Source organism: Mycobacterium sp. AT1 (genome assembly GCF_002043095.1).
GTDB lineage: Bacteria > Actinomycetota > Actinomycetes > Mycobacteriales > Mycobacteriaceae > Mycobacterium.
Map to the genome: position 1 here is coordinate 33,512 of NZ_MVOC01000050.1, position 55,763 is coordinate 89,274.

Here is a 55,763-nt window from a genome sequence, read left to right on the forward strand (position 1 = left end):
GTCGGGCAGCGGATCATGCTGCACGCCCGCGACCGCGGGTGCACCAAACCAGGCTGCACCGTCCCCGGCTACGGGACCCAGGTGCACCACACCAACGGCTGGGCGAAGAACGGGCAGACCAACATCGACGAAGTGGTCTTCGCCTGCGGTGGGGACAACCGCCTGGCCGAAGAAGGCTGGACGGTCACCGTCGGCCCCGAGGGCGTCCAGTGGATCCCGCCACCGCAACTCGACGTCGGCCAAGCCCGACTGAACTACCTCCACCACCCGGAACGACTCCTCGTCGACCGAGGTCCCTGAGGTGTGCCGAAAGCTTTGTCACACAGGCGATTCTGGCCGCGGGGCCAGCAGTCGTTCGATGAGCGCGAGCTCGGCCAAGTTCACCCAGGACGGATTGGATTGCTGCGGCGAACGGAGGACCTCCGTCGACTGCAAGCCGGCCGCCCGCAGATCCGCAGCGGATAGCGGTTCGGTGAACAACGGGATGTGGACGGGAACGTGCAGCTGACCGTCCTCCATGGTGACGTCGCCGGTGATCCGGCCCGCTCCCCAGAAGCCCCGGCGCGGGTGCGCGGAAACCCAGAACAGAACGCGCTGGCCAGGGCGGATGAGCTGCGACCGGTAGTTGTCGGCGACGCACCAGGACGGCTTGGTCTCGCCGGCCGCACGCATCGGCTCGACGTCGGTGCGGTGGGGATTGCACTTGATCACCCACGCCCCGAGCGTCTCGAGGGTGACGGCGCGTTCCATCGAACCGTCAGGCCCGATCAGCCACGAAGTGGGTGTCCGCGCCGGTCTTGAACACCACGTACGCGCGCTTCCACGGTGCGTCGTCTAGCAGCCGCCACTCGTGGCCCGTGCCGGTGTGGTCGACGGCCAGCAGGACGTCACCCGGGTGGATGGTGAACGATTCGCCGCCCACCGTCGTGAATTCCAGCACGCCGGACAGCGTGATGACGTACTGCGGAATCGGGTCGTTGTGCCAGTCGAACGACGAATGCGGTGCCGTTTCCTTGAATTCGATCGATTCGGCGTCGACCAATTGTCCGCCGGTGATGCTGCCGCGTTCGACGTGGGAGTTGCCGTCGGGACCGGTGTAGAGGCGGTACGCGCGAATCATGCTGGGACTCCTTCGTTCGTGGGCTACTGGTTGACCTGCAGGACGGTCGCGGTGTTGGCGCGAACCCGCCGACACAGGTCCGCGTCGTCGACGAGCGACTCGCCGTACGACGGAATCATGCCCTTCAACCGCTCCGCCCACCCGTCATTCTTCAAGTCGTCGGAGAAGCAGCGATTGATGACGTCGACCATGATGGACACGGCAGTCAATATTCGGTGGTGGTCGCCGTCGACCTATTCGAGAACGTCGTCGTGAAGCTGTTTGGCGAGATCGGTGTTCGAGCGGTAGTCGACGCAGACGTCGACGATGGTGATGCCGGGGTTGCCCAGCGACTCCTTGAAGGCACTCTCGAAGTCGGCGAGGCCGCTCACCCGGACACCGGTGGCGCCGAAGGCCGCCGCGTAGTGGGCGACGTCGTACTCGGCGAGTCGAACGCCCGACTTTCGGCCGTACTTCAGCTCCTCCTGGAAGCCGACCATGTCGTAGGTGTTGTCGCGCATGATCACGTGCGTGAAACTGAGCCCCAGCCGCGTCGCAGTTTCCAATTCCTGTGCGCTGAACAGGAATCCGCCGTCACCGGAGATCGACACCACCTGGGTGCCCGGCCGTACCAAGGCGGCGGCCATGGCCCAGGGCAGGGCCACCCCGAGGGTCTGCTGCCCGTTGGAGAACAGCAACCTGCGGGGCTCGTAGGCGCGAAGGTGCCGGGCTGCGTAGATGTAGTTCGACCCGACGTCGCAGGCGACGGTGGCGTCGTCGTCGACGAGGTCGCGAATCTTGAGTACCAGTGCCGCGGGGTTGACCCCGACCTCGGTGTCGCCATGCATGGCGGCCGCCTCGTCGATGGCGGTCAGGGCGGCGCGCTTCTCGTCGACCGACGCCGCCGCCGACTCGGACAGTCGAAGGCCCGACAGTTCGGGGATGAGGGCACGAAGGGTGGCTTCGACGTCGCCGCGAAGTTCGAGCGCGGGCTGGTAGTGCGCGTCGACGTCGGCGGCGACCTCGTCGAGATGCACCACGACGCGGGCGGGGTCGGCGTTCCACAGCCGGGGGTCGTATTCGACGGGGTCGTACCCAATGGTGAGGAGGACGTCGGCCTCGTCGAGGAGTACGTCACCCGGTTGGTTGCGGAACAGTCCGACCCGGCCGACGTAGTGGTCCTCGAGCTCGCGCGACACCACTCCCGCCGCCTGGAAGGTCTCGACGACGGGGAGGTTGGTCACGCTGAGCAGGTCGCGGATCGCCGCGCAGGCGCGGGGATCGCCGCCGCGCATCCCGACCAGAAGCACCGGTCGACGGGCGTTGCGGATGAGGTCGGCGGCGCGCGAAACGTGTTCTGCCGGTGCGGCACCCAACGGTGCCACCGGGATGGGAGTGACGACGGCATCGGTCGACTCGGCAGCCACGTCCGACGGGATCACCACCGCGGCGGCTCCCCTGGGCACCGTGGTGGCGGCCCTGAACGCGTTGGCGACCGCCTCCGCCGCGTTGTCGGGATGGGCGACCTCCGCGGTGTACTTGGTGATGGGGGTGAGCATCGCCGCGGCGTTCATCGACTGATGCGTGCGCTTGAGTCGATCGGCGCGGCCGACGGCCCCGCAGATGGCGATCATCGGATCCTGCTCGGTGTTCGCGGTGACCAGGCCGGTCGCCAGATTCGTCGTTCCCGGACCGGAAGTCACCAGTGCCACACCGGGAGTGCCGGTGAGCCTGCCGACGGCGGCGGCCATGAACGCGGCGTTCTGCTCGTGGCGGCACACGATCAGCTGCGGTCCTCCGTCGTCGAGTGCGTCGAACACCGCGTCGATCTTGGCTCCTGGGATGCCGAAGATGAACTCGACGCCGTACGCCGACAGGGTGTCGACCATGCGTTGTGCGGAACGTGTTGAGGGAGAATTGTTCTCGGCGCTCATGTCACTGCCCTTCTGTGCGACGGATCTGTCCGTCGGCGTCGTCGTCGGAGAGGTTCGCCGCCTCGAACTGCGGTGTCCGGGGCAGGCTGAGGTGCAGGTCGGAGCAGACGCCGATCTCGACGGTGCCCTCGAGCAAGCGGTAGTCGAGCGCATGGCCACCCCGCGTCTGGTCGGCGTTGAGGAAGTGCGCGTGGTAGCCGGCCACCGAGATGCCCTGCACCCACTGCGGCATTCGGAACCCGGCCAGGGTTCCCGATACGTCGGTCAGGGTGACTTCGCCTTGGTCGTGGGTGGCCTCGGTGAACGGCCGGTACGGGGGTTCCTGCTTGCTGACCGTGCGGGTACGGACGGTCGCGAACTCACCGCGGATGCGTACGGCCACCATCAGGTTGGCGCTCTCGACGCTGGCATCCACCAGGGCGGTCACGGCCGCGCGATCGGACTCGGTGGTCACCTCGATGGTTCGCTGCGGACGGAACCGGGTGACCACCGCGAAGGGGACCAGTTCGTCCACGGCGGCCCTGGTGGCGCTGCCGTCGGACCGGAGCTGGTAGCACACCGAGTCGAGCATCAGCAGCTCTCCGTCGAGACCGTTGAAGGTTCCCAGCCCGAAGTCGCCGTGGCTCAGCAGTTCTCGGATCTCGACGTCGCCGTCGTAGACGCCGTCGAGCAGCGCCTCCATTGTCGCGGTCTGGTAGATCTCGTTGGGTTCGGGGCTGTTGGCTGCCATGCCTCAACTCTTGTCGAGACCCAGGTGCGGGGGCTTCGATGCTGACCCCCAACGTGCCTTGCTGCGACCACGACCGTGCAGTGGGGGCTAGCGGGTAGCCCCGACGGTAGGCGGGGCGGATTGCGGGTATGTACCCGCAGTGTTCTTTCTCTTCGGGTACGGCTCCAAGCAGAAGTTCCTCGGTGACGGTCAGACCCGGACCTGTCCGCGCTGCCACAACACGACGACCTGGTCGCGGATGGATGAGTTCAAGCAAGTCAGCGTGTTCTTCGTTCCCGTTGCCCGGTGGAAGCACCGCCGGTACGAAGTCTGCGGTATCTGTGGCGCAGCCGTCGCGGGCTGAGAAGTTCTTCGTCAACACATGGAAGGGACGCACGAGTGAAGATCGCGATCTTGGACGATTATCAGGACGCCGCGCTGTCGACGGCCGATTGGTCGGCCGTCGAACGTCAGGCGGAGATCACCGTGTTCGCCGACCACCTCGCCGACCAGGACGACCTGGTGGCACGGCTCGAACCCTTCGACGTCATCTGCGTGATGAGGGAGCGCACGCCCCTGCCGCGCGAGGTCATCGAACGCCTACCCCGGCTGAAGATGATCGCGTCGACGGGTCCGGGCAACGCGTCGATCGACTACGACGCCGCCGCCGACCACGACGTCGTCGTAACCGACACCCGCTACGACCCCACCTCAACCGTCGAACTGACCTGGGCCCTGATCATGGCCAGCTCTCGCCATGTCGTCGAGGAGTGCGGGTCCGTCCGCTCCGGCGGCTGGCAGACCTCGGTCGGGCGGGAACTACGCGGGCAGGTCCTCGGCATCCTCGGCCTGGGACACATCGGAACGGAGATTGCGCGCCTTGGCACCGTCTTCGGGATGGACGTCGTCGCCTGGAGCCAGAACCTCGACGCCGCCACCGCGAAGGCGGCCGGAGCGACCTTGGTGTCGAAGGACGAACTGTTCCGCCAGTCCGACACCTTGACCATCCACCTCAAGCTCAGCGAGCGGTCCCGCGGTCTGGTCGGCGCCGACGAACTTGCGTTGATGAAGCCGACCTCGTGGTTGGTGAACACGTCGCGAGGACCGATCGTCGACGAGTCCGCACTCGTCGCAGCGCTGACCGATCGTTCGATCGGCGGGGCCGCGCTCGACGTCTTCGACACCGAACCCCTTCCCGTCGACCATCCGCTGAGGGCACTGCCAAACGCGCTGGTGACACCGCACATCGGCTACGTCGCCGAGAATCTCTACCGCACCTTCTTTTGCGACGTAGTCGCGAGCATCACCGAGTGGCTCGCCACCAGAAGCGGTTAGCCGATTCCCAGCCTCATCACATGATCCGTGGCCTGAGCACTCGGTTGCCGACGGTAGGCTTCGAGCCTAACGAGGGTGTTGCTGGGGGGTACGAATGCCGGACTGGGCGTTGCAGCGGCGGCGGGCGTTGACCGCGCTTGCCGTGGAGGGGAATGAGCGGAACGCGGGCGCGCGGGATGCCGAGATCGACATGGCCGACGCTCCCGTCCTGCGCGCGCTGTTGAGGATATCCAACGCCGTGCTGCGCGCCAACTACTTCGACGAGGCCCTCGAGGTCATCGCCGAACAGGCCCTGCAGGCTCTCGACACGGCGGCGGTGTCCATCAGCCGGTGGGAGGCCGAGACCAACCTTCGTACGTTGATCAACGTCGGCAGGCCGGGGCCCGGCGAGCAGCGCTGGCCAGAATCCGAGATCTACGACGTCACGGACGACGGGCCGGTCATGTCGCTGCTGCGACACGGTCGGCCCTACGTGTTCTCGCTCGACGACGCGGACGCCAATCCCTCCGAGGCGGAATGGCTGCGCAGTGTCGGCAAGGAGAGCGAGCTGGCTGTGCCGATCATGCACGGGGACCTCATGTGGGGCGAGCTGTGGGCAGCGGGCGTCGACGGGCGTCGATTCGGTCCCGACGACGTCCAGCTGCTGCAAGCCATCGCCGCGCACACCGCGGTGGCCATCGGCCGCTCCGAGTTGTTCAGCACGGTGTGGCGATTCGCGCACCAGGACCCGCTGACCGGGTTGGCCAACCGGCGCGAGCTCGAGCGGCTATTCGACGAGGTGGACTGGACGACGACGCCCGCCGCGCTGCTGGTCGGCGACCTCGACGGTTTGAAGACGGTAAACGACCGGGACGGTCATCCCGCTGGGGACGCGTTGCTGCGTGAGGTCGGCTCGGTTCTTGGCGACGTTACGTCGTCGACGACGAGCGGTGCCACGGCGGTGCGCCTCGGCGGCGACGAATTTTGTGTGCTGATGCCGCACTGCACCCTTGATGAGGCCGAGCGCCTGGCCAGTGAGACGAGCCACCGCGTCAGAAGGATTCTGGGCGCCGACGTCACCCTCAGCTGGGGTGCGAGCGTCTCTGGGCCCCATACCGTTTCGGGGCACGATCTGCTGGCGGTCGCCGACGCGGCTCTGCTGGACGCCAAGCGGCTGGGGCCAGGTCGCTACAACGTCGGGGTGTACCGGCCGCAGGTCGTCAGTCCGAATCGCCGCACCGCCCATTCCGAGGAGGCCGCGTCCGCGATCGACCGGCTGGTGCCCCGCGTGATGGCGATCCTCGACGAACACGCGCCACTGCGGGTCGCCGCGGCGCTGGAAGTCCTTGCGATGCAAGTGCACAATGCCGTCGACGCGGCGGCATGGGCGCTGTCGGACGTCACGCCGGACGGGAGTCGCGTCCGCACGATCTGTGGCGTGGACAGCATGCTCGACGAGTACTCCGGCTTGGCCAAGCTCCGCAGAATCGACGTCGGTACGACCTACGCGCTGGCCGACTATCCGTGGACCGCCAAGGTGATGGCGTCCACCGGCGCGGCGTTCATTGCCGAGGCGGGGCGCGAGGACTGCGACCCCGCCGAGACGGCCTTGCTGGAGGAGATGGGTTACCACGCGGTGCTGGTCGTCGGCGTGCGATCGGGAGACCGCGGCTACCTGTTGGAGATCTTTGCCTGGCCCCGGCACAAGCTGACCGCCGTCGCGCCCTACGTCAGGGTGCTGGCCAATTACTGTGCCGCGGTTGGTGTCTAGTCGCCGACAGGTCGGTTGGTGGGGCGCGACAACCGGCCGGGCGTCGGCCGGCGGGACGGTGCTCGGCGAGCGGCGGCCGCGGTCATGATCTCCTGATAACGCGTCACCAACTGGTCCCGCGTCAGCCCGAATTCGGGCAGCACCTCGTCGGCGGGAGGCCCGCCGTAGGGCGCCCAGTTGCGCATGAACGTAACGATGTCGTGCGCAAAGCGATCCGCGATGAAGCCGTTCGCCATGTTAGGACCCACCCTTCTTCTTGTTGTAGATGTCGAAGCCGACGGCTGCGAGAAGGACCAGGCCCTTGATGACCTGCTGCACGTCGCTGCCGATGCCGATCAGTGACATGCCGTTGTTCAACACACCGAGGACGAAGCCACCGATGATGGCGCCGAGCACGGTGCCGACACCGCCACTGGCAGATGCGCCGCCGATGAACGCCGCGGCGATGGCTTCCAGCTCCATCCCGATACCAGCCTGCGGTGTCGCGGAATTCAGCCGCGCCGCGAACAGCAGACCGGCCAAGGCCGACAGCAGGCCCATGTTGACGAACACCAGGAAGGTGACGCGCTTGTTCTTGACGCCGGACAGCCGGGCGGCCGCCTCGTTGCCACCGACCGCGTACACCTGCCTGCCGAAGACGGTGCTGCGCATGACGAATGCGTAGATGACGAACGCAACGGCCAGAATGATGCCGACCACGGGAACGCCGCGGTAGCTGGCCAACAGGAGGGTGAAGGCGGCCAGTGCGGCGACGATCGCCGCGCACTTGAACACGAACCAGCCAAGTGGCGAGACGTCGAATCCGTAGCGGGACTGTGTCCTGCGCTGCCGCACCTGCTGCCAGACGGCCGCCGCCATGACGAACACGCCGAGGATGACCGTCGGCCAGTGGTAGAGCCCACCGCTGCCGCCGATGTCGGGGAGGAAGCCGCTGCTGACCTGGCTGAAGCTGCGGGGGAACGGTGCGATGGACTGCCCCTCCAGCAGGTACTGCGTGGCACCGCGGAACACCAGCATGCCCGCCAGGGTCACGATGAACGACGGGATGCCGACGTAGGCGATCCAAAACCCTTGCCACGCACCGATCGCCGCGCCGAGGAGCAGGCACAGCAGTACCGCGACGGGCCACGGCAGGTCGTTCTTGATCATCAGCACCGCGGACATCGCCCCGACGAACCCGGCGATCGAGCCGACGGAGAGGTCGATGTGACCGGAGATGATGACGATGACCATCCCGATCGCCAGGATCAGGATGTACCCGTTCTGCTGCACGATGTTCGTGACGTTCAACGGCTTCAGCAGGATGCCGCTGGTCCAGACCTGGAACAGGATGACGATCACGGCGAGCGCGGCCACCATGCCGTATTGCCGGAAGTTGCCCTGCAGCATTGCGCGCAGCCGGTGACCCGGGGACGTGGGCGGCGAAGACGGCGTGGGCGCACTCGAGGCGGTGCTCACCGTCGGGGTGGTGGTCATCTAGCTGCGTCCCTTCATCATGTAGCGCATCAAGGTCTCCTGCTTGGCATCCGCGCGGGCGACCTCACCGGTCAGCCGGCCCTCGTTGAGGGTGTAGATGCGGTCGCACAGACCGATCAGTTCGGGTAGTTCGGAGGAGATCACGATGACCGCCTTGCCTTGGGCGGCAAGGGAGTTGATGATCGTGTAGATCTCGTACTTGGCGCCGACGTCGATGCCGCGGGTCGGCTCGTCGAGGATCAGGACGTCGGGGTCGGCGTAGATCCACTTGCTCAGCACCACCTTCTGCTGATTGCCGCCGGACAGGTTGCCCGTCGTCGCCCGCACCGACGGGGCCTTGATCTGCATGTCCTTTCGGAACCGCTCGGCGACCACCGTCTCTTCGTGCTCGTTGATGACCGACGCCCGGCTGACCTTGGCCAGGGATGCCAGGGTCACGCTGCGCGCGATGTCGTCCATCAGGTTGAGCCCGTAGTGCTTGCGGTCCTCGGTGGCGTAGGCGATCCGGTGGGCGATGGCCTCGGGCACCGTCCGCGTGCGAATTTCCTTGCCGTCCTTGAAGACCTTGCCGCCTGCCTTCTTGCCGTAACTGCGCCCGAAGACGCTCATCGCGAGCTCGGTGCGGCCCGCACCCATCAGGCCGGCCAGCCCGACGACCTCGCCGCGACGGACGTTGATGGACACCCCGTCGACGACCTTGCGCTGTTGGTCGAGCGGGTGGAAGACGGTCCAGTCCTCGATGGCGAAGGTGACGTCACCGATCGGGTGATCCGTCCGCTCCGGGAAGCGGTCGGTCATGTCGCGACCGACCATCCCTCGGATGATGTGCTCCTCGGTGAGGTCCTCCTCGACGGCGAGGGTCTCGATGGTGTGCCCGTCCCGCAGGATCGTGATGTTGTCGGCGACGCGCATCACCTCGTTGAGCTTGTGCGAGATGATGATGCACGTCAGCCCCTGGTCGCGGAGCTCGACGATGAGGTCGAGCAGATGCCTGCTGTCCTCGTCGTTCAGAGCTGCGGTCGGCTCGTCGAGGATCAGCAGCTTGACCTTCTTGGACAAGGCCTTTGCGATCTCGACCAGCTGCTGCTTGCCAACGCCGATGTCGGCGATCCGGGTGCGTGGGCTCTCGGCGAGGCCTACGCGGGCGAGCAGCCGGGCGGCGTCGGTCATGGTCTCGTGCCAGCTGATCACGCCTGCGGAGGCGTGCTCGTTGCCGAGGAAGATGTTCTCCGCGATGGAGAGCACCGGCACCAGCGCAAGTTCCTGGTGGATGATGCCGATGCCCCGCCGCTCGCTGGACCGAATGTCCTTGAAGTCACCCGGCTTGCCGTCGAAGACGATTTCGCCGTCGTAGCTGCCGTGTGGGTAGATCCCGCTCAGAACCTTCATCAGCGTCGACTTTCCGGCGCCGTTTTCACCGCAGATCGCGTGGATTTCGCCAGGGCGCACAGCGAGGGTGACCTCGCTGAGCGCCGTGACCCCGGCGAATCGTTTGGTGATACCCCGCATTTCGAGCAGCGGTGCGTTGTCTTCGATCGTCACGCCAGCTGTCCGGCGGTGTAGTACCCGGAGTCGACCAGCACCTTCTGGTAGTTGGTCTCGTCGACGCTGACGGGCTGAAGCAGGAACGCCGGCACGACCTTCACACCGTTTTCGTAGGTGGTGGTGTCGTTGGTCTCGGGCGTGCCGCCGGTGAGCAGCGAATCTGCCATCTGCACAGCGGCTTTCGCCAGTTCGCGGGTGTCCTTGAAGACCGTCTGAGTCTGCTCGCCTGCGATGATCGACTTGACCGACGCCAGCTCGGCGTCCTGGCCGGTGACGATGGGCAGCAGGTTGGTCGGCGTGCCGTAGCCCGCGCTCTTCAGTGCCGAGATGATGCCAAGCGACATGCCGTCGTACGGGGAGAGGACGGCGTCGACCCGGCCGCTGGTGTAGGCCTTGCTCAGCAGGTTGTCCATCCGCGACTGCGCGAGTCCGCCGTCCCAGCGCAGCGTGGCCACCTGGTCGAAGGAGGTCTGGCCGCTCTTGACGACGAGCTTTCCGCTGTCGATGTAGGGCTGCAGCACGCTCATCGCGCCCTTGAAGAAGAACGTCGCGTTGTTGTCGTCGGGGGATCCGGCGAACAGCTCGATGTTGAAGGGGCCCTTGCCGTCGGCGAGGCCCAACTTGTCGGTGATGTAGGTGGCCTGCAGGACGCCGACCTTGAAGTTGTCGAAGGTGGCGTAGTAGTTGACGTTCTCGGTGCCGCGGATCAGGCGGTCGTAGCTGACGACCGGAATCTTCGCGTCGGCGGCACGCTGCAGGGTGTCGGTCAGCGACGAGCTGTCGATGGGCGCGATCACCAGCACCTTGACGCCCTTGGTGATCATGTTCTCGATCTGCGAAACCTGGTTCTGGACGACGTCGTCGCCGTACTGCAGGTCGGTGTCGTAGCCCAGCTTCTTGAACTGCTCGGCCATGTTGTTGCCGTCCGCGACCCACCGCTCGGACGACTTCGTGGGCATCGCGATGCCGACGGTGCCCGACCGTTCGCCGTTGCTTGCCGCCGGTTGATCCGTCGTCGTCGACCGACCACAACCCGAAAGCGTGGCCACGACGGCCAATATGAAGGCCAGCGCCCCCAGTACCCGAACAATGCCCTTGCGCATGAAAATCCTCCCGACTGATGTGGGTTCGCACCGCGGTCTCACAGGCCGGGGCGGGCGCCCATGTGAGCGCTAACATATCGATCTTGTGATGCGGCTCACGCCTTTGTCAAGCCCGTCGAACCCTCGGATGTGAGCGCTAACAAGTTGTTGACAGGTTTTGAATGTGAGCGTTAACATCCTGACGGTGTAACGCCGGTCACACCACCTACCGCAGTCTCGCGGCTCTTGGACACACGCCGGCCACGCGCCGAGCTCGGCAATCCGAAAACACCAAAGGAGTTGTTGTGAAGAGAGTCCTCACCGCGATGCTTGGCATCGCGACGGCCGGCGTTCTCGCAGCGTGCGGCAGCGGACCGGCGCCATCCAGTGGCTCCGGCGAAGGCGGCGGGGGAGGCCAGATCACCATGGGCTTCTCTCAGGTCGGCGCGGAAAGCGGATGGCGCACGGCGAACACCACGTCCATCCAGGACGCCGCCAAGGCCGCCGACGTCAACCTGAAGTTCTCCGACGCCAACGGCGAGCAGGAAAACCAGATCTCGGCGATCCGGTCGTTCGTCCAGCAGCGCGTCAGCGTCATCGCCTTCAGCCCGGTGGTGCGCACCGGCTGGGACGCCGTCCTCCTGGAAGCCAAGAACGCCGGCATCCCCGTCATCCTGACCGACCGTGCGGTCGACACTCAGGAGAAGGACGTCTACAAGACCTTCCTCGGCGCCGACTTCGTCCAAGAGGGCAAGTGGGCAGGGGAGTGGACCGTCAAGGAGTACGCGTCGGCACCCGGCCCCGTGAACATCGTCCAGCTCGAGGGGACGACCGGTTCGGACCCCGCCTTGGAACGCAGCACCGGCTTCGCCGACGCCATCAAGGCCAACCCCAACCTCAAGGTGATCGCCTCGCAGACCGGTGACTTCACCCGCTCCGGCGGCAAGCAGGTCATGGAGGCCTTCCTCAAGGCCAACCCGAAGATCGACATGGTGTTCGCGCAGAACGACGACATGGCCCTCGGCGCCGTCGAAGCCATCGAGGCCGCCGGCATGAAGCCGGGCCAGGACATCAAGATCGTCGCCATCGACGCCACGCACGACGGCATGCAGGCACTGGCCGACGGCAAGATGAACTTCATCGTCGAGTGCAACCCGCTGCTCGGGCCGCAACTGATGGACATCGCCAAGAAGGTCGTGGCCGGTGAGGCGGTGCCCGCCCGCATCGTGACCCCGGACCAGACGTTCGACCAGCAGCAGGCAAAGGCCGCCTTGCCCGACCGCAAGTACTAGCCCGCACCACCGAAGAGACCGTCGACGCCGCTCGGATGCAGGACCCCCGCCAACGCTCCGAGCGGCGTCGGCTACCACCGGTAAGGATTCCCGATGACCACACCCCAGCCCGGGCCTACCACCGCCCCGGTGGTCCGCATGCAGGGCGTCACCATCGACTTCCCGGGTGTCAAGGCACTCGACGCCGTCGACTTCCGCCTGCTTCCCGGCGAGATCCACGCGCTGATGGGAGAGAACGGCGCAGGTAAGTCGACGCTGATCAAGGTACTGACCGGCGTCTACGACCCCGACGCGGGAAGCATCACCGTCTCTGGTGTCGAACAACGGTTCTCCGGCCCAAGGCAGGCGCAGGACGCCGGCATCAGCACCGTGTACCAAGAGGTCAACCTCTGCACCAATCTCACTGTCGCAGAGAACATTCTGCTCGGACGCGAGCCCCGTCGTCTCGGTCGCATCGACTACCGCGCGATGAGGCGCCGCGCCGCGGAACTCCTCGGCCAACTCGACCTGACCATCGACCCGGGCTCCACCCTCGGCGCGCATCCCATCGCCATCCAGCAGCTCGTCGCCATCGCGCGGGCGACCGCAATCTCCGCTCGAGTGCTCATCCTCGACGAACCGACCTCGAGCCTCGACGCCGACGAGGTCGCCGAACTGTTCCGCGTGATGCGCAGGCTGCGCGACGGTGGCACCGCGATTCTGTTCGTCTCGCACTTCCTCGACCAGGTGTACGCGATCTCCGATCGAATGACGGTGTTGCGCAACGGCCGTCTGGTCGGCGAGTACCCGACGGCCGAACTGGACAGGGTTCAACTCGTCGCGGCGATGCTCGGACACGAGCTCGACGTGTTGGAGGAGATCGGCGATGCCGCATCGGCCACGACTCCGTCCACCGGTGAGCCGGTGTTGAGCGCACGCGGACTCGGCCGCAAGCCCAAGCTGCAGCCCGTCGACCTCGACGTGCACCGTGGTGAAGTGGTTGGCCTGGCCGGTCTGCTCGGCTCCGGGCGAACGGAGTTGGCGCGCTTGCTCTTCGGCGCCGACCGCGCCAGCAGTGGAAGTGTCTCGGTCAACGGATCCTCGGACGCGATGCGCACGCCGCGCGCCGCCATCGCCAAGGGACTGGCCTTCTCGTCGGAGGATCGCAAGGGCGAGGGCATCATCGGCGACCTCAGCGTGCGCGAAAACCTGGTGCTGGCACTGCAAGCGCGCCGCGGCTTCGCCCGACCGCTGTCGAAGAAGGTCAAGGACGACCTCGTCGACCGCTACATGGAGGCGCTCGACATCCGGCCGCGCAACCCGGGCACACCCGTCAAGAACCTCAGCGGCGGAAACCAGCAGAAGGTGCTGCTCGCGCGATGGCTCATCACCGAACCGCAACTGTTCATCCTCGACGAACCCACCCGCGGCATCGACGTCGGCGCCAAGGCCCAGATCCAGAAACTCGTCACCGACCTCGCCAAGGACGGCATGGGCGTGGTCTTCATCTCCGCCGAACTCGACGAAGTCGCCAGAATCAGCGACCGGATCGCCGTCCTCCGCGACGGCAAGTGCGTCGCGCAGGTCGGCTCGGACCGCTCCGTCCGCGAACTGACCGCACTCATCGCGGCGGGAGGAGAGCAATGATGAAGAAGCTGAGCGCATCGCCGCTCATCTGGCCGGTTCTGGCGCTCGTCGCGCTGCTGATCGTCAACGTCATCGTGACACCGACCTTCCTCAGCATCCGGGTTCAGGACGGACACCTGTTCGGCAGCACCGTCGACATCCTCCGCAACGGTGCGCCCACCATGCTGGTCGCGCTCGGCATGACTCTGGTCATCGCCTCGCGCGGAATCGACCTGTCGGTCGGCGCCGTGGTCGCCGTCAGCGGGGCGCTCGCCTGCGCGCACATCGCCGCCTCCGACGATCCGGCAGGCGCTGGCACGGTGATCACCGCGATGGGGATCGCCCTCGGCGTCGCCGTCGGCCTCGGTCTGTGGAACGGCTTGTTGGTCTCGGTGTTCGGCGTCCAACCCATCATCGCCACGCTGGTCCTGATGACGGCGGGTCGCGGCATCGCGCTGCTGATCACCGACGGCCAGATCGTGACGATCACCAGCGCCCCGTTCAAGATCCTCGGCTCCGGATTCGTCTTCGGCTTGCCGGTGGCGATCCTGGTGAGCCTGTCGGTGTTCGCGCTGGTGGGACTGCTGACGCGACGCACCGCGCTGGGCATGCTGCTCGAGTCCGTCGGCATCAACCCCGAAGCCAGCCGACTCGCCGGTGTCCGATACCGCACCATCGTGTTCGCCGTCTACGTGTTCTGTGCGCTCTGCGCCGGAATCGCCGGCCTCATGATCGCCTCCAACATCTCGGCGGCCGACGCCAACAACGCCGGTCTCTGGATCGAGATGGACGCGATCCTCGCGGTGGTGATCGGCGGAACCTCGCTGCTGGGTGGACGTTTCAGCCTCACCGGCACCATCCTCGGCGCGCTCATCATCCAAACGCTGACCACCACCGTGTACACCGCAGGCATCACCCCGGAGACCACGCTGGTGTTCAAGGCGCTAGTGGTCATCGCGGTGTGCCTCCTGCAAGCGCCCAAGTTCCGGGCCCTGCTCTCGCGACGGCGCAAGAGGCCCGCCCCACCAACGGGCCACGCCGCGACCGAAGAGATCAGCGGACAGCAGGCATCGGTTCCGTCACCGCCGACGATGGCAGCCAAGTGAGGAAGTCATGAGCGTTCAGACCGTCGGTCGCCCACGGGTCGACACCGCAGAGGTCATGCGTCGGATCACGGGGCGCTACCTCTCGCCCATCGCGTCGCTGGTGCTGTTCATCGTCATGTTCACCGCAGTCGTGGCACGCTACGACTTCGCCAGCCCCACCCAGGTCTTCCTGAACCTGTTGGTGGACAACGCCTATCTGATCGTGCTCGCGGTCGGCATGACCTTCGTCATCCTCACCGGCGGCATCGACCTGTCCGTCGGGTCGGTCGTCGCGCTGTCGACGGTGATCCTCGCCACCGCCCTCAAGGCCGGGTGGCCGATGCCGCTGGCCGTCGGCGCGGTACTGGTGGTGGGTCCTCTGCTCGGACTGATGATGGGTTTGGTCATCGAGTACTTCGACGTCCAACCGTTCATCGCCACCCTCGCCGGGATGTTCCTGGCCCGCGGGCTCTGCTACGTCATCAGCGTCGACACCCTTCCGATCAAGGACCAGACCCTGCGCCAGTTCGGCCTGAACTACGTCTACCTCTACGAGGACAAGTTCATCCGATGGACCGTCGTTGCGGCGCTCGTCGTCGTCGTGATCGCGGTGTACGTGCTGCATCAGACTCGGTTCGGCCGCACGGTGTACGCCGTTGGCGGCAATCGGCAGTCCGCCCAACTCATGGGACTCAACGCATCACGGGCCCGGGTGTCGGTCTACGCGATCAGCGGACTGTGCGCCGCCTTCGCCGGGCTGCTGCTCGGCGTCCAGAAGCTGTCGGGCTACAGCCTCAACGGCATCGGACTCGAGCTCGACGCGATCGCCGCCGCGGTGATCGGCGGCGTGCTGCTGTCCGGCGGCGTGGGCTTCGTCCTCGGCTCGCTGATCGGCGTGCTGGTGCTCGGTACGATCCAGACCTTCGTCACGGCGGCGAACCTCGACTCGTACTGGACCAGGATCATGACGGGCGTGCTCCTGCTGATGTTCGTCCTGGTTCAGCGACTACTGGTGAGGAAGTCCGGATGAGCAGTCAGCACTTGCAGCCCGCCGCGCCGAAACCGGTGATGGCCGACGTGGCGCGGCTGGCCGGTGTCAGCCATCAGACCGTCTCTCGAGTGATCAACGGCTCGGCGAGCATTCGGCCGACCACCAAGGCCCGCGTCCAGCAGGCCATCGAAGAGCTCGGCTACCGACCGAACACCGCGGCGCGCGCGCTGGTGACCCGCCGGTCCGGGATCATCGGCATCGTCGGTACGAACAGCGCGCTCTACGGTCCGTCGAGCATCCAGCGATCCGTCCAGGAGGCCGCGCGCGCCGCCGGCTACTTCTCCAGCCTCGTACCGCTGGCCGAGGTGACCGTCGAGGAGCTCGCCGGAGCGCTCGATTACCTTGCCCGCCAGGCGGTCGAGGCAATCGTGATGATCGCCGCGCAGGAGGAGGCGCTGGCGGTCGTGCACTCCGCCGACCCGGGTCTTCCGCTGATCGTGGTCGAGGGTGACCTCTCCGGGCGAGGCCTCAGCGTAGGTGTCGACCAGATCGACGGCGCCCGCCAGGCCACCCAACACCTGATCGACCTTGGCCACCGCGAGATCGACCACGTCCTCGGCCCGCTGAGCTACACCGAGGCCAAGGGCCGCCGTGCGGGCTACGAGGAGGCCATGCGCGGTGCCGGGCTCCAGGTTCGAGAGCCGTGGGAGGGGGATTGGACACCCGCACGCGGCTACGAGATCGGACGCGAAATGGCGCGGCGCGGTGAGACCTCCGCGGTCTTCGTCGCCAACGACCAGATGGCCATCGGGGTGCTGCACGCATTCGCCGAGGCGGGTCTCGTGGTGCCACGGGACGTCAGCGTCGTCGGGTTCGACGACATCCCGGAAGCCGGGTATCTCAATCCGTCGCTGACCACGGTGCGCCAGGACTTCCAGGCGATCGGTCGCAGAGCCATCGACCTGGTCACCGCCACCCTGGACGGGTCGACCACCAACGTCCCACTGCTCCCCCCCGAATTGATCGTCCGTGACAGCACGGCAACGTACGAGGAGAACCGATGACAGGCGAGAGAGACGCCGAAAAGTATACGGTGGGAGTCGATTTCGGCACCCTGTCCGGACGCGCCGTGGTGGTCAGGGTCAGTGACGGTCACGAGCTGGCCCAAGCCGAACACGTCTACGCCCACGGCGTGGTCTCCGAGACACTCCCCGGTGACGACCGCCGACTGCCGCACCAGTGGGCACTGCAGGTCCCCGCGGACTACGTCGAGGTGCTGCGCACGGCCGTGCCTGCCGCCGTCGAGAAGGCAGGCGTCGACCCGCGTGACGTGATCGGGATCGGCACCGACTTCACCGCCTGCACCATGGTTCCGGTGCTCGCCGACGGCACGCCGCTGTGCGAGCTGCCCGAGTACGCCGACCGTCCGCACGCCTATGGGAAGTTGTGGCGACACCACTCGCCACAGCCGCAGGCCGATCGCATCAACGCCCTTGCGGCACAACGCGGCGAGACCTGGCTGCCGCGCTACGGCGGGCTGATATCGAGCGAATGGGAGTTTGCCAAGGCGCTGGAGATTCTGGAGGACGACCCACAGGTCTACGCGACGATGGATCGCTTCGTGGAGGCCGCGGACTGGATCGTCTGGCAACTGTGCGGCTCCTACGTCCGCAACGCGTGCACCGCCGGGTACAAGGGAATCCGACAGGACGGGCGATACCCGTCGGCCGAGTTCCTCGCCGAACTCAACCCCGACTTCGCCAGCTTCGTCACCGACAAACTCGACCAGCCGATCGGCCAGTTGGGCGAGGCGGCAGGCACACTCACCGCCGAGGCGGCGCGCTGGACCAGCCTTCCCGAGGGCATCCCCGTCGCCGTCGGCAACGTCGACGCACACGTGACGGTCGCCGCGGCCGACGCGCTCGACAACGGGCACATGGTGGCGATCATCGGTACGTCGACCTGTCACGTGATGAACTCGGACGTGCTGCGGGACGTACCGGGCATGTGTGGCGCAGTCGACGGCGGAATCCTCGAGGGCAGTTGGGGATACGAAGCCGGTCAATCCGGGGTTGGCGACATCTTCGCCTGGTTCATCAAGAACTGCGTTCCCGAGCGGTACGAGGTCGAGGCCCGCAACCGCGGCCAGTCGCTGCACGAGCACCTGACCGAACTGGCCAGCCGCCAGCGCATCGGCGAACACGGTCTGGTGGCCCTCGACTGGCACAGCGGCAACCGCTCCGTGCTGGTCGACCACGAACTGTCGGGCGTGATCGTCGGGCAGACGCTCGAGACCACCGCGGTCGACACGTACCGGGCGTTGTTGGAGGCCACCGCCTTTGGGACCAGGATGATCGTCGAGACGTTCGTCGACTGCGGGGTGCCGGTAACCGAGCTGGTGGTGGCCGGTGGCCTGCTCAAGAACCAGCTCATGATGCAGATCTACGCCGACGTCGTCGGGCTGCCGCTGTCCACGGTGCCCTCGACGCAGGCGCCGGCCCTTGGCTCGGCGATCCACGCCGCCACCGCCGCCGGCGCGTTCACCGACGTGCGCGCCGCCGCCAAACAGATGGGTAAACGAGTGCGCAACGCCTACACGCCGATTCCGGAGAACGTCGAACTCTACGATCAGCTGTACCGCGAGTACGTCACGCTGTACGACTGGTTCGGACGAGGCAACGACATGATGCGGCGCCTACGTCGTATCGGTTCGCTCGACGCGGTGGGGGCAGCACGATGACCGTCACGGAGGAGACCAACCGCGTCATCGCCCAGTTGCGTCGCGAAGTCTGTGACCTTCACGCGCAGCTGACCCGCTACGACCTCGTCATCTGGACCGCTGGCAACGTCAGCGCCAGGGTGCCGGACAGCGACCTCATGGTGATCAAACCCTCAGGCGCGGACTATGATTCGATGACCGCCGACGACATGGTGGTGTGCGATCTGTACGGCAACCTGGTCGACGGCCAGCTCAACCCGTCGTCGGACACCGCCGCACACGCCTACGTGTACCGGCACATGCCCGAGGTGGGCGGCGTCGTCCACACCCACTCCACCTACGCCACGGCGTGGGCGGCCCGCGGCGAACCGATCCCCTGCGTGCTGACGATGATCGCCGACGAATTCGGTGGTGACGTTCCGATCGGGCCGTTCGCGCTCATCGGCGACGACTCGATCGGTCGCGGCATCGTGGAAACGTTGCGCGGCAGCAGGTCTCCCGCGGTGCTGATGCACAGCCACGGTCCGTTCACGATCGGCCGCACGGCCCGCGACGCCGTCAAGGCGGCCGTCATGGTGGAGGACGTCGCACGCACCGTGCACATCAGCCGCCAGCTGGGCACCACCTCGCCCATCGACGCCGCGAACGTGACCTCGCTCTACGAGCGCTACCAGAACGTGTACGGCCAGGCCGACACGTCAACCGCAACCCCCCAGGAGAACCAGCGATGATCGCGTCCCGACTCGTCACCAGCCAGGTATGGCTGATCACGGGCAGCCAGTCCCTGTACGGACCGGACATCCTCGATCAGGTCGCCGACCAGTCGCGCCAGATCGCCGACCGTCTCGACGGCAGCTCGGAGATTCCGGTGGAGGTGCGGTGGCTTCCCGTCGTCACCACCTCGGAGGCAATCGCGCAGATCCTGAGCGAGGCCAACACCAGCGAGGAGTGCATCGGCGTCATCGCCTGGATGCACACCTTCTCGCCCGCCAAGATGTGGATCCGCGGCCTCAAGTCGCTGCAGAAGCCGCTCCTGCATCTGCACACCCAGTTCGGCGTCGAATTGCCATGGCAGAGCATCGACATGGACTTCATGAACCTGAACCAGGCCGCCCACGGCGACCGCGAATTCGGCTACATCCAGTCGCGCCTTTCGACCCCCCGTAAGACCGTTGCCGGCCACGTCAGCGATCCGAACACCCGCCGCCGGATCGGCTCTTGGGTGCGGGCTGCGCTGGGTCGCGCCGAGCTGTCGACGATGAAGGTCGCCCGCTTCGGTGACAACATGCGCGGCGTCGCCGTGACCGAGGGCGACAAGGTGGAGGCCGAAGCGCACTTCGGGGCCTCGGTCAACACCTACGGCGTCAACGACCTGGTCGAGTTCGTCGAGAAGGTCCGCCCCGCCGACGTCGACAAACTGGTCAGGGAATACGAGGGCACCTACGCGGTCGCCGCCGAACTGCTGCCCGGCGGGGATCGGCACGCGTCGCTGCGGCACGGTGCCCAGATCGAGATCGGCTTGCGGAAGTTTCTGCAGGACGGCGACTTTCACGCCTTCACCACCAACTTCGAGGACCTGGGCGGTCTCCGCCAGCTGCCGGGCCTTGCCGTGCAGCGTCTGATGGCAGACGGGTACGGCTTCGGCGGCGAGGGGGACTGGAAGACCTCGATGATGCTGCGGGCGGTGAAGGTGATGGCCGAGGGCTTGCCCGGTGGGACCTCGTTCATGGAGGACTACACCTACGACCTGACGCCCGGCCAGGAGCGCATCCTCGGGGCCCACATGCTCGAGGTCTGCCCCAGTATCGCGGCGGGCACGCCGACCCTCGAGGTGCATCCGCTGTCGATCGGTGGCCGCGAGGACCCGGTCCGGTTGCGCTTCACCGCGGCACCGTCGGATGCCGTCATCATCGGCATCTGCGACATGGGTTCGCGATTCCGGTTGGTGGCCAACGAAGTACGCGTCGTCGAGCCAGCCCACGAGCTGCCGAACCTTCCGGTCGCCTGTGCGGTGTGGGAACCGTTGCCATGCTGGTCGACCTCGGCAGAGGCCTGGTTGATGGCCGGTGCGCCCCACCACACCGTGATGTCGACGGCAGTCGGCACCGAGACGATCGACGACTTCGCCGCCATGACCGACACCGAACTCCTGGTCATCGACGCCGCCACCACGGTGCGGGGCTTCCAGCACGAACTCAAGTGGAACGACGTGTATCACCACGTCGCCGCCGGGCTGTGAGCGGACGGTCTCGATGATCGCCGCCCGACTGCACGCCGTCGGCGACCTTCGGGTGGCCGACGAGCCCCCACCTGGGGATCCCCCGCCGGGGTGGTCTCTTCTTGCGGTCACCTCGGTGGGCATCTGTGGGTCCGACCTGCACTGGTTCACCGACGGTGGCATCGGGGAGAACCGCATCGAACGTCCCGTCGTGCCAGGGCACGAGTTCGCGGCCGTGGCCGTGACGGGGCCGTATGCCGGGCGCCGGGTTGCCGTCGACCCGGCGATCCCGTGCCGGACGTGCGAGCTGTGTCGGATGGGCTACGAGAACCTCTGTCCCACCGTCGAATTCGCCGGACACGGCACGTTGGACGGCGCCATGCAGGAACAGCTTCTCTGGCCGGACCACCTTCTGCACCCCTTGCCCGACGACGTCAGCGACGACGCGGGAGCGTTGCTGGAGCCGCTCGGCGTCGCCATCCACGCGGTCGGCCTTGGTCACCTGCGGCCCGGCGCGGACGTCCTGGTGGTCGGCGTCGGACCCATCGGTGCGCTGGCAATCCAGGTCGCCCGCCGTCAGGGCGCCGCCAGGGTGTTCGCCGTCGAACCACACGAGCATCGGAGGGCGACCGCGCTTCGCAGTGGAGCCGACGCCGCCTTCTCGGACGAGCGCGGCGCGGAGGAAGTCCTCGACGCGACGGGCGGCAGGGGCGTCGACGTGGTGGTGGAGATCGCCGGGACCGACGCTGCGATCGCGACCGCCGTCGAGGCCAGCCGGCCCGGTGCCCGAATCGCGCTGGCGGGGATCCCGGCTGGGGACGACTCGTCGTTTCCGGCGGCACCCGCTCGCCGCAAGGGGCTGACGTTCGCGATGGTGCGACGCATGAACGACACCTACCCGCGGGCGATCGCACTCGCCGGCGACGGGATCGACCTAGACCTCTTGGTCACCGAGCGCCACCCCTTGACCGAAGCGGCCAAGGCGTTCCGGTCGGCCTCCGAGCGGCACGGTGACAAGGTCGTGGTGTCGGTGTCGTCGAGCTGAACCTCCTAGGCTGCTTCGGTTTTCGACTGCGAGCCATGTCCCGCACAGGGACGTGTGTCACAGTGGGGCGGTGAAATACGGACAGGGTTGGCAGCCGAAGCCGGTCGACTGGACCTCGACGAGGGGCCGCATTCTGTTGGCTGCCTCCGTGCTGTTCGCCCAGCGGGGGTACTTCGGCACGTCGACGCGTGACATCGCCGAGGCGGTGCAGATCCGCCAGCCGTCGCTGTTCCATCACTTCCAGGCCAAGCACGAGGTCTTCCGCGCGCTCGTCGAGTTGGACCTCGGGCCGTCGATCGACCGGATGAACCAGCGGCTCGGCGAGCAGAGCACGTGGGCCGAGAAGCTGCACCTCGGAATTGCGTGCGACGTGCGGGAAATCTTGGTGCAGCCATTCGACGCGCGCGGGCTGTATCAGGACGCCGTCCTCGCACTCGACGAGTTCTCCGACGAGCGCCACGGCATCGCGCTGTTCCACGACCAGTTCGAACGCGTGGTCGCCAGCGGCTGCGAGGCCGGTGAGTTCGTGCCGTTCGAACCGAGTTTCGTCCTGCGCGCGACCAACGGCGTGCTGTTCGAGACGCTGCGCGAACAGGGTGGTCCGGGGCGTATGCGCCAGGATCGCCCCCTCCAGGCGGCCGACTTCGTCGTCCGGTCACTGCTTGTCGACCAGTCGCGCTTGGAAGCGATCCAGGAAGTGACGCGCACGCGCTTGCGTGAACTTGAGATGACCAACGCCCGCTGACGTCGTCGCGGCGTCCCTCGTGACGTCCGTGTTAAAGATCTCCGCAAAGGTCGCGCATCTGCCCTTTCTGGCCTATCGTTCGATAGGCCAGCGGGTGATCGACGTCACCCGTGGGCGCCGACCCTTGGAGGAATCTTGAAGAATGCGCTCTTCGCCGTACTCGCGGCAGCGGCCCTGCCGCTCGTCGCCTGTTCGTCGTCCGACACCGCCGCGCCGGAGCCAAGTGGTCCCGCGAAGGTGGCACCCCCGGCCATCTTGGAGGCGGGCACGCTGAAGATCTGCGCGCCCAACGACGGCACGCCGCCCAACGTCTACCACGACGAATCGGGCGAACTCGTCGGCAGCGAAGTCGACCTCGGCAAGGCGTTGGCCGCGGAGATGGGACTCAAGTCCGACTTCGTCCAGTCGTCGTTCGCCACGGTCATCCCGACCCTGCAGGCCAAGCAGTGCGACGTCATCATGGCGCAGCTCTACGTCAAGCCCGAGCGCGAGAAGGTCGTCGACTTCGTCCCGTACGTCAAGTCGGGCACCGGCATTGCCGTGTCGGAGGACAAGCCCGCCGCCGTCACCGGCCTCGACGACAGCCTGTGCGGCAAGAAGGTCATGGTCGCCGTGGCGACGACGGCCGAGGCACTGGCCACGGAACAGTCCGAGAAGTGCACTGCCGCAGGCAAACCCGCGGTCGACGTGAACCGGAGCAACCAGGCCGACGTGTCCCTGCAGCAGCTTCAGAACGGCCAGGTCGACGCCTTCATGGACACCGCCGAGACGCTGGGCTACTACGAGACGAAGACCGGGGCCAAGATCAAGACCGTCGGACAACCGTTCGGCACCATCGACATTGGTGCCGCCACGCGCAAGGACGACACGCAACTCCACGACGCCATCACCGCTGCCCTTTCGACGCTCGAGAGCAACGGCACCTACGCCAAGATTCTCGGCGAGTGGGGCATGTCCGACCTGAGCATCCAGAAGTAGCCATGCAATTCGACTGGCAATTCTTCTGGAAGTCGCTCTTCGCCCCAAGCGACGCGTTCCTCGAGGGGCTCGGCCTGACCATCGGGATCTCGCTGGTGGCAATGATTCTGGCGATCCTCCTCGGCCTGGTCGTGGCGCTGATGCGGCGCTCGCAGTACGCCGTCGTGCGGTCGTGCGCCAGCGTCTACATCTGGGTCATCCGAGGCACGCCCCTGCTCGTGCAGCTGGTCATCATCTACACCGGCTTCGCGGCGGTGGGCATCTACCAGTTCAGCGACGCCTCACTGCTGGGGTTGTCGGTGAAGGCCGCCGTCCAGGCCGCCATCATCGGACTGATGGTCAACGAAAGCGCCTACATCGCGGAAATCATCAGGGCCGGTCTGGATTCCGTGCCGAAGGGGCAGTTCGAAGCGGCCGCCTCACTTGGCATGACTCCTGGCAGATTGATGCGCTGGATCATCGTGCCGCAGTCGCTGCGCGTCATGGTCCCGCCGCTGGGCAACTCGTTCAACGGCATGATGAAGACCACGTCGGTGTTGTCGGTGATCGGCGTCAGCGAGATGTTCCTGGTCACCCAGTCGATCAGCTCGGCGACGTTTCACACCTTCGAGATCTTCATCGTCGCGGCGATCTACTACCTCGCCCTGACCACGATCTGGACCTTCATCCAGGCCTGGATCGAGAACAGGCTGGCCCGCCAGCTCGGCATCGAACAGCGCGTACCCATCACGTCTCGGCTGCTCGGCGCCCGGCGCGCCGCGGCCAGTGCAACGCTGCAAGAAGAGGGGGCTCGATGACCGCCACCACCGAACCGATCGTCTCGGTCCGCAACGCCTGCTGCATGCTTGGCGGCAAGCGTGTCCTCAACGAGGTCAACCTCGACGTCGAACGCGGCCAGGTCGTGGTGCTGATCGGGCCGTCGGGAGCGGGAAAGACCACGCTGCTGCGCTCGATCAACCACCTCGAGGAACTGTCCAGCGGGGAGGTGCTCGTCGGCGGCGTGTCCATCGCCCACGGTGCGCACGGCAAGAAGATCGGCACCACCGAGCTCGCGCGCAGACGACGCGAAATCGGCTTCGTCTTCCAGCACTTCAACCTGTTTCCACACATGACGGCGCTGGAGAACGTGTGGAACGCCCCGGTGCGCGTGCTTGGCCAGGCGAAGGACGAGGCGCGCAAGAACGCCGTCGCGCTGTTGGAGCGAGTTGGGTTGGCGGACAAGGCTGAATCGCGCCCAAGTCAGCTCTCCGGCGGGCAACAGCAGCGCGTCGCGATCGCACGGGCGCTCGCCATGCGCCCGAAGGTGATGCTGTTCGACGAACCCACCAGCGCGCTGGACGTCGAGATGGTCGGCGAGGTGCTCGAGGTGATGCGCGAACTCGCGCGTGACGACATGACCATGGTGGCGGTGACACACGAGATGCGGTTCGCCCGCGAGGTCGCCGACCGCATCATCGTGATGGACGCCGGCCGCATCATCGAAGACGCCCCGCCCGAGGAGCTCTTCGCCAACCCCAAGAACGAACGCACCAAGACGTTCCTGTCGACGATCCACTGACCGACCCGTTTCTCAACCACCCCAACGCATCTCCCGAGAGGACGTCTGCCGTGCCCGCTGCTTCCGAGGGGGCGTCGTTCACCGGCGCCGTCGCCACCCCGCACACCCTGGCGACCGACGCGGCGACTGACGTGTTTCGCGACGGTGGCAGCGCGATCGACGCCGCCATCGCCGCGGCGGCCGTCCTTACCGTGGTCTACCCGCACAACGTCGCCCTTGGTGGTGACCTCATCGCGTTGGTGCGCAGCCCCCACGGCGAGGTCACCTGTGTGAACGCCTCAGGTTGGTCCGGAGCGGCAGTCGACGTCGACGCGATGCGCGCCGCGCACGGCGCGGAGCTGCCGACGCGTGGTGCCGACGCCGTCAGCGTTCCCGGCGGCGTCCGCGGGTGGGAAGCGTTGCACGCCATGGCAGGTCGGCTGTCATGGCCGCGCCTCCTGCAGCCGGCTCAGCAGGCGGCCGAGGCAGGGGTTCCCGTCGCCCCGTCACTCGGCGCGCACCTCGCCGATCCCGAGAACGCCGATCTGCACGGGTCGGCCGACTTCGACCGCGTGTTCCGGCCCGGCGGGCGGCTGCTGCAGACCGGTGACGAATTTCGGCAACCCGCCCTCGCGGCGACGTTCGCTGCGTTGGCCGACGGCGGACCCGACGAATTCTATCGAGGCGACCTCGCCGCGAGCTCGGTGAAGTATCTGCGCTCGCACGGATCCGTCCTCGACGCACAGGACTTCGCCGACTTCCAGCCCGAGATCACGGCTCCCGAGTCGGTCGAGTTCCGCGGCCTGACGGTGTCGACGAGTCCACCGAACACCCACGGGTTCATCATGCTTCGCGCCTTGACGGCCGTCGACGAGTTTCAGACCGCAGCGCCGCTGGGCGCCGACATCGGCACGCTGATGCGAGTGTTCCACCACGCCAATCGCCTGCGGTCGGAGTACCTGGCCGACCCACGTCTCGCCGAGGTGGACACCAAGGCCCTGGTGTACGACGACATCCGGGCGGCCACCCCTGTCGGTGACGCCGTCGTCGCCAGGTCGGTGCCTCGCGGAGACACCGTCGGTGTTGCGACGGCCGACTCCGACGGATGGGCGGTGTCGCTGATTCAGAGCGTCTACCACGCCTTCGGATCGGGGCTCGTCGACCCCGACACCGGCATTCTGTTCCACGACCGCGGCACCAGCTTCTCGTTGAATGCCGAGTCGCCGAACGTGCTGGCCCCGCGGAAGCGCCCGCTGCACACCCTGATGCCGGTAATCGTCACCCGCGACGGCGAACTCAGCCACGTCCTGTCGACGATGGGGGGCCAGGGTCAGCCCCAAATCCTCACCCAGGTGCTACTTCGCATGCTCGCCGGAGAGTCCGCCGCCGACGCCGTGGCCGCGCCGCGCATAGTCGTGGGCCAGCAGGCCATGGGCTGCACGGACGACTCCGTCGTAGCCGAGGCCGACGCCGACCCCTCCGCGCTGGCGTCTCTGCACGAGTCCACGTTCGAGACCGTGGTCTTGCCAAGGCATTCGGAGTCGCTCGGCCAGGCCAACGTGGTGCAGGTGGGCCCGGGTGGACAGCTGACCGCGGCCGCGGACCCTCGCGCCGACGGCTCGGCCGTCGTCGTGCAGTACTCCCGGCACCACCGGAGGTCGTAGGTGCAGCCGAACTCGCTGGTTCAGCGTCATCTGCACCTGTGGTCGATGATGACGTTGACCGCCGTGACCGGCGCCCTCGACGCCGTCGGATACCTGGGCTTGGACCGGGTGTTCACCGGCAACATGACCGGCAACGTCGTCATCCTCGGCATGGGCATCGCCGCCGAGGACGACCTTCCGGTGGCAGGTCCCCTGATCGCCCTGTTCGGATACGTGGTGGGCGCGGCGGTCGCGGGACGGCTCGTCCGGCCGGGCGAACGTGGTTGGGGCCCAGCCGTCACCGCGACGCTTGGCACCAACGCCGCGTTGCTCGCAGCCGTCGCCACGGCATTGCTGCTGGTGCCCATCGAGGGACAGTCGCTGGGCGGCATCATCTCGGCGGCGACGATCGCCGTTGCCATGGGAGCCCAGGCCTCCGTCGCACGCTTCCTGGCGGTGACCGACATGACGACGGTGGTGGTGACCTCGACCATCACCTCGTACGCCAGCGAGACGCTGTTCGCCGGTGGCCTCGCGTGGTTCACCCACCGCCGGTTGTGGGCCGTCATGGCCATCTTCGCCGGAGCGTTGATCGGTGGCTTGATGATGAAGCTTCACATCTGCGTTCCGGTGTACGCCGCGGCGATCGCCACACTCGGCACCGCGCTGGTGGGCCACCGCCTGTGGGAACGCGTCACCGTCATGGCGGTGTGACGCGGAACGCCGCTTCCCGAAATGCCGACGTCACCTCGGCGACCCTGGGGTCGTCACGAAACTGCTCCAACGTCATCGGCAACGGCAGCCGCCAGTTCGGATACTCGTCGACGGTGCCCGGCAAATTGGGCTGTCGCGGCTCTGCGATGACGTCGTACGGAGAGATCAGCTTCAGCTGACTCGAGGTCGAAGCCAAGAACCGGTGCAGCGCAACGATGATCGACGCCTCGTCGGGCTCGGCGTCCGCGTCGGCGGACGGTAGCAATCCCTCCGCGCGTAGAAGCGTCACCCACTCGGCCCGCTCGGCGTCGGCGTTGGCCTGCTCGGCATCGACGTCGTCGAGCAGACCGAGGTCGGCACGGGCGCGGACGTGTTCGCCACGAAGGAAGCCGGCGGCCGTCGGCAGGTCGTGGGTGGAGATGCTGGCCGCGGCTCGCGTCGGCCAACCACCCGGTGCGAGAAGCGGTTCGCCGGTGGCGTCAGTGTCCCGGGTGAACCAGGAGACGGCGCAGCCGAGCATCCCGTCGGCGGCGAGCGCCTCGGTCACCTCGGGCTCCACGGTGCCCAAGTCCTCGCCGACCACGATGGCTCCGGCGCGATGGGCCTCCAACGCCAGCACCGCCAGCATGACCTCGGCGTCGTAGTGGACGTAGGTGCCCCGATCGGGCCCGTCGCCCGGCGGAACCCACCACAGTCGCCACAGCCCGGCGACGTGATCGATGCGCAACCCGTCGGCATGCACGAGGACCGCCCTGAGCATGTCGCGAAGCGGGGCATAGCCGCTGGCGGCCAAGCGATCCGGTCGCCACGGCGGCAGCCCCCAATCCTGGCCACGCGGCGTGAAGTTGTCAGGAGGTGCGCCGACGCTCACGCCGGTGGCGAGTACGTCGGCCAGCGCCCAGGAGTCGGCGCCGTCCGCGTCGACCCCCACCGCGAGATCGTGCAGAACGCCCAACGACATGCCGGCGTCCGCCGCCGCGGTGCGAACGGCGGCCAGCTGCTCGGCGCACTGCAGTTGCACCCAGGCGTGGAAGGCAATCCTGGGTCCGAGCTCGCGACGCACCGCGGCGACGGCCGGGTTGGTCACGTCGCGCAGGGCCTCGGGCCACCGGCTCCACCGACCGCCGTGACGCTCGGCCAAGGCGCAGTAGGTGGCCCAGTCTCGCAACCCGTCGGACACTGCCGCTCCCGAACCGTCGAACGGGTCGGGACGTCCCTCGGATCGCCAAAGCAGCTCCAGTGCCGAACGTTTCGCTGCCCACACCAGGTCGTGGTCGATGCGCGGAGTGCTGGCTGACACGCGGAGGGCGTCGACTTCCGCTCGGGTGTCGGGGTCGGCCCGGCGGTAGGCGTTGACGTGTTCGATCCGCAGCGCCAGCGGATTGGCGAACCGTCGACTGGACGGCGTGTAGGGGGAGGGCTGAACCGGGTGTGTCGGGCCGGGGGCGTGCAGCGGGTTGAGCAACACCGCGCCGGAGTGGTGTTCGCGCGCGGTCCACTCCACGAACTCCCGCAGGTCCCCGAGATCGCCAATGCCCCACGATTCGGCCGACCGTAGCGCGTACAGCTGGAGCATCCAACCCCACGTCGGTTGTGCCTGAGGCACTTTCGGCGGCGCGGCCACCAAGGTGGTCTGCTGACCGTCGCGCATTCGCAGTTGGTACCAGCCCGGCGCCAGATCGTCGGGCAGTTCGTCGCGCACGTCGACCCGCGAGCCATCTTCGTCGACCAGCTCGACCGCCCCGGGAAACGGCACGGGGCGTCCGGTCAGCCGGACGGCGACCGTGGGTGCCAGGATTCCGGCGCGGTCGAGTTCGTCGAGTCTGGCCAGTTCGGCACGCCTGGCGGTCTCGGTACTTGCGTCGACGTCGAGCAGCGACAGCACCTTGACGACGACGTCGGCGTCGACCTCTACCGGGACGCGGCGTTCGTTCCGATAGGACGTCGCGACGCCGTGGGCAGCGGCGATCTGGCGAAGGTCCTCCGGGACGGCCGACCGGCCGGGATCGTCGAGGGGTTGGGACGGGGGCGGCGGTGAGGACACCGTGGCCTCATACCCAGGAATGCGGTGCGTACACGCGGTGGGAGGGTGTGACGAAGACCGTCCTTCCCGGACTGCGGCGTCGACCGATCCGGGATACCGTGAAACGGTCCAATGCGCCCCTCCTCGTGCGGTTTAGTCGGCAGCCGCAGGACGCCAGCGCCGACGCCCGTTCACGCTGCGAAGGTACTGAAGTGAAGGCCACCGACCGACCTCGAGAATCCACTCTCGCGTGGGACCTCATCGATCACGTCCGCGAGCACCTCACCGACGAGGAGCGCAACACCGCGTTCATCGCCCTTGGTGTCGGCGAATACCCCCCGGTGTTTGGATGCGTCCTCGAAGTGATTGCACGAGAACGTCTTTCGCTGACCGAGGAGATGGTCGGGCAGCTTCGCGGGTGGCTGGAAGACTACGACCGGCATCGCGACTTCGGCACGATCCTCGCGCGTGCGCTCGGCGAGCCGTCGAGCTGACCCCCGCTCGGCTCAGGCGGTCATCAGGTAGTCGGCCCCGCCGACGTACACGATGCCGGGAGGGCTCGGCATGGTGACGGAGCTGACGATGGCCCCGGAGAACTCGGTCACCGTCGGCAGGGTTCCGTGGACGCGGCGAGCCTTGACGGCGTCGGGATCGCGGCGCTGCAGCAGCCTGACGATGATGGTTCCGTCGATCATGTCCCCGGAGACCACGGTGAGGCGAACGCCGGCCCGGCTGAACACCGCACGCATGGCATACAGCGCGGTCTCGCCGGCGCGCTTGCTCGCGGCCACCGCGGAGTAACCCTTCGGAACCGCCTTGTTCGGGAAGAAGTGGGCCTGGTGGCTGGTGACGAAGACGATGCGTCCGTCGACCGGCATCATCGGAACGGCCAGCTGGGCCAGCCGCCGCTGTGCATCGCGGTTGAGGCGCATGGCGTAGCCGGGATCGGCGCCCATTTCGAGCCCGCCGGAGGCGTTGAGGACGAGAGCGTCCAAGCGTCCGAAGCGGGTTTCGATGGACTCCATCATGGCCGTGGCGTCGGCCTCGTCGGAGATGTCGGCGCACAGCGTCGAGGCGTGGCCCCCCGCGTCGCGGACGGCCTCGGCGATGTCCTCGGCTCGCTTGGCCTTCTCGCGGTAGTTGACGATGACGTGGGTGTTCGGGTCGGCGAGCTGCCGCGCGACCTCCGCGCCAATGCCCCGTGAGGCGCCCGTCACCAAGACGATTCGTTCGGGTACGTGGTGCACGTGCGGTTCCTTCCGTCGGGATGATCGCCGAGCGTTCGTGTTGACCGTACACCGAAAATAAGGAATCTAAGGAAAATCTAAGGTCACGATAAGGCATCCGCAATGTCAGTGTCGGATCGCATCGGGGCCACCCGTGCCAAGATGAGCCAACGTCGGCGCATGGCGAAACGGGGGTTTCGTGTCGATCTCTGGGGGACGGCGTCGACTCGGCATCTTCGTCGTCGTCGGCGCCCTGGTGTTGCTGAACGCGCTGGCGCCGTACGGCGGCGACGTGGCCCGATACGTCGCGCTGGTGCTGCAGTCCGTGATCGGTGCCGGAGCCCTCTGCTGCGCGGTGGCCAACGTGCGACGGACGAGCGGGGTCTCCCGAGCCTGGCGCATCCTGGTCATCGCCGCCATGACGAGTTGGCTGGTCGGCGAGGCCTTCTGGTGGCCGAGCGGCGGCGGTCACGACGGCTCGGCCGCGCCACTGCCAGCCGTGGTGGCGTACTTCGGCCCGCCGATCCTGTCGTTCTTCGCGATGGTCCTGCTGGTCCGAAGCAGCGGCGGGCTCACCAGGCGACGGGACGGCGTGCCGCACGGCGCCTTCGCCCTCGCCGTTCTGGACGGACTCGTCGCCGTGGCGGCGTTCTCGATCCTCGTCTTCCTCGGCGGTCTGGGTGCGATCACCACCGCGGCCCTTCCCCGGTCATACGACGAGGCCGTCGTGGCCGCCTACTGCGTGCTGGAACTGGGCGTCGTCGTGCTGGCGGTGATGGGGGCGACGGCCTATCGGCGCGATCGCCCGTACCGACGAAACTTCCTGCTGCTCGCGGGCGGCGTCGTCCTGATCGCCGGCTCCGACCGGTTCATCGCCTACCTGTGGAGCGTCGGGGTCAACGCTCCGGACGTGTGGGGCGGTTTCGGGAACATCTTGGGCCCCTTGATGATTGCGTTTGCAGTGCAGGCGTTGAGCCCACGAGACGACACCGCCGCCAGTGACGAGGCGCTGGACTGGGCGCAGTTGGTGTGGCCCTACCTCGGATTCCTGATCATTCTCGTGCTGTGCGCCACGCACCTGCTGGTCGGGTTGACTCTGCCCACGGTCGTCATCTGGCTTTCCGTGGCGATGGTGGTGCTCGTCGCCGTGCGACAGATCGTGGCGATGGTCGCCGCCCGTCAGCTGACCCGGCGGCTGTACGAGGCACAGCGCCGGCTGGCTCACCAGGTCAACCACGACGTGCTGACCGGGCTGCCCAACCGGTTGCTGTTCGGGCAGCGACTCGAGGCGGCGATGCACCACGGGCGGTTCGTGCTGATCTTCGTCGACGTCGACGACTTCAAGGAAGTCAACGATCAGTTCGGCCACGCGGCGGGAGATGAATTGCTGCGTGCCGTCGGCGAGCGCCTGCTCCGATGTGTCGGCGCGTCGGACACGCTGGCCCGGATCGGTGGGGACGAGTTCGCGGTCCTGGTCGAGAACGACGACGACCCGCCCGAAGTGGTCGCCGACAGGCTCCGGGTGGCGCTTCGGGACCCGTTCGCCGTGCACGGGTCGTCGGTGCGCGTGCGGGCCAGCATGGGTCTGGTCCAACACGGGGCGGACGACCCGGCGCCGACGGCCGACGACCTGATGAGGCAAGCCGACATTTCGATGTACGCCGGGAAGCGACTCGGGAAGAACACCGCGGTGGTGTACCGCCCGGCCTCTGGCGTAGTGGTCGACTTTCCGAGCGCGCTGAGGAAGGCCGACGGCGGGGTGCCCCCGGGTTTCAGCCTCGCCTACCAGCCCGTGGTCCGGTTGCCCGACCGCACGACGGTGGCGGTCGAAGCCCTTGCCCGATGGTCCGCACCCAACGGCATGCAGATACCGCCGGCCACCTTCGTCGCCGTCGCCGAAGGCGCTGGTCTCGGTGGCGCACTCGACGCGATGGTGCTCGACCTCGCGTGTCGCGAAATCCAGTCGGCGGGCTTGCCGCTGGTCATCCACGTCAACGTCGGCGCGGCACGGCTGGGCAATCGGGGTTTCGAACAGCAGGTGATGCGGACCCTCGACCGGCATGACGTCGACCCGGGCCGACTCGTACTGGAGATCACCGAAACCGTCCCGATCGTCGATCTGAACGAAGGGGCCGCGGCCATCGAGCGTCTCAGCGCGCTCGGCGTCCACGTGGCACTCGACGACTTCGGCGCCGGGTACAACTCCCTGAGCTACCTCCATGCCCTGCCGGTGGACGTCGTCAAGCTCGACCGCAGCCTGGCCGTCGGGGACGAGCGGCGTCGGACGCTGGCGCTTTACCGCTCGGTGATCGGCTTGTGCTCGGCACTCGGCCTCGACGTGATCGCGGAGGGAATAGAGGACGAGGCGCAAGCCGACACCGTGTTCGCGGCGGGCTGCCGGCTCGCTCAGGGTTACTTGTTCGGGCGCGCAGCGGACGTCGGTGAGCTGACCCGGCTCTGACCCCCACGGCCACGCCTGCGTGCCAGCGAGACGGCGAACGGAATCGCGACGGCGCCCATCAGGACGCCGCCGGTGACCGCCGACCCTGGCAGCCCGAAGAACACCGCATGTGCCAGCACCGAGGAGAAGTAGACCCACAGATACAGCGTCGCCGCGGGCGCCGACGGCTGGTCGGTGCGGCGAAGCGAGGCGTTCAGCGTCGCCAGCACGACGGCCGACACCACCAGCCAGCCCAGGTAATTGGTCAACGGGATACCCGGTATCAACGGCAGCCCGGGCTCCGGGGCGAACCATCGCCAGTGGCCCGCCGCCACCATCTGCGGGTCGAGGAACACGTCCCACGTGGTCAGCGCGACCGCACCGACCGCGGTGACGGCCACGGCCCCGTGTACCAGGGTTCTTGCGACCACCAGGGCGGGCCACGCCATCATCACCCACGCCATCGGCACCACGACCGGCACGCCGAGCACCTCCGGGCCGAGGGTTCCGGTGTAGGCGTACTGACCGAACGGCCACCCCGTTGCCACGCCGATCGACTCGGCGACCAGGCCGCCACCGCCTGCGACGGCGACGAGCACGGCCGCGCTCACCGCGCCGAGAACGCGGTACGCGTCCGCCACCGAAGCCAGGAAGAAGACGACGACGCTGGCGATGGTGACCGGGGTGCGCCACGACTCCGGCATCAGGGGATACAGAATCTGAATGCCGATGGCGGCCGCGACCAACGCCCACACCGCGTAGTGCGAGCGCACGGGCGCACGAAGCTCGGCCAAGGCCACCCGCAGCACCTCCACCCGTACGAGTCGGAAACGCCGAGGCTACCCGCGCCCACCGGCGGTGTGGCCGGACGCGACTCCGTAGAGTTCGTAGGTGCCCCACACAGGCCCGATCAAACCCCCACCCGCTCTCGTCGCGGTGGGATCGGCGCTCGCCTGCGTCGGCACGATCCACCAACTGGTCAACCTGCGGCTGCTACGCCGCCCTCCCGTTGACCCGCCCCCGGTGAGATCGGCAGTGTCGCTGCTCGTCCCGGCCCGCGACGAAGCACACCGGATCACGCCGACGATCGAATCCCTGCTCGCTCAGCGCGATCTGGACGACGCCGAGATCCTGGTACTCGACGACGACTCCACCGACGGCACTGCCGACGTGGTTCGCGCCGCTGCCGGGTCCGACCCCCGGGTGCGGATCATCACCGGAACCGCACCGCCCGGTGGCGCCCTCGGCAAACCGCACGCGTGCGATCAGCTTGCGACCGCGGCCCGCGGCGAGACCCTCGTCTACGTCGACGCCGACGTGATCCTCGCACCGCGTGCCGTCGCCGCGGCGGTGGCGGTTCTGCGCGGCCCGCGGCCCCTCGACCTTCTCTGTCCGTGGCCGCGACAGGTCGCGGCGGGGCTCTTGGGGCGGCTCGTCCAACCGCTTCTGGCGTGGTCGTGGTCGACGACGTTGCCGCTGCGAATCGCCGAGCGGTCGACGCGTCCGTCCATGGCGGCGGCCAACGGCCAGTTCCTGCTGGTCGACGCCGGCGTCCTGCGTAGGGCCGGTGGCTGGCAATCGGTCTCGGGCGAGGTGCTCGACGACATCGGACTGGCCCGCGCCGTCCGCGCGGTGGGCGGCCGCACCGGGATCGCCGACGGCTCGCCGCTGGCCACCTGTCACATGTACGCGACGGGCCGCGAACTCAGCGCCGGCTATCGCAAGTCGCTGTGGGCGGCGTTCGGCTCGCCTGCGGGTGCACTCGCGGTCGCGACGGCGCTGACCGTGGTCTACGTCCTGCCTGCCGCAGCGGCGGTGACCGGCTCCCGGGTCGGGCTGCTCGGGTACGGCGCCGCCGTCACCGGCCGGGCGCTCGCGCAACGATGGTGTGGGCGGCCATGGGACGCCCTCGGACATCCCTTTTCCGTGCTTGCGCTGCTGGGCCTGCTTGCCTCGTCGTGGGTGGGCCGCGTCAGGGGCACCCTGCGCTGGAAGGGGCGGGCAATTTGAGTCACGTGGTCGTGATCGGAGCCGGCCTCGGCGGGTTGGCGGTGGCCGCCCGCCTGGCCGCGGCGGGCCATCGCGTGACCGTGTACGAGAGCGCCCCCACCGTCGGAGGCAAGCTCGGCGTCGTCGAGCGGGACGGCTTCACCTTCGACACCGGCCCGTCGCTGCTGACCGTTCCCGACGTGCTCGACCGACTGTTCGCCGACACCGGCGGTCAGACGGGGCCGAGGTCGATCGCGGTCGACCCGGCGAGTGCCTACCGCTTCGCCGACGGCACCGAGCTGTCGATGCCGCACGACGCGACGGCCGTGCCCGCCGCTCTCGACGCGGCCTTCGGTCCCGGTGCGGGGGAGTCGTGGCGGCGGTTGCACGAGCGTTCGCGCCGGCTGTGGGAACTGGTCGGTGAACCCGTTCTGCGCCAACCCATTTCGTTGCTCGAAATCGCACGAATGAGCCTGCGTCCGGCCGATCTGCTGACGGTGGCGCCGTGGCAGACGATCGACGGCCTCGGCCGCAGGATGCTGCCCGACGCGCGGCTGCGGACCTGGCTCAACCGGTACGCCACCTACTCCGGGTCGGACCCCCGTCGCACGCCTGCGGTTCTCGCCGTGACGTCGTTCGTCGAGCAGGAGTTCGGCGCGTGGTACGTCGCAGGCGGGCTGCGCGGCATCGTCGACGCGCTCGAGGCGCGCTGCGTCGAGCTGGGCGTCCAAATCCACACCGATGCCGCGGTGGTGGCGGTGACGACGGCGGGCGGACGCGCCACCGGCGTCCGGGTCGACGGCCGCGACGTGCCCGCGGACGTCGTGGTGAGCAACGCCGACGCCACCGTCCTCTACGACCGACTGCTGCCCCGCGACGCCACCAGGACGGTCCGCCGATCGCTGCGGGGCAGCGCGCGCTCCATGGCCGGCTTCGTCCTGCTGCTCGGCCTGTCCGGCAGGCAGCCGGGACCGGCGCACCGGGTGTTCTTCCCCAAGGACTACGACGCCGAATTCGACGCGATCTTCGGGCGAAAGCCTCGGCCGGTGCCCGACCCGACGGTCTACGTGCACGCGCCCGACGATCCTGCACTTCGCCCCGACGACGACTCCGAGGGATGGTTCGTGCTGGTCAACGCCCCGTCACACGACCCGGATGGTGGCGTCGACTGGGACGCCGCCGGCCTTCGCGAGCGGTACGCCGACCACGTCCTCGACGTGCTCGCCGACCGGGGCGTCGACGTCCGGCCCCGCCTCAGGTTCGCCGAGACGATCACGCCCGCCGACCTGGAACGTCGCACCGGGGCGCCGGGCGGCGCGATTTACGGGACGGCGTCGCACGGGCCGAGGGCCGCGCTGCGCAGGCCCACCAATCGAAGCCCCATCCCCGGCCTCTACCTCGTCGGCGGCTCGGCGCACCCCGGCGGCGGCATTCCGCTGGTGTTGATGTCCGCCGAGATCGTCGCCACCCTCATTGGGGCCGAGGAAAGTCCTTTGGCGTCGAGCGACGCACGCCGAGCAGGAGCTGCCCCATTCCGACGACGCCGACGGCGGTCCACGTGACCGCGAAGGTGACGCCCCAGCCCCAGCCGAGCAGCGGTAGCCCGGCGGGCGACGCGGCGGCCCCTCCCGCGGCCATCGCGACGACGATCAGCCGCGTCGGCCGTTCGGCGACGGTCACGGCGCCCACCCCAGGCATGCCGACCGCCTGCGCGCGAGCCCGGACGTATTCGAGCAGGAACACCAGAGACACCGCGGCCAGCGCCCACCCCGGCGGGGCGCCGATCGCGACGAGGACTGCGCCGAGCAGGACGTCGCCAACGCGGTCGGCGACCGAGTCGACCACGGCCCCCAGCGGACGGGCCCGCCCGGTCCGCAGTGCGACCGCGCCGTCGAGCCCGTCGAGCACCCCGGCGAGGAGCACCAGCGGCACGACGAGCGCGGGCCAACCAGGTCCGGCGACCGCACCCCACGCCGCCGCCAGCGCGACTACCCCCGCCACGGAGAGGGCGTCGGGTGGGATCCGGATAATCGGACCGGATGCCAACACCCGAATCATCCGCAGCCAGCCGCGCACGACCGGTGACGGTTGCACGCCGCCGTGCAGATCCGACCATTCCTCGTCGTCGGAACGCTGTGGCGCCATGAAGCCAGACTGCCAGGGCGCCGCGTGATCCAGCGGCGGCGCGTCCGCGAACTCGCATCGGGAGTGCGAAAGACCTTCCCCGGCAGCGATCTCGCGCTCTGGGCGGCGGGCGCGACCTACTTCGGCGTGATCGGACTCATCCCGCTGGCGTTGGCGTCGCTGTGGGCCGTCGGGGCGCTCGTCGGCCACGACACCGTCACCGCGGCGATGGACGCGGGAGTCGCAGGGTTGCCGCAGGGGCACGGAACGCCGGCGGCCTTGCGCAAGTTGACCGAGGTGGCGTTGTCGATGTCGTGGCTGCAGGCGCTGGTCGTGCTGTTCCCGGCCAGCCTCTACGGGGAGGGCCTGCGCCGGGCGTTCGTACAGATGTCGGCCGCCAACGACACCCTCACCGGATGGCGCGGGCGGGCGGGTCTGCTCGGCGTCGCCGCCGTCGCGCCCTTCCTGGTCCTCGCGGTGCTGGTGGTGGCGCCGTACGTCGGTCCGCTCTACGCGGGCAGCGGGTGGTCGTTGGTATGGGGCGTCGTCGTGGCGTTCCACGTCGTGTGGGTCACGGTGTCGACGGCACTGGTCGGGGTGTTCGGGCTGATCGGTCCTGGCCGGATCGCCCCACGGGCCCTGGTGATCGGTGCGTTCTCGACCGGGGCCATCGTGGCCGGCTTCCTGCAGGGTTTCCTGCTGTTCCTGGCCATCCCCGTCGAGTGGTCGGCGCCGTTCGGCGGCCTCCCGATCGTCGGGGCGGTCTCGGCGCTGGCGCTGTGGCTCTTCGTGCTGCACATCCTGGTGCTGTGCGGCTTCCGGGTGACCGTGGTGCTCGACGAGGTAATGCGGCCGGCACCGGCGTGACATGCCGGTGGGCGGGTGGATCGGCCTCGACTCCGATCCACCCGCCCGGTACCGGTGTGACTAGGCCTGGCCGTTGGCCTTGATCTCGGCCTCGGCGGTGGCCTGGATGAGGGCCAGCAGCTCCTTGTCGAGGCCAGGTGCGAACTCTTCGCGGCGTTCGGGGGCGATGGTCATCGGGAAACCCTCCGGCATGACCGCGGTGCTGAGCTCGGTCCCGTCGTTCGACGGTGACGCACCGCGGTACAGCTTGTCCGCCTGGCTCTCGTCATCGGCGCTGAAGGTGTACTGGATGCTCTGCAACCCCATGTCGACCAGCTTCTTCACTTCGGGGAACTGCTCGGCGTTGGTCTTCGGAATGGGAAGGGCCGCACCCCAATTCACGCCCAGGCTCTCAAGTGCCTTGGCGAACGCGTTCTCGTGCGCCTGATCCCGAACGATCAGATACGCGATGGTTGAACGCGCGGTCGCGTTGTCCGTCATCTCGTAGATCCGACACTTCTGCAGCCGACCCGTCGACTCCAGCATGAGGTTGTACAGCAGGTCCAGCACCAGGTTGCCGCTGTTGTACACATACGACCCGCTCCACGGGTTGCCCGCCGAGTCGACCGGAAGTGCGCCCTGGGCGCCAACCAGGTAGTGGTGAATGTTGCCGGTGTCCAACGCGATGCTCAGCGGGGTCGCTCCCTTGGCACCTGGCTCGTCGACCGGGTCGGTCTTCTTGCCCTTGTATGCGGGTGACCCGTCGAGCAGGCGCGAGATGGTGGTGCCGATGAGCTCGACGTGGCTGATCTCCTCGGTGCCGACCCCCTGGATCAGGTCCTTGTACGGCTTGGAGGTCGGATCGCCGCGAAAGTTCATGCTCTGGAACAGGTATTGCATCATCGTGCGCATCTCGCCGAACTGGCCGCCGAGACCTTCCTGCAATGCGTTGGCCGCGGCTGGATCCGGCTCGTCGACGGCGATTTCGTTGATCAGTTGTTGTGTGTGGAGGTACATGTTTCTCCTCGTTCGTCGTGCGTCGGGAGCGGAGCACGCCAGTTGAAGACGCAGATGACGCCAGGATCGGCGCTGCGGAGCATTCGAGGTGGCTTCGCCGTCGACGTGACGATGAGACGCGGGCACAAAGGCCCTTGGTGGGAATTCACCGGCGGAGCTCACGTTCCTGAAAGCGGGCGGCACCAGTCACTTACCCGGGTCGACACTGCCCAAACGTGAACTGCGCCCCGAGCCGTCCGGCGCGTGTAAGTGATTCCCGCCGTGGGGAATTCGCGCCCTGTGATGACGCCGTGTTTCAAGTCGGCTCGAACCGAGCATTCCCTTACCACGGGCCGGATGGCTCATGGCGTCGTCACGCACGAACCGTTTGGTGACCGCTTCAATCTCAGAGGAGTCTTCAGTTGAGTGAGCACGACAGGTCCGACGAGGCCCGCAAGGGTCTGATCGATTCGGTCAAGGGCAAGGCCAAGGAAATCGCCGGCGCCATGATCGGCAACGACTCCTTGACGGCCGAGGGTCAGCTCGAGCAGACCCAGGCTCGGGAGCGCAAGGACGCCAACAGCATGCAGGCCGTTGCCGACGCAGAGGCCGAACAGGCTCGGGTTCAGGCAACCGAGGCACGGTTGGAGGGCGCCGAGGAACGGATCGCGGTCAACGCGCGCACGGCCTCCGTCGAGAGTTCGATCGTCACCCAGCAAGCCGAGCAGAAGGCGGCCGCCGAGCGGTCCGCCCAGCAGGAGGCGCAGCGCGCGACGGCCCAAGCCGAGGTCGAGGCGCAGCAGGAAGTGCAGCGCGCCGAGGCGCAAGAGCGCGTCGACGTTCGCGCCGCCGCGACTGACGCCACCGAGGCCGTCGACGAGCATCGGGCCGCCGTGGACGACGCCGCGGCCGCCCGCGCCGCCGCCGACGAGGCAAGAGAGCGCGCCGCGAAACTGACCGACAACGCCGACCTGCCGTGAACGACGACCACTGAAATGGATTCGACTATGAGCATCATGACCATCCCCCGCACGATCCTGCGGTTCCAGTACCAGTTCGTCCGCGTTCCGCTGCAGCTCATCGAGGAGCGCGTGGTGTCGAGGATGGACGCCGAGGCCCCGGCGCGACTCGCCTACGAGCGGTCGCTTGGCGTGCTCGACGCCACCGTCGGCAACGCCCTTGGCGACGCGCGCCTCAAGCGACGAGGAGCCTCACTGGCCAAGCGCAGCGACGAACTCGCGCGGGCGGCCCGCCTCGAGGCCGCAGCCAACGAAGAGCTGCGGCAAGCCGATGAGGAGCTCAAGTCCTCCCGGCAGGACGTCGTCGACGAGGTCCAGGACGCGCGTGCGGCCAAGGACCAGGCGGTCGAAGATGCCGAGGCCGCCGCGCAGAAGCGCAAGCGTGCCGCGACGGAGGCCGCGCAGAAGCGCGCAGGCGCCACCAAGAAGGAGGCCGACGACATCGCCGCCCGCCTCAAGAGCTCGGCCGAAGCGGCCAAGCGCAACGACGAGCAGCGCATCGACGCCGCCCAGAAGCGGGCCACCGACGCAGCCGACGAGACGATCGACGACGCGAAGGCACGGCGGGACGAGGCCGCGAAGAAGCGCGCCGACGCGGACCGCCTCGAACAGCTGGCGGAGGTGGAGAAGGAGAAGCGTCAGGCCGAGCGCGCCGCCAAGCCCTAACCCCTACTGGCCCGCGTTACGGGCGAGGTCGACGGCGAATTGGTTGACGAACGTGCCGGCTCCGGCGCCTCCTCGGCAGGAGCCGTCGGACTCACCGGGGCGCTTCACCCACAGGAACGCGTCGACGTTTCCGTTGCCGGTGTTGGCGGTGGGTGCGGCGCCGAGGGCGCGGCCGCTGGGGTTACACCAGTAAAGCGGGTCGCCCTCGACGGGGCCGTTGCCGTTGCGCGAGGTGTCGATGACGTACGGCTTGCCGCCGACCATCCCGGAGATGGCGTCGCCGTAGCCGATTTCCTCGCCGGTGGTGAAGAAGTTCGCGGTGTTGAGGCTGAAGCCGCGAGCCTTGGCGACGCCGACCTGGTTCAGCCGGGCCGCCATGTCGTCGGCACTCACCCAGCGGGAGTGGCCGGCGTCGACGTAGACGGCGGTGCCCGGATTGCGGGTCAGCGTGTCGACCGCGTAGCTCATCAGGTCGAAGCGTTCTTGGCGCTGATCACCCGAGAGGCAGTCGGCCATCGCGAGGGCGTCTGGTTCGAGGATGACCGCGGCCGGCCCGCCGCCGATGTCGGCGGCCACGTTGTCGATCCAGCCGCGGTAGGCGCCGGCCGAGCCGAATCCGCCTGCGGCGAAGCTGCCGCAGTCGCGGTGCGGGATTCCGTAGAGCGCCAGGATCGGCATGGTGCCGGCAGCCTGGGCGTCGGCGATGTACTTGGCATCCACGGCGGGGGTGGACAGGTGGTCCATCCAGTACGCGGTGGGCGTGTTGGCGATGGCGGTCAACTCGGGACTGCCCGCGCCGTTTGCGGCGCGCATGGCCTTCGAGTTCGGGTTCACGTAGAAGGGCAAGGTGGCCAACGGGTTTCCGTCGGCGGCCAGCCGCACCGCCGGTGCGCTGACGACGTGCCCGGGGTCCGCGGCGACCACGGTGGTGGCGACGGCGGCGACCGCCAGGAACGGGGAAATCCACCGTGCGACTGCGCAGGCAGCTGAGGTCATCACCCCAGAAAAGCTAACGGCCCGACGGCGTAAGTGCCAATCACCGGCGGTGGCACATCCGCGCTGCGGCGCCGCGATGCGACCATTGCCTCATGACCGCAACCCTCGTCGCGAAGAACGTGGCGGGCGGATTCGCCCATCGCACCCTGTTCGAAGGGCTCGACGTGACCGTGGCGCCCGGCGACGTCGTCGGGGTGGTCGGCGCCAATGGCGCAGGCAAGAGCACGCTCCTGCGCATCCTTGCCGGTGACCTCGAACCACTCGACGGCTCGGTGAGCCTCGCCCCGCCCGACGCGTTCGTGGGGTGGCTGCCGCAGGAACACGAGCGGGTGCCGGGGGAGACCGTCGCTGCCTACGTCGCGCGCCGGGCGGGGTGCACCGCCGCGACGCAGGCCATGGACGACGCGGCGGCGGCGTTGGCGGATCCGGCCGCGGCTCCGGCGGGAGTCGACCCCGCCGACGTCTACTCCGCTGCCCTGGACAGGTGGCTCGCCTGTGGTGCGGCGGACCTCGACGAGAGGTTGCCTGCGGTGTTGGCCGATCTGGGGCTGGATACCGAGGCCGTGCGACCGGACGTCACCCCGATGACGGCGTTGTCGGGCGGGCAGGCGGCGCGAGTGGGTTTGGCGGCGTTGATGGTGTCGCGCTTCGACGTCGTGCTGCTCGACGAGCCGACCAACGACCTCGACCTGGACGGCCTCACCCGGCTGGAGCAGTTCGTCCACGATCTTCGCGGCGGCGTGGTGCTCGTCAGCCACGACCGCGAGTTCCTCGCGCGCAGCGTGACCCGCGTCCTCGAACTGGACCTGGCGCAGAACACCACCACCGTCTTCGGCGGCGGATACGAAAGCTATCTGGAGGAGCGCGAGGTCGGTCGCCGACACAAGCGCGAGCAGTACGACGAATTCGCCGAGAAGAAGGCGGACCTGGTGTCGCGGGCCCGAACTCAGCGGGAATGGTCGAGCCAGGGTGTCCGCAATGCGATGCGCAAGGCTCCCGACAACGACAAGAACCGTCGGCGCGCGGCCACCGAGTCCAGCGAGAAGCAGGCGCAGAAGGTGCGGCAGATGGAGAGCCGGATCGCGCGGCTGGAGGAGGTCGTCGAACCGCGCAAGGAATGGACGCTCGAGTTCACCATCGGTGCCGCGCCGCGGTCCAGCTCCGTCGTCGCGACCCTCGCCGACGCCGTCGTCCGGCAGGGCGACTTCGTTCTCGGCCCGGTGTCGGTGCAGGTAGACGCCGGCGAACGGATCGGTATCACCGGTCCCAACGGCGCAGGGAAGTCGACGCTGCTGCGGTTGCTGCTGGGGCGCCAACTGCCCGACGAGGGCCGCGCCAGTCTCGGGGCCAACGTGGCGATCGGTGAAGTCGACCAGGCCCGCGCCGACTTCACCGGGTCGGGACGCCTCGTCGACCGGTTCTCCGAACGGGTGCCGGAGTGGACAACCGCCGACGTGCGGACGTTGCTGGCCAAGTTCGGGCTGCGCGCCGACCACGTCGAACGCGGGGTCGACGACCTGTCACCGGGGGAACGAACCCGCGCCGGGCTGGCGTTGCTTCAGGCCCGTGGCACCAACGTGCTGGTGCTCGACGAGCCGACCAACCACCTCGACCTCGCGGCCATCGAACAGCTCGAAGAGGCCCTCGACACCTATGACGGCGCGCTGCTGCTGGTGACGCACGACCGCCGCATGCTGCAAAACGTTCGGCTGGACCGGACGTGGCTGGTCGACCATGGTCGGGTCACCGAGCTTTAGCTCGGCGCCCGACGGGGTCACTCCAGAACGAAGACGGGGATCTGACGGTCGGTCTTGGTCTGGTACTCGGCGTACGGCGGGTAGGCCTCGACGGCCAGCTTCCACCACTGCTCACGCTCGGCGCCTTCGATTTCGCGGGCGGTGAGGTTCACGACCTTCTCCCCGTCCTGCACCGTGACGGCGGGGTTGGCCTTGACGTTGAAGTACCACGACGGGTGCTTGGGGTCGCCGCCCTTGGAGGCGACCATGGCGTACTTGCCGTCGGCCTCGACGCGCATCAGCGGCACGTAGCGCTTCTTGCCGGACTTCACCCCGGTGGTGGTGAACAGCACGATCGGGCGGTCGAGCACCTCGACCCCGTCGGTCGTGCCCTGCTCGAGAATGCGTTGGGTCTGCTCGCGTACCCAGTCGGTGGGGCTTAGTTCGGCGTCGGTTCCGGCGTTGTCAGTCACGGGCCGCACAACACCGGGCAGCGCGTACTTATTCCCGAGTCGTCGACGTCGTTACGACGACTTCGTTGCGGCGCCGGAACGGCACCGTCCACGGCGGGTCGTAGAACCAGGCTTGGGGTTCGCCGGTGGCCTCGATCCCCTCGACGCGCAAGGCGTCGAGAAGCTCCGCCGACCGGGCGGCCACCGCGGCCTGGCCCCGGTCGCCGGTGAAGCGCAGTACCGCCACCGTCTCCGCGGGCACCTCGACAAGGCGCACCCTGTCGTCGTCGGGGACGGGCAGCGTGGACATGGTCCACTTCGACGGCATGAAGAAGCGGATCACCCAGCCGTTCTCGTCGTCACCCGTGCGCGACACCGGCGCCGTCATCTCGATCTTGGTGCCACGGGCCGACGACTGGCTGACCGGCGCCGTCATGGCGATCTTCTGGGAGCCGGTGTTGCCGCCGAAGATGTAGCGGGCCACCCGCCGGAAGCCCTCGCTGCGGGCCTGTTCCTCGGGGGCCTCGACGGTCGTCTCGGCGGCGATGCGGGGACGGTACCGGCGGATCTCGAGTCCCTCGGCCAGCGGCTCGGCGTCGTATGGCGGTTCTTCGGTGCCCACTCGAATTCCGACGATCCCCAGCACGGACTCGGCAACCTGCGTGGCGGCGCTGGTGAGCTGGCTCAACATCTGCGTCATCAGACGTTTCTACCCGGGCGGCGGGCACCGCAATCACCGACGCGCGTTTGAGAGGTGCCGGGTGTGGGGATGTGCCTGCAACCGAGCTGACAGGAGGGTGGCCGTGAGTTTCACCAGTGCGTTGGACAAGACCTTGGAGTTCGTCCGCCCGGCGGCGGGACTGCGCGTCGTCGCGAAGCCGCACGTTCCGCTCTTGGCGCTGATGGCGCCGTCCGACAGCGCTACTGGTCGGGCCGTTGGCGCATCGGTGACGCGGCGATGACGGCCGTGCCACCGGATCCCGATCCCGTCGAGACTCCGTCCGTCGGCGGTGCCCACGGCGTGGAGCCGGGCGAGACCCCACCGGACTCCGGGTCGACGACGCAGTCGGCCAACCAGGATCCACCGCCGCGCAGCAGGATGACGCCGACCGGAGTCGCGGCGTTGATTGCCGTCGGGGTGATCTTCGCAATCTTCTTGGTCGTCTCGGTGGTCTACCTGCTGCAGGTGGCGGGTCTCATGGATCGCTGGTGACCATTTCTCACCAGGAGGCGGACCAGTCTCGGTCCCGTCGTCGCTGACGTTGCTCGGGTGGAATCGACCGGGGGCCGTGAGCGGACGGTAGAGCCTCCCAGCGGCGCGTTGTCGGGCTCCACGTCCGGCTTAGAGACGTCCGATCGTGGGGCTTGACGGGGACGCCGTGATGTCGAGTTTGGTTGCCGCCGTTGCGCTTTGCGTCGTACATCGCGGCATCGGCCGTGGCGATCACGGTGGTGATCACCGAATGGGCATCGTCGCTGGCCGACACCGAGCGCAGTGGCACGCAGGCGGTGCCGACACTCGCGGTGATCGGGAAGGGCAGTGCCTCGACGGCTCTGCACAGGGCTTGGCCGACCGTGATGGGGTGGGTGTCGGCGCCGTCGACGGCCACCAAGAACTCCTCGCCTCCAACCCGCCCGATGATCGACCCGCGGGGCGCGTGATCGCGCAGCGCCCGCCCGACCGCGGCGAGGGCAAGATCGCCGTGGGTGTGGCCGTGAGTGTCGTTGAGGCGCTTGAACTTGTCGAGGTCGATCATCGCGATCAGGAGGTCACCGTGGCCGTCGTCGGCGGTGGCCAGCGCGGAGGTTCGTCGATAGAACGCCCGGCGGTTGTACAGCCCGGTGAGGGGATCGCGGTCGGCCTTGAGCAGGTCGACGCCCAGGGTGTGCACGATGATCTGAACGCCGTAGGGCACGACGATGTTGCCGATCAGCACCACCCCGTAGGCGCTCACCGCGCGGACGTAGCCGTCGGTGACGACGAGCGCTGCGGCCGGTACGGCGGACACCGCAAGGACGATTCCCAGGTTCGCCACCATCAGCGCGGGTGTGTGGAAGAGCGCGATGTAACCGGAGATCGTCGCAAACGCGGTGCACCCCAGAAGGGCGGTGAGCGGATCGGTTTGGGCCAGCACCGCGCAGGCGATGCTGAAGCTGGTGGCCATCGAGAAGGCGATCGACTGGTTCTTGGTCGGGAACCGGTGCAACCAGAGCAGGGCTCCGGCCAAGCCGCCGAGACCGGCCAGCACGCATAACACGCGGTGGATCGTTCCAATTGGCGGCGCCGACCCGAGGAACATTCCTATCGGGACGATCACCAGGCATGCCATGACGGCGACGAGCACGCCGCGCGTCATCGTCGCCATGCGGCGGACGCGGAGGAAGGCACTGAGCCAGTCGAAGTGGTCTGGCTGACGCCACCACCAACGAAGTTTCTTCACGCCTAGCTACCCCCGCCCACCCGGTACTCCGGATCGCAGCAACGCTGCGCGCATTTGCCAAATCCGCGGAGAAACGGGGTCTCGGTATCGTCCGCTCGCGATTTACCCTACCTGGGACTGCCGGGCGGGCGATACACGAATATCGGCCGACCTGGGTCGCGGGGGCTCAGCCGGTGGGTTCCCCGGCGCCGTCGGACGACGTGTCGTCCGGCGCGGAGTCCTCGCGGCCGCCGTCAGTGTCGTCGCCCGATTCTTGCGAGTACGTCTTGCGGTGCTCGCGCGGTTCGTCCTCGTAGATTCCGCTACCTCGAGGCATGGCCGCTCCGTTCTCCGCGATGAGGTTCTCCGAGATGGAGCCTCGGGTGTGCATTCCCGGGGTGGTGTAGATCAAACGGCTGGGCGGCTGGCCCCGGGGGCACCGTCGGCGAACCCTCGCAGGATCGTCTCGAGATGGCGTCGCCACAGCTCGGCGCCATGGTGGGCCGGGTCGTTGCGCTCGGAGTGGATGACGCCGCGCAGCGCCCAGACCGCGGCGGCGACGTCGTCGGGGGTGACATCTGTGCGGATGGCACCGGCGCGCTGCGCGCCGACCAGGAGTTCGGTGGACAGTCTGCGAAGGTCGTCGACGATGGGCTTGGGGGCGAGCTCGCCCCACATTGGGGCCGACAGACCCGACTTCTCGGCGAGCTCGACGCCCACGGTCCGAAGGAACGCTTCGAGCCCAGTCTCTGGCGGGCCGCCTGCGGCGGTCGTGGCGACGTCGACCAAGCGGCCGAAGAATCCGCTGAGCACCTCGTGGACGAGGGCGTCCTTGTTGGCGAATCGTCGGTAGAGCGTCGCGGGTCCGACGCCGGCGGCCTTGGCGACGTCGTCGAGCGTCGCGCTGGGCCCATGTTCGGCGAACACCGCCTCGGCTGCGCTGATCAGCCGTGCGCGGTTGTCGGCGGCGTCTCGGCGCACTGCGGTCCACCCCCTCACTCGTCCGGCGGGAAGCAAATCTAGCGCCGATGCGTTCCGGATATGTGATAGTCCAACTATCACATAGCTGGTCGACGGCGAGGAGGAAGAACATGAGCAAGGTCTGGTTCATCACGGGATCGTCGCGAGGCTTCGGCCGCGAACTCGTCAGGGCCGCGCTCGAGGCCGGGGACAGCGTCGCGGCAACCGCCCGTCGGCCCGAGCAACTTGCAGAACTCGTCGAGACCTACGGGCAGCGCGTCCTGCCGTTGGCGCTCGACGTCACCGACCCGGCGCAAGCCACCTCGGCGCTGGCGGAAGCCCAGGATCGGTTCGGGCGCGTCGACGTCGTGGTCAACAACGCCGGATACGCCAACGTCGCGCCCATCGAAACGGGAGACGAGGCTGACTTTCGCGCCCAATTCGAGACCAACTTCTGGGGCGTCTACCACGTCTCGAAGGCGGCGATCCCCGTTCTCCGCGAGCAAGGCGGAGGACTGATCGTGCAGTTCTCGTCGATGGGCGGTCGGGTCGGCGGGTCCGCAGGAATCGCGTCCTACCAGGCCGCGAAGTTCGCGCTCGACGGCTTCTCCCGCGTGCTGCAGGCCGAGACGGCGCCGTTCGGCATCAGGGTCCTCGTCGTCGAACCCAGCGGTTTCGCCACCGACTGGGCGGGCTCGTCGATGGCGATAGCCGACATTCCCGAGCGCTACGCCGACACCGTCGGAAGGATGAACGCCGTCCGCGAGAGCGACGCCGTGTCCGCGGGCGATCCAGCGCGCGCGGCACAGATCCTGGTGCGGCTGTCACGGCGCACGGACTTGCCGTACCACCTGCCGCTCGGCGTGAACGCCGTCGAGGGCTCGATCCGGCAGGACGAACTGCTGCTGGAGACCGACCGGAAGTGGGCCGCGGTCGGCAGATCCGCCGACTTCGCCGAGCCGTACCCCGTCCACCTACCCGGTTGACCGACGCGCCTATGGCCCGCCCTTCCAGTGCTCGATGCGGTTGTGGTCGGGGGTGAAGCCGTGTTTCACGCCCCACAGCACGGCCTTGGTCCGGCTGTCGACGTCGATCTTGCGGTAGATGGTGCGAATGTAGGACTTGACGGTGTTGGGGCTCAGATAGGTCAGGGCCGCCACCTCGGCGTTGCTCTTGCCCTGCGTGATGAGCGCCAGGATCTCCGACTCCCGGTCGCTCAACCCCTCGCCGCGGCCCGGCCAGTCCAGCCCGACCGCGGTCCTCGTCCGCGCAGGCGCGTCGCTGACGACCAGCTCGCCGGCGTGGACGGCCTCGAGCGCGGCGACGAGATCCCGCGCCGGAAGTGTCTTGGACAGGTACCCGTGCGCCCCGTGCCGTTTGGCGCTCTCGATCAGATCGGGATGAAAGTTCCACGTGTACACCACGACTCGGCGAGCGTGGGGATTCGCGACGAGGACGCCGATCTCGTGGTGGTCGGACTCCGGCTGGGCGAACGAGTCGTAGAGGACGACGTCGACGTCGTCGCTGACGCCCATCGTGGCGTCGAGCTCGGCCACGACGATCCGGTCGCGGTAGTTGTCGAACATGTTGGCAACGCCCATCACCACCACGTCGTAGTCGTCGACCAGCGCAACGGTGATCGGACGCTTCGCAGATGACGACACGCAAGCGACATTACCGCCCTAGGGGTGTATCCGGACCACCCCAAAGGGTCTTTCCTGGAGAGCGCCCCGCCACGGGAATGCGTTGCCGCTCAATCGAAGCTGGTCCGTCGCGACGGGTGTAGCACCGGCAGCGCCGGGTAAGGAAGCTGATGGTTCAACGGGAATCATCGAGCGGAGGAATCATGGCTAGTGGCGTTGCGACGGTGTGGATGCCCGTCGAAGACATGAGTCGGGCAGTGAAGTTCTACGGCGAGACCCTCGGTCTGAAGGTCAAGAGCGAGGGCGACGACTGGTCCGAGCTCGACGCCAACGGGGTGTCGATCGGACTCAACGCCCGCGAGGAAACTCACGGGGAGCACACCGGCGGGGCAGTGCTCACGCTGCAGCCCGACGGCACCCTCTACGACGAGCTGGTCCGCCTCACCGACGCGGGTGTGACGTTCGTCGGCGAAGTCAGTGAGCATCCGTGGGGCCGGATCGCGGCGTTCAAGGACTCCGAGGGCAACGACCTTCAGCTGTTCGAGCCGCCGTCGGAGTAATCGTCTAGAAGTCTCCAGGAGCCCCAGTCCCGCACAACGGGATTGGGGCTTCTCGACGACGCGCGCGTCAGAGCCGCCCGCGGAGAAGCAGGTTCCAGTAGATCTGCGGCAGGCCGTAACGGTCGAACGCCCACGCCGAGCGGCGCGGTTTCACCGGATCCATCAACCGGGGCAGCGGCGAGGCCAGCGTGCCGGTGCGGGTGAACTCACCGGGGATGAGGTGATGCGCGTCGGTGGCGATGGGCGCCACGGTGTAGCCGTCGTAGTCGGCGGCCGTGGCGGCACCGCCACGTGCGGCCACCACGTTGTCGACCAGGATCGCGATCTGGCGCCTCAGCGCACCCCCTGACGGGTCGGTTGCGACGGTTGCCCCGTCCCCGGCCGCCCACACGTTGGCATGGGTCCGGTGTCGGAACGTCCTTGGGTCGACGTCGACGAGGCCGACACCCTCGTCGGTCGCCATTCCAGAGTCGACCAGCCACTGCGGTCCCCGGAACGGCGGCACCAGGTGCAGCAGGTCGTATGAGAGTGGGCGCACGGTGCCGTCTCGCCGATCGGTTGCGGTGATGTGGTGTTCGTCGGGGAACAGCCCGGTGACGGCGGTGTCGTACAGCACCCGAACCCCAAGCTCACGCAGCTCGTGGCGGATCTTGACGTCGAGATCCGGTGCGTCCAAGATCTTCGGCCGGTCGACCAACAGCGTGATCTCGACCCCCGGCAGACGGCCGGTGCGCTTCCAGTGGGCTGCGGCGAGGAACAGCGGTTTGACGGTGGTCCCCGTGCAACTCACCGGTGGACGGGGCACGGTGAATATCGCGTGACCACCAGCGGGCATGCGCCGCACCAGGTTCCACGTCTTCTCGGCCGCGTCCAGATAGTTGCTGGTGACGGCTGGGGAGTCCATGGCCGCGGCGATGCCGGGTAGCGCGTCGGTGTCGGGAATCAGGCCGGTCGCCAGGACGAGGTCTCGGTATCGGAGGCTGCGCCCGGATGCACACCGCACGACGCGTTCGACCGCGTCGACGGCGACCGCGTGATCGCGAACCCACGTACAGCCCTTCGGCGTCACCGAGCGTTGCGTACGTTCGGCGCTGCGCATGGTGGCCTGGCCGCCTCCGACGTAGGACAGCAGCGGCCGGTAGGTGTGCACGGACTGCGGTTCCACCACCGTGACGTCGGTGATGCCCCGCCGGAGCAGTCGCGCGGCGGCGCTGATCCCGGCGTTGCCGCCGCCGATGACGACGACGTCGGCGGCTTCGTCGACGTCGGGGTGCAGGGTGGCCATCGAGATGTCTTACCCGCAAACTCCTCGAACTAACGCGCGTCCGGTTGGCGCACCCGAGGATTGGTCCGTGATCCGATGATTGAACGCCGCGGGACGGGGCATGTTGCGAACACCGCCCCCAAAGATGCGACGGAGCACCACAGTGAGCACGATTTTCACCGATGAACTGATCGACCGATCCCCAATCCACGTGCCGGCCGGTGTGTATCCGCCGCAGGAGGACTCGGCTCTTCTCGTCGACGCGTTGCGTACGTCCGGCCGAGCCGCCGGAAGTCGTGTCGCAGACCTGTGTTCGGGCAGCGGCGTCGTCGCGTTGGCCGCCGCGGAGCAGGGTGCCGCATCGGTTGCCGCGTTCGAGATGAGCCCCGTAGCGGTGTCGTGCGCCAGGAGCAACGCTGCCTCCAGCGGCCTCGACGTGAAGGTGCACCGCGGATCCTGGACTCGGGCAGTCGAATTCGAGGCATTCGACGTCGTGACGTGCAACCCGCCCTACGTACCGTTCGACGACGGTGCCGACGACGTAGTGGTGCCCGATGAAGCGGGCCCGGCGACGGCGTGGAACGCGGGACGCGACGGTCGCAGGATCCTGGACCCGCTGTGCGAGCGCGCCCCCGAGATGTTGGTCGACGGCGGAACGATCTTCATCGTCCACTCGGAGTTTGCCGACGTCGACCGCACGGTCGACGGGTTGCGTGCGGCAGGGTTACGGGCCCAGGTGGTTGCGCAACGCTGGATTCCGTTTGGTCCGGTGCTGACCGCCCGGGCGCAGTGGCTGGAACGCATCGGGCTTCTCGAGGTGGGCAGACGGCGGGAACGGCTGGCCGTGATCAGGGGCGACCGGTCCTGAATCACGCTGTCTAGAGCCGCTTTACGAAGCGACTACTTGCCGCTGTCGATGACGCGCTGCGCGACGTCGGTCAGCTTGACGTTGCTCTCCTGGCTGAGCTGACGCATCATGTTGAAGGCGCGCACGGCGTCGACGTTGAACCGCTCCATGATGATGCCCTTGGCCTGACCGATGCGGTCTCGACTCAGCAGGGCGGCGTTGAGCTGGCTCTGCGTCTGCGTCGCGACGATGGCTGCGGCGGCATGGGCAGCCAGGATGCTGCCCACCGTTTCGGCGTTGGAATCCCACGCCGTCGGCTCGAATCCGAACAGGTTGAGCGCTCCTGCGGTGCGCTCTGCGGTGTACAGCTTGAACGACAACCCGCTGAGCACGCCGATCTCCACCACGGCCGGCGAGTATTGCGGCCACCGGGTCTCCAGCCGAAAGTCGTCGGTGCGGACGACGGTGTCGGCGAGGGCGGCTTGAACACACGGCCCCTCCTGAAACGTCACCTGGAGGATGTCGAGTTGGTGGGGCAGCTCAGAAGTGGTGGCGATCGAGCGGAACTTCCCGCCCCGTTCCAGTAACAAGATCCCTGCGGTGTCAACCCCTGGAATGAGGTCTACGGCGGCCGCGGTGACTTCGTCGAGAATCGTGTCCAAGCTGGGCTTGGGCACCAGATTCCTCGACATCTCGGCCATACGCATGGCGAGGTCGTGATTCGTCGGTTGGGACACACAGCGGTATGCCCCCACCTCGAACACGTCAAACGGAACCGAGGTCAACGGCTTCTGGACTGATCCGAGGTGTCCCGTGAGCGTCGCGCGAGATCAGCCCCCGTTCGTCGAAGGCGTCGAGCCACCCCCGCATCGGCCACCATCCCCAGCGTCGGTGGAACGTGACGGCGTTCGTCACGATGTCCCTGAGGTGCTCGACCGGCGGATCGGAGATCGGGTGGAACTGGTGAAACGCGTGCGCACCGCCCACCCACCGCAGCCCGACCGACCCGGCGGCCGCGCGTTGCGCGTAGTCGGTGTCCTCTCCGCCGTAGCCCGTGTAGTCGGTGCAGAAACCGCCGATGCGCTGCCACACCGACGCGGTGACGGCGAACGACAGCGACCAGAAGAGTTCGTACTCGACGCCCGCCTCGGTGACGCCTGCCGCCGGAGCGGGTCTGGCCGGATGAGGATCGGCGAGGTTGGACAGGCGGTCCAGGTCGTACCCGTCGGGCCCGGGGGGCGGGAGGTAGGTGACGGGCCCACAGAGCAGCGCACCCGCGTGCGCGGGATTGCGTGCCGCGAGGAGGTAGTGGGTGAGCATGTCGGGCGCGGGGATGCAGTCCACGTCCAAGAAGACGAGCAACTCGGCGCCATCGTCGATCGCCACGTGGGCGCCGAGATTGCGCGCCTCCGCCATCGGGATGCGCGCTGATTCCGTCCGCAGCGGAACGCCGAGCGTGCGGTCGCCACGGCCCCGAACCGTTCCGAGTGCGTGGTCGTCGTCGACCGCCACCACGACGTGCCGGTCGGCCCGAATGTCGCTGCGGTCAAGGCCTTCCAGCTGCCTGCGCAGGTGTGAGGTGCGGCCACGTACGGCCGTCACGATCGCCGTCTTCACGCCGCGGCCACCTGGTCGATCAGCGCCGCCGCCCGGGCCGCCGAATGGGACGTCTGCCATCGATCCCACACGTCCGAGCCAAGGGCGCGCGCGTCGTCGACGAGGTGAGGCCAGTCCGAGAGATCGGGCCACTGGGGTCGTACCACCGCAAGTCCCGCGCGGTGCAAGGCCCGTGCGGTGGCCCGTTGCTCGGCGAATGGTCGGTCCTGGGCGACGATGATCGCCGGCCGGCCCGCCGCGGCGATGTCGGCGACGGAGCCTTGGCCTGCTGACGAGACCACCACGTCGGCCGCGCACAACTCGGGCCAGGGGTCCTCGGCCCACGGACCGCCCTTCACGCCGAGCGTCGTCCACGAAAACTCGGGATGTGCTGCGGCGCATCGGTCCACCGTGTCGGTCGTAAGGGCGGCACCACCGGATCCGTTGAGCACCAAGATACTTGGGCGGTCACGAGGGGATCGCTTGGGCCGTTGGCGACCGTCGAAACGGCTGATGCCGCCGACGTAGGTCGTCTTCTGGGAGTGCTGCGCCAACCAGGGTGGCTCGTAGAGCTTCTGCGGCCACGCCGCCACGATGTGTTCTGCTGTCCGGTAGGCCAATTCGTGGGCGGCGTCGGTCCTGTCGCCCGGCATGGCCACCACGACGACGGGGACGCCGAGCAGGCGCACCAACAGCGTCACCTCGACCGACACGTCGACCACCATCACCCGCGGTCGGTGGGTCGAGACCCACTCGGTGATCATGGCCATGCGCTCGCGAAGGCCCGCGTCGTGAAGGGGTGCCCAGTGCAGCGCTCCGCCTCCGTGGACGTTGACGTGAGCGGTGCCGTCGTCGTCGCGCGGGAGCTGAACCGTCGAGACCCCTGGCCGCTCGGGGATGGCGAGTGACGACAGGATGGTGACGGGCTCACGCAGGTGTGCGCAGATGCTGGTCGCCCTGGCCAGATGCCCCCGACCGTGGTGATGCACGTAGTAGCCAATCATTGTCGGCGGATTTCCGTTCGTCGATGAGGTCGCGATAGATGGTGAGGTAGCGCGTCACCATGGAGCGCGCGCTACACCTGGCGATGGCGCTGTCGCGCACGGATTCCCGCGGGAGGAGCACTGCCGCGGGAATCGCCGCGGCCATCGCGAAGACGTCGCCGGGGGCGACGAGGCGACCGCTCTTGGCGTCGATCACCTCGGGAATTCCGCCGCGCGCGAAGGCGACGACGGGGGTGCCACACGCGGCCGCCTCGGCGGCGACCAGGCAGTAGGGTTCGTCCCACAGCGGCGTCACCAGGGCGGCCGCCGCGCCGCCAACCAGCGACGCCAACTCTTGTTGGTCGAGATGTCCTGCGTAACAGACGCGTTCGCTCAACTTGGGTGCGATGAGTTCGCGGAAGTAGTCCGCATTGCCGATGGGGCCCGCCAGTACCAGGCGACGCCCGGACACCGCCGCCGCCGCAATCGCGAGGTGCGTCCCCTTCTCGGGGGTCAGCCGGCCCGACCACACCAGATGGTCACCGCCAGGGCCCGCCGGCCACCGGGACGGGTCGACGCCGTTGGGCACCAAGTGCATTCGATCGGCGACGACGTGACGCCACGTGCCGGCCGTGAACCCGCTCACGGCGGCGAAGGCGGAGCCCGCACCGCCGGTGGCACCGATCGCGGACTCGAGCCACGGGAACGGCGGCGTATGGAAGGTTGTCAACATCGGAGTGCGCAACCGCGGTGCCAGATGGATCGGCACGTGATGAAGGCAGTGGTTGTGGATGACGTCGACGTCGTGGGCGCCGTCGTCGACGAGGTGCCGCATGAGGTCGAGGAAGGCGTGGTGGTCGGATTCCTTCACCGCGCCTGGCAACGGGAAGGGCCCCGCCGCGGCCGCGGTGCGCGGCAGGGGCGTGATCGTCAGGCCGGGATCCCCGGAATCGAGGTCCGAATCGCCGTCGGCGAACAGGGTGACGCGATGGCCCTCGTCGGCGAGCGCGCGCGCCAGATGCCACACGTGGGCTTCGAGGCCGCCGGCGAACGGTTGGCGGATGGGGAACCGGTTGTGGGCGATGAGGGCGATGTGCAGGCGTGAGGTCATGCCGACGTCCGGTGGTCGGTTACACCATTGTCTACTAAGGTCACGCGCAGCCCTTTGGCCCGGGGACGGACGGGCCGTGGGTACTTACCCCGTCCCACGGGCTTGTAACAACGCGCGCCAAGATGGTCAGACAAAGTGATCGGGGCGAGTCCGACCAGCTAGATTCGTCAGTCATGGCCCTGTCCCCAGACCTCGTCGGCATGACCTACGAGCATCCTGAGCCGTTCGTGGTCGGACGTGAGGAAGTCCGCCAGTACGCGGCGGCGGTGAAGAACCAGGACGCCGCCTATCACGACGAGGACGCGGCGCAGGCGCTGGGCCACGACGCGATCCTGGCTCCGCTGACGTTCATCTCGATCCTCGG

The 55,763-nt window shown here is 68.0% G+C and carries 59 protein-coding genes (1 of these 59 cut by a window edge); 33 read left to right on the forward strand and 26 right to left on the reverse strand.

Annotation, left to right across the window (positions count from 1 at the left end; all coding sequences use genetic code 11):
- A partial coding sequence (locus B1790_RS35410; RefSeq protein WP_233165270.1) for an HNH endonuclease signature motif containing protein occupies nt 1-300 on the forward strand: 300 nt, incomplete at its 5' end.
- Between the two features lie 18 nt (nt 301-318).
- Here B1790_RS35410 and B1790_RS22815 read toward each other — a convergent pair.
- From B1790_RS22815 to budA, 5 genes are read right to left on the reverse strand one after another with little or no spacing between them, the layout of a single operon-like run.
- On the reverse strand, nt 319-750 hold the full coding sequence (locus B1790_RS22815; RefSeq protein WP_079925560.1) for an EVE domain-containing protein: 432 nt from the start codon (nt 748-750) through the stop codon (nt 319-321).
- Between the two features lie 7 nt (nt 751-757).
- Nucleotides 758-1,120, reverse strand: coding sequence for a cupin domain-containing protein (locus B1790_RS22820; protein ID WP_079925561.1), 363 nt, complete (start codon nt 1,118-1,120; stop codon nt 758-760).
- A gap of 23 nt (nt 1,121-1,143) precedes the next feature.
- Nucleotides 1,144-1,320: a malate:quinone oxidoreductase gene (locus tag B1790_RS22825; RefSeq protein ID WP_198952095.1), complete on the reverse strand. Its 177-nt coding sequence runs from the start codon at nt 1,318-1,320 to the stop codon at nt 1,144-1,146.
- 33 nt (nt 1,321-1,353) lie between these two features.
- Nucleotides 1,354-3,033: an acetolactate synthase AlsS gene (gene alsS / locus B1790_RS22830; protein ID WP_079925562.1), complete on the reverse strand. Its 1,680-nt coding sequence runs from the start codon at nt 3,031-3,033 to the stop codon at nt 1,354-1,356.
- Between the two features lies 1 nt (nt 3,034).
- Nucleotides 3,035-3,763 carry an acetolactate decarboxylase gene (gene budA, locus B1790_RS22835; protein ID WP_079925563.1) on the reverse strand — a complete coding sequence of 243 codons (729 nt, stop codon included), beginning with the start codon at nt 3,761-3,763 and terminating at the stop codon, nt 3,035-3,037.
- Nucleotides 3,764-3,902: 139 nt separating this feature from the next.
- Between budA and B1790_RS22840 the strand changes: the two genes are divergently transcribed.
- From B1790_RS22840 to B1790_RS22850, 3 genes are all read left to right on the forward strand, one after another.
- Nucleotides 3,903-4,106 carry a zinc-ribbon domain-containing protein gene (locus B1790_RS22840; RefSeq protein ID WP_079925564.1) on the forward strand — a complete coding sequence of 68 codons (204 nt, stop codon included), beginning with the start codon at nt 3,903-3,905 and terminating at the stop codon, nt 4,104-4,106.
- A gap of 35 nt (nt 4,107-4,141) precedes the next feature.
- On the forward strand, nt 4,142-5,077 hold the full coding sequence (locus B1790_RS22845; RefSeq protein WP_079925565.1) for a D-2-hydroxyacid dehydrogenase family protein: 936 nt from the start codon (nt 4,142-4,144) through the stop codon (nt 5,075-5,077).
- Nucleotides 5,078-5,171: 94 nt separating this feature from the next.
- Nucleotides 5,172-6,827 (forward strand): diguanylate cyclase, encoded by a 1,656-nt coding sequence (locus B1790_RS22850; protein WP_233165271.1) that lies wholly within the window; start codon nt 5,172-5,174, stop codon nt 6,825-6,827.
- On the opposite strand, the gene B1790_RS22855 is transcribed toward B1790_RS22850, so the two are convergent.
- From B1790_RS22855 to chvE, 4 genes are read right to left on the reverse strand one after another with little or no spacing between them, the layout of a single operon-like run.
- Nucleotides 6,824-7,063, reverse strand: coding sequence for a hypothetical protein (locus B1790_RS22855; protein WP_079925566.1), 240 nt, complete (start codon nt 7,061-7,063; stop codon nt 6,824-6,826). The genes B1790_RS22850 and B1790_RS22855 overlap by 4 nt on opposite strands.
- Before the next feature lies 1 nt (nt 7,064).
- The gene (gene mmsB / locus B1790_RS22860) at nt 7,065-8,303 is read right to left on the reverse strand and encodes a multiple monosaccharide ABC transporter permease (protein ID WP_079925567.1); all 1,239 of its coding nucleotides are present in this window, start codon (nt 8,301-8,303) and stop codon (nt 7,065-7,067) included.
- A complete protein-coding gene (mmsA, locus tag B1790_RS22865; protein WP_079925625.1) occupies nt 8,304-9,812 on the reverse strand; it encodes a multiple monosaccharide ABC transporter ATP-binding protein in 1,509 nt (502 codons plus the stop codon).
- A 29-nt stretch (nt 9,813-9,841) separates the two neighbouring features.
- Entirely contained in the window at nt 9,842-10,951 is a 1,110-nt protein-coding gene (gene chvE, locus B1790_RS22870; RefSeq protein WP_079925568.1) for a multiple monosaccharide ABC transporter substrate-binding protein, read from the reverse strand.
- Nucleotides 10,952-11,235: 284 nt separating this feature from the next.
- Here chvE and B1790_RS22875 point away from each other — a divergent pair, with 284 nt between their 5' ends.
- The 15 genes from B1790_RS22875 (at nt 11,236) to B1790_RS22945 (ending at nt 27,502) form a co-directional block, all read left to right on the forward strand.
- Complete coding sequence (locus B1790_RS22875) at nt 11,236-12,222, forward strand: ABC transporter substrate-binding protein (RefSeq protein WP_079925569.1); 987 nt, start codon at nt 11,236-11,238, stop codon at nt 12,220-12,222.
- A gap of 93 nt (nt 12,223-12,315) precedes the next feature.
- Nucleotides 12,316-13,848 carry a sugar ABC transporter ATP-binding protein gene (locus tag B1790_RS22880; RefSeq protein ID WP_079925570.1) on the forward strand — a complete coding sequence of 511 codons (1,533 nt, stop codon included), beginning with the start codon at nt 12,316-12,318 and terminating at the stop codon, nt 13,846-13,848.
- Nucleotides 13,848-14,933: an ABC transporter permease gene (locus B1790_RS22885; RefSeq protein WP_233165272.1), complete on the forward strand. Its 1,086-nt coding sequence runs from the start codon at nt 13,848-13,850 to the stop codon at nt 14,931-14,933. Before B1790_RS22880 ends, B1790_RS22885 begins: the two co-directional genes overlap by 1 nt.
- Before the next feature lie 7 nt (nt 14,934-14,940).
- Nucleotides 14,941-15,942 carry a sugar ABC transporter permease YjfF gene (locus tag B1790_RS22890; RefSeq protein WP_079925572.1) on the forward strand — a complete coding sequence of 334 codons (1,002 nt, stop codon included), beginning with the start codon at nt 14,941-14,943 and terminating at the stop codon, nt 15,940-15,942.
- Nucleotides 15,939-16,967, forward strand: coding sequence for a LacI family DNA-binding transcriptional regulator (locus B1790_RS22895; RefSeq protein WP_079925573.1), 1,029 nt, complete (start codon nt 15,939-15,941; stop codon nt 16,965-16,967). The genes B1790_RS22890 and B1790_RS22895 overlap by 4 nt, the downstream gene beginning before the upstream one ends.
- On the forward strand, nt 16,964-18,643 hold the full coding sequence (gene araB / locus B1790_RS22900; protein ID WP_079925574.1) for a ribulokinase: 1,680 nt from the start codon (nt 16,964-16,966) through the stop codon (nt 18,641-18,643). The genes B1790_RS22895 and araB overlap by 4 nt, the downstream gene beginning before the upstream one ends.
- A complete protein-coding gene (locus B1790_RS22905) occupies nt 18,640-19,353 on the forward strand; it encodes an L-ribulose-5-phosphate 4-epimerase (protein WP_079925575.1) in 714 nt (237 codons plus the stop codon). Before araB ends, B1790_RS22905 begins: the two co-directional genes overlap by 4 nt.
- Nucleotides 19,350-20,861 (forward strand): L-arabinose isomerase, encoded by a 1,512-nt coding sequence (araA, locus tag B1790_RS22910; RefSeq protein WP_079925576.1) that lies wholly within the window; start codon nt 19,350-19,352, stop codon nt 20,859-20,861. The genes B1790_RS22905 and araA overlap by 4 nt, the downstream gene beginning before the upstream one ends.
- Before the next feature lie 13 nt (nt 20,862-20,874).
- On the forward strand, nt 20,875-21,885 hold the full coding sequence (locus B1790_RS22915; RefSeq protein ID WP_079925577.1) for a zinc-binding dehydrogenase: 1,011 nt from the start codon (nt 20,875-20,877) through the stop codon (nt 21,883-21,885).
- 70 nt (nt 21,886-21,955) lie between these two features.
- Entirely contained in the window at nt 21,956-22,630 is a 675-nt protein-coding gene (locus B1790_RS22920; protein WP_079925626.1) for a TetR/AcrR family transcriptional regulator, read from the forward strand.
- Nucleotides 22,631-22,765: 135 nt separating this feature from the next.
- Entirely contained in the window at nt 22,766-23,608 is an 843-nt protein-coding gene (locus tag B1790_RS22925) for an ABC transporter substrate-binding protein (protein ID WP_233165273.1), read from the forward strand.
- 2 nt (nt 23,609-23,610) lie between these two features.
- On the forward strand, nt 23,611-24,405 hold the full coding sequence (locus B1790_RS22930; protein WP_079925579.1) for an amino acid ABC transporter permease: 795 nt from the start codon (nt 23,611-23,613) through the stop codon (nt 24,403-24,405).
- Nucleotides 24,402-25,166 (forward strand): amino acid ABC transporter ATP-binding protein, encoded by a 765-nt coding sequence (locus B1790_RS22935; protein ID WP_079925580.1) that lies wholly within the window; start codon nt 24,402-24,404, stop codon nt 25,164-25,166. Before B1790_RS22930 ends, B1790_RS22935 begins: the two co-directional genes overlap by 4 nt.
- 50 nt (nt 25,167-25,216) lie before the next feature.
- Nucleotides 25,217-26,809, forward strand: a complete 1,593-nt coding sequence (locus B1790_RS22940; RefSeq protein ID WP_079925581.1) for a gamma-glutamyltransferase family protein — start codon at nt 25,217-25,219, stop codon at nt 26,807-26,809.
- Nucleotides 26,810-27,502, forward strand: a complete 693-nt coding sequence (locus B1790_RS22945; RefSeq protein WP_233165274.1) for a YoaK family protein — start codon at nt 26,810-26,812, stop codon at nt 27,500-27,502.
- On the opposite strand, the gene malQ is transcribed toward B1790_RS22945, so the two are convergent.
- Nucleotides 27,489-29,546: a 4-alpha-glucanotransferase gene (gene malQ / locus B1790_RS22950; protein WP_233165275.1), complete on the reverse strand. Its 2,058-nt coding sequence runs from the start codon at nt 29,544-29,546 to the stop codon at nt 27,489-27,491. The two genes, B1790_RS22945 and malQ, sit on opposite strands and share 14 nt — an antisense overlap.
- A 191-nt stretch (nt 29,547-29,737) precedes the next feature.
- On the opposite strand from malQ, the gene B1790_RS22955 reads away from it, so the two are divergent.
- Nucleotides 29,738-30,019, forward strand: coding sequence for a hypothetical protein (locus B1790_RS22955; RefSeq protein WP_079925582.1), 282 nt, complete (start codon nt 29,738-29,740; stop codon nt 30,017-30,019).
- Between the two features lie 12 nt (nt 30,020-30,031).
- On the opposite strand, the gene B1790_RS22960 is transcribed toward B1790_RS22955, so the two are convergent.
- The gene (locus B1790_RS22960; protein ID WP_079925583.1) at nt 30,032-30,772 is read right to left on the reverse strand and encodes an SDR family oxidoreductase; all 741 of its coding nucleotides are present in this window, start codon (nt 30,770-30,772) and stop codon (nt 30,032-30,034) included.
- 178 nt (nt 30,773-30,950) lie between these two features.
- Here B1790_RS22960 and B1790_RS22965 point away from each other — a divergent pair, with 178 nt between their 5' ends.
- Nucleotides 30,951-33,212, forward strand: a complete 2,262-nt coding sequence (locus B1790_RS22965) for a bifunctional diguanylate cyclase/phosphodiesterase (RefSeq protein WP_142271459.1) — start codon at nt 30,951-30,953, stop codon at nt 33,210-33,212.
- Here B1790_RS22965 and B1790_RS22970 read toward each other — a convergent pair.
- Entirely contained in the window at nt 33,164-33,991 is an 828-nt protein-coding gene (locus B1790_RS22970; RefSeq protein ID WP_233165276.1) for a carotenoid biosynthesis protein, read from the reverse strand. The genes B1790_RS22965 and B1790_RS22970 overlap by 49 nt on opposite strands.
- Before the next feature lie 91 nt (nt 33,992-34,082).
- On the opposite strand from B1790_RS22970, the gene B1790_RS22975 reads away from it, so the two are divergent.
- A complete protein-coding gene (locus tag B1790_RS22975; RefSeq protein WP_233165277.1) occupies nt 34,083-35,201 on the forward strand; it encodes a glycosyltransferase family 2 protein in 1,119 nt (372 codons plus the stop codon).
- Nucleotides 35,202-35,206: 5 nt separating this feature from the next.
- A complete protein-coding gene (locus B1790_RS22980; RefSeq protein WP_369832411.1) occupies nt 35,207-36,742 on the forward strand; it encodes a phytoene desaturase family protein in 1,536 nt (511 codons plus the stop codon).
- On the opposite strand, the gene B1790_RS22985 is transcribed toward B1790_RS22980, so the two are convergent.
- The gene (locus tag B1790_RS22985) at nt 36,651-37,325 is read right to left on the reverse strand and encodes a CDP-alcohol phosphatidyltransferase family protein (RefSeq protein ID WP_079925633.1); all 675 of its coding nucleotides are present in this window, start codon (nt 37,323-37,325) and stop codon (nt 36,651-36,653) included. The genes B1790_RS22980 and B1790_RS22985 overlap by 92 nt on opposite strands.
- A gap of 24 nt (nt 37,326-37,349) precedes the next feature.
- Between B1790_RS22985 and B1790_RS22990 the strand changes: the two genes are divergently transcribed.
- Complete coding sequence (locus B1790_RS22990; protein WP_158083866.1) at nt 37,350-38,171, forward strand: YhjD/YihY/BrkB family envelope integrity protein; 822 nt, start codon at nt 37,350-37,352, stop codon at nt 38,169-38,171.
- Between the two features lie 60 nt (nt 38,172-38,231).
- On the opposite strand, the gene B1790_RS22995 is transcribed toward B1790_RS22990, so the two are convergent.
- Nucleotides 38,232-39,167, reverse strand: coding sequence for a manganese catalase family protein (locus B1790_RS22995; RefSeq protein WP_079925585.1), 936 nt, complete (start codon nt 39,165-39,167; stop codon nt 38,232-38,234).
- A 401-nt stretch (nt 39,168-39,568) separates the two neighbouring features.
- On the opposite strand from B1790_RS22995, the gene B1790_RS23000 reads away from it, so the two are divergent.
- Both B1790_RS23000 and B1790_RS23005 read left to right on the forward strand, forming a co-directional pair.
- Nucleotides 39,569-40,126: a CsbD family protein gene (locus tag B1790_RS23000; protein WP_079925586.1), complete on the forward strand. Its 558-nt coding sequence runs from the start codon at nt 39,569-39,571 to the stop codon at nt 40,124-40,126.
- Nucleotides 40,127-40,153: 27 nt separating this feature from the next.
- The gene (locus tag B1790_RS23005; protein ID WP_079925587.1) at nt 40,154-40,831 is read left to right on the forward strand and encodes an IF2 family translation initiation factor; all 678 of its coding nucleotides are present in this window, start codon (nt 40,154-40,156) and stop codon (nt 40,829-40,831) included.
- A gap of 3 nt (nt 40,832-40,834) precedes the next feature.
- Here B1790_RS23005 and B1790_RS23010 read toward each other — a convergent pair whose 3' ends face one another.
- Complete coding sequence (locus B1790_RS23010) at nt 40,835-41,827, reverse strand: glycoside hydrolase family 6 protein (RefSeq protein ID WP_079925634.1); 993 nt, start codon at nt 41,825-41,827, stop codon at nt 40,835-40,837.
- A gap of 92 nt (nt 41,828-41,919) precedes the next feature.
- On the opposite strand from B1790_RS23010, the gene B1790_RS23015 reads away from it, so the two are divergent.
- Nucleotides 41,920-43,584 carry an ABC-F family ATP-binding cassette domain-containing protein gene (locus B1790_RS23015; RefSeq protein ID WP_079925588.1) on the forward strand — a complete coding sequence of 555 codons (1,665 nt, stop codon included), beginning with the start codon at nt 41,920-41,922 and terminating at the stop codon, nt 43,582-43,584.
- Nucleotides 43,585-43,601: 17 nt separating this feature from the next.
- On the opposite strand, the gene B1790_RS23020 is transcribed toward B1790_RS23015, so the two are convergent.
- The gene (locus B1790_RS23020) at nt 43,602-44,036 is read right to left on the reverse strand and encodes a nitroreductase family deazaflavin-dependent oxidoreductase (RefSeq protein WP_079925635.1); all 435 of its coding nucleotides are present in this window, start codon (nt 44,034-44,036) and stop codon (nt 43,602-43,604) included.
- A 28-nt stretch (nt 44,037-44,064) separates the two neighbouring features.
- Nucleotides 44,065-44,706, reverse strand: a complete 642-nt coding sequence (locus tag B1790_RS23025) for a heme-binding protein (protein WP_079925636.1) — start codon at nt 44,704-44,706, stop codon at nt 44,065-44,067.
- A gap of 112 nt (nt 44,707-44,818) precedes the next feature.
- On the opposite strand from B1790_RS23025, the gene B1790_RS34765 reads away from it, so the two are divergent.
- The gene (locus B1790_RS34765; protein WP_158083867.1) at nt 44,819-44,977 is read left to right on the forward strand and encodes a hypothetical protein; all 159 of its coding nucleotides are present in this window, start codon (nt 44,819-44,821) and stop codon (nt 44,975-44,977) included.
- Nucleotides 44,974-45,228, forward strand: coding sequence for a DUF6480 family protein (locus tag B1790_RS23030; protein WP_079925589.1), 255 nt, complete (start codon nt 44,974-44,976; stop codon nt 45,226-45,228). The genes B1790_RS34765 and B1790_RS23030 overlap by 4 nt, the downstream gene beginning before the upstream one ends.
- Before the next feature lie 7 nt (nt 45,229-45,235).
- Here the strand turns inward: B1790_RS23030 and B1790_RS23035 are convergent, their stop codons facing one another.
- The 3 genes from B1790_RS23035 to B1790_RS23045 form a co-directional block, all read right to left on the reverse strand.
- Nucleotides 45,236-46,456, reverse strand: a complete 1,221-nt coding sequence (locus B1790_RS23035; protein ID WP_142271460.1) for a diguanylate cyclase — start codon at nt 46,454-46,456, stop codon at nt 45,236-45,238.
- 166 nt (nt 46,457-46,622) lie between these two features.
- Nucleotides 46,623-46,826: a hypothetical protein gene (locus B1790_RS23040; protein ID WP_079925591.1), complete on the reverse strand. Its 204-nt coding sequence runs from the start codon at nt 46,824-46,826 to the stop codon at nt 46,623-46,625.
- A 17-nt stretch (nt 46,827-46,843) separates the two neighbouring features.
- A complete protein-coding gene (locus B1790_RS23045; protein WP_158083868.1) occupies nt 46,844-47,416 on the reverse strand; it encodes a TetR/AcrR family transcriptional regulator in 573 nt (190 codons plus the stop codon).
- A 110-nt stretch (nt 47,417-47,526) separates the two neighbouring features.
- On the opposite strand from B1790_RS23045, the gene B1790_RS23050 reads away from it, so the two are divergent.
- Nucleotides 47,527-48,381 carry an SDR family NAD(P)-dependent oxidoreductase gene (locus B1790_RS23050; RefSeq protein WP_079925593.1) on the forward strand — a complete coding sequence of 285 codons (855 nt, stop codon included), beginning with the start codon at nt 47,527-47,529 and terminating at the stop codon, nt 48,379-48,381.
- A 9-nt stretch (nt 48,382-48,390) separates the two neighbouring features.
- Here the strand turns inward: B1790_RS23050 and B1790_RS23055 are convergent, their stop codons facing one another.
- A complete protein-coding gene (locus B1790_RS23055; RefSeq protein ID WP_079925594.1) occupies nt 48,391-49,059 on the reverse strand; it encodes a response regulator transcription factor in 669 nt (222 codons plus the stop codon).
- Between the two features lie 182 nt (nt 49,060-49,241).
- Here B1790_RS23055 and B1790_RS23060 point away from each other — a divergent pair, with 182 nt between their 5' ends.
- Nucleotides 49,242-49,598: a VOC family protein gene (locus B1790_RS23060; protein ID WP_079925595.1), complete on the forward strand. Its 357-nt coding sequence runs from the start codon at nt 49,242-49,244 to the stop codon at nt 49,596-49,598.
- A gap of 67 nt (nt 49,599-49,665) precedes the next feature.
- On the opposite strand, the gene B1790_RS23065 is transcribed toward B1790_RS23060, so the two are convergent.
- Nucleotides 49,666-50,883 (reverse strand): NAD(P)/FAD-dependent oxidoreductase, encoded by a 1,218-nt coding sequence (locus B1790_RS23065; RefSeq protein ID WP_079925596.1) that lies wholly within the window; start codon nt 50,881-50,883, stop codon nt 49,666-49,668.
- Nucleotides 50,884-51,025: 142 nt separating this feature from the next.
- Between B1790_RS23065 and B1790_RS23070 the strand changes: the two genes are divergently transcribed.
- The gene (locus B1790_RS23070; RefSeq protein ID WP_079925597.1) at nt 51,026-51,730 is read left to right on the forward strand and encodes a HemK2/MTQ2 family protein methyltransferase; all 705 of its coding nucleotides are present in this window, start codon (nt 51,026-51,028) and stop codon (nt 51,728-51,730) included.
- A gap of 32 nt (nt 51,731-51,762) precedes the next feature.
- On the opposite strand, the gene B1790_RS23075 is transcribed toward B1790_RS23070, so the two are convergent.
- Genes B1790_RS23075 through B1790_RS23090 form a run of 4 tightly spaced genes read right to left on the reverse strand, consistent with a single transcriptional unit; the run spans nt 51,763 to nt 55,399 of the window.
- The gene (locus B1790_RS23075) at nt 51,763-52,416 is read right to left on the reverse strand and encodes a GAF and ANTAR domain-containing protein (RefSeq protein WP_369832412.1); all 654 of its coding nucleotides are present in this window, start codon (nt 52,414-52,416) and stop codon (nt 51,763-51,765) included.
- 58 nt (nt 52,417-52,474) lie between these two features.
- The gene (locus B1790_RS23080; protein ID WP_079925598.1) at nt 52,475-53,326 is read right to left on the reverse strand and encodes a glycosyltransferase family 2 protein; all 852 of its coding nucleotides are present in this window, start codon (nt 53,324-53,326) and stop codon (nt 52,475-52,477) included.
- Nucleotides 53,323-54,309, reverse strand: a complete 987-nt coding sequence (locus B1790_RS23085; protein ID WP_079925599.1) for a glycosyltransferase — start codon at nt 54,307-54,309, stop codon at nt 53,323-53,325. The genes B1790_RS23080 and B1790_RS23085 overlap by 4 nt, the downstream gene beginning before the upstream one ends.
- Nucleotides 54,233-55,399: a glycosyltransferase gene (locus tag B1790_RS23090; protein WP_079925600.1), complete on the reverse strand. Its 1,167-nt coding sequence runs from the start codon at nt 55,397-55,399 to the stop codon at nt 54,233-54,235. The genes B1790_RS23085 and B1790_RS23090 overlap by 77 nt, the downstream gene beginning before the upstream one ends.
- Nucleotides 55,400-55,572: 173 nt before the next feature.
- Between B1790_RS23090 and B1790_RS23095 the strand changes: the two genes are divergently transcribed.
- Nucleotides 55,573-55,763: the 5' portion of a MaoC family dehydratase N-terminal domain-containing protein gene (locus B1790_RS23095; RefSeq protein ID WP_079925601.1), read on the forward strand. The gene runs 265 nt beyond the window's last position; only the first 191 of its 456 coding nucleotides appear in the window; its start codon is at nt 55,573-55,575; its stop codon lies off the right edge, out of view.

Excerpts from the sequence above, each read along its gene's own strand:
- B1790_RS23090 (WP_079925600.1), bottom strand. The coding sequence starts at position 55,399 with ATGACCTCACGCCTGCACATCGCCCTCATCGCCCACAACCGGTTCCCC.
- B1790_RS22985 (WP_079925633.1), bottom strand. The coding sequence starts at position 37,325 with ATGGCGCCACAGCGTTCCGACGACGAGGAATGGTCGGATCTGCACGGC.
- B1790_RS23015 (WP_079925588.1), top strand. The coding sequence starts at position 41,920 with ATGACCGCAACCCTCGTCGCGAAGAACGTGGCGGGCGGATTCGCCCAT.
- B1790_RS22880 (WP_079925570.1), top strand. The coding sequence starts at position 12,316 with ATGACCACACCCCAGCCCGGGCCTACCACCGCCCCGGTGGTCCGCATG.
- B1790_RS23040 (WP_079925591.1), bottom strand. The coding sequence starts at position 46,826 with ATGCACACCCGAGGCTCCATCTCGGAGAACCTCATCGCGGAGAACGGA.
- B1790_RS22915 (WP_079925577.1), top strand. The coding sequence starts at position 20,875 with ATGATCGCCGCCCGACTGCACGCCGTCGGCGACCTTCGGGTGGCCGAC.
- B1790_RS23025 (WP_079925636.1), bottom strand. The coding sequence starts at position 44,706 with ATGTTGAGCCAGCTCACCAGCGCCGCCACGCAGGTTGCCGAGTCCGTG.
- araB (WP_079925574.1), top strand. The coding sequence starts at position 16,964 with ATGACAGGCGAGAGAGACGCCGAAAAGTATACGGTGGGAGTCGATTTC.
- B1790_RS23005 (WP_079925587.1), top strand. The coding sequence starts at position 40,154 with ATGAGCATCATGACCATCCCCCGCACGATCCTGCGGTTCCAGTACCAG.
- B1790_RS22855 (WP_079925566.1), bottom strand. The coding sequence starts at position 7,063 with ATGGCGAACGGCTTCATCGCGGATCGCTTTGCGCACGACATCGTTACG.
- araA (WP_079925576.1), top strand. The coding sequence starts at position 19,350 with ATGATCGCGTCCCGACTCGTCACCAGCCAGGTATGGCTGATCACGGGC.
- budA (WP_079925563.1), bottom strand. The coding sequence starts at position 3,763 with ATGGCAGCCAACAGCCCCGAACCCAACGAGATCTACCAGACCGCGACA.
- B1790_RS22935 (WP_079925580.1), top strand. The coding sequence starts at position 24,402 with ATGACCGCCACCACCGAACCGATCGTCTCGGTCCGCAACGCCTGCTGC.
- B1790_RS23085 (WP_079925599.1), bottom strand. The coding sequence starts at position 54,309 with ATGATTGGCTACTACGTGCATCACCACGGTCGGGGGCATCTGGCCAGG.
- B1790_RS22905 (WP_079925575.1), top strand. The coding sequence starts at position 18,640 with ATGACCGTCACGGAGGAGACCAACCGCGTCATCGCCCAGTTGCGTCGC.
- B1790_RS22820 (WP_079925561.1), bottom strand. The coding sequence starts at position 1,120 with ATGATTCGCGCGTACCGCCTCTACACCGGTCCCGACGGCAACTCCCAC.
- B1790_RS22850 (WP_233165271.1), top strand. The coding sequence starts at position 5,172 with ATGCCGGACTGGGCGTTGCAGCGGCGGCGGGCGTTGACCGCGCTTGCC.
- B1790_RS23060 (WP_079925595.1), top strand. The coding sequence starts at position 49,242 with ATGGCTAGTGGCGTTGCGACGGTGTGGATGCCCGTCGAAGACATGAGT.
- B1790_RS23065 (WP_079925596.1), bottom strand. The coding sequence starts at position 50,883 with ATGGCCACCCTGCACCCCGACGTCGACGAAGCCGCCGACGTCGTCGTC.
- B1790_RS22890 (WP_079925572.1), top strand. The coding sequence starts at position 14,941 with ATGAGCGTTCAGACCGTCGGTCGCCCACGGGTCGACACCGCAGAGGTC.
- B1790_RS22885 (WP_233165272.1), top strand. The coding sequence starts at position 13,848 with ATGAAGAAGCTGAGCGCATCGCCGCTCATCTGGCCGGTTCTGGCGCTC.
- mmsA (WP_079925625.1), bottom strand. The coding sequence starts at position 9,812 with ATGCGGGGTATCACCAAACGATTCGCCGGGGTCACGGCGCTCAGCGAG.
- B1790_RS23030 (WP_079925589.1), top strand. The coding sequence starts at position 44,974 with ATGACGGCCGTGCCACCGGATCCCGATCCCGTCGAGACTCCGTCCGTC.
- mmsB (WP_079925567.1), bottom strand. The coding sequence starts at position 8,303 with ATGACCACCACCCCGACGGTGAGCACCGCCTCGAGTGCGCCCACGCCG.
- B1790_RS23075 (WP_369832412.1), bottom strand. The coding sequence starts at position 52,416 with ATGCGTATGGCCGAGATGTCGAGGAATCTGGTGCCCAAGCCCAGCTTG.
- alsS (WP_079925562.1), bottom strand. The coding sequence starts at position 3,033 with ATGAGCGCCGAGAACAATTCTCCCTCAACACGTTCCGCACAACGCATG.
- B1790_RS22815 (WP_079925560.1), bottom strand. The coding sequence starts at position 750 with ATGGAACGCGCCGTCACCCTCGAGACGCTCGGGGCGTGGGTGATCAAG.
- B1790_RS22930 (WP_079925579.1), top strand. The coding sequence starts at position 23,611 with ATGCAATTCGACTGGCAATTCTTCTGGAAGTCGCTCTTCGCCCCAAGC.
- B1790_RS23050 (WP_079925593.1), top strand. The coding sequence starts at position 47,527 with ATGAGCAAGGTCTGGTTCATCACGGGATCGTCGCGAGGCTTCGGCCGC.
- chvE (WP_079925568.1), bottom strand. The coding sequence starts at position 10,951 with ATGCGCAAGGGCATTGTTCGGGTACTGGGGGCGCTGGCCTTCATATTG.
- B1790_RS22895 (WP_079925573.1), top strand. The coding sequence starts at position 15,939 with ATGAGCAGTCAGCACTTGCAGCCCGCCGCGCCGAAACCGGTGATGGCC.
- B1790_RS22995 (WP_079925585.1), bottom strand. The coding sequence starts at position 39,167 with ATGTACCTCCACACACAACAACTGATCAACGAAATCGCCGTCGACGAG.
- B1790_RS23010 (WP_079925634.1), bottom strand. The coding sequence starts at position 41,827 with ATGACCTCAGCTGCCTGCGCAGTCGCACGGTGGATTTCCCCGTTCCTG.